Below are 57,671 nucleotides of genomic sequence, written 5' to 3' on the forward strand. Positions count from 1 at the left end.
AGCAGCACTTGCTTCGTCAAAATGGATCGGTCGTGGTCAAAAGAACGAAGCAGACGACGCAGCCACGTCAGCAATGCGTGAAGTACTCGGGACGGTCAATATGGACGCCACCGTCGTGATTGGTGAAGGCGAGCTCGATGAGGCACCGATGCTCTATATCGGTGAACGTCTCGGCACGACGTTTGGGCCGGAAGTCGACATCGCGGTCGACCCGCTCGAAGGGACGTCCATCGTCGCCAAAGGGCTCGGCGATGCCATGGTCGTCATCGCGGTCGCCGATAAGGGCGCCCTCCTCCACGCACCGGATATGTATATGGATAAACTCGTCGTCGGACCGAATTTGAAAGGGAAAGTCTCGCTCGACGAACCGCTCGAATCGATCATCGAGAAGGCAGCCTTCTATAACGGCAAGCGTATCGAAGAAGTCACGGTCATCATGCAAGACCGTGATCGCCATGAGCACTTGCGTCAAGCGGCGATGAACATGGGCGCTCGCGTCAAGCTGTTCGAAGACGGAGACGTCTCGGCGGGAATCGCGGCAGCCGTCAAATCAAATCCGATTGACATCTTTATCAGCACGGGCGGCGCCCCGGAAGGCGTCATCACGGCAGCGGCCGTCAAAGCGCTCGGTGGCGACATGCAGGCACGCCTTCACCCGATGAACGAAGAAGAGACGGCGCGCGTCATCTCGATGGGCATCGACGACCCGCTCCAATTGCTCACAATCGACGACCTCGTCAAGAGCGATGACTGCATCTTTGCGGCGACAGGCGTCACGTCAGGCGAACTGCTCGACGGCGTCAAATTCTTGACGGACGATATCGTCGAAACGACGTCGCTCGTCATGCGCTCGAAAACGAAGACGATTCGTAAAGTCATCGCCGAGCACACGTTGTCACTCAAGCCATACCTCCAAAAACAAGAAATCAACGCATAATAAAACCTCCGCTCTCGATGAGCGGAGGTTTTCGTTTAGAATCCTTGTTCGAAATCCGTCCCGGCATGGTTTGTCTGTAGTCGTTCCGCTTGACGAATCGAGTCGTAGAACGTCGCGTACGTCGTCGTGAAGTACGGGTAGACGTACAAGAAACCGATTCCGAGCGTGAACACCCCGACGAAGAACCAACCGATGAATGAGAGGACAAGTTTGAACGCGTCCATCTTATGCCCATCCATCATGCGGCGTGATTCCGTAATCGCCTCAAGGGACGATAGTTCCGGTTGGTCCCGTAAAATGTAATACGTCAGTGAGTACGAGAACCCTTTGATGATTCCCGGGATCACGAGGAGCAACGTCCATAAGAAAATGAACAATCCCATGAAGAACGGGGCGAGCACGTGCTTGACGTAGCCCGTTTTAAATGGCTCGAACAACTTTGAGACGCCTGGCCGCTCGCCGCGTGAAACGGAAAGGACGAGCCACGCCCAGCCAATCGTGAGCGGTGCAATCAACAAAGTGAGAAGAAGCGACAAGAACGTAAGTCCCGTGTCAGCCGCTGTCGGTATCGCCTCTGGGTCTACAGGGACAGGCGGCGCGAACGATTGTGGAATCCCGTTCAAGACGACGAATAAAATTAATAGCCCGGCCATCAGCCAACGCTTTCCGGTTAACATTTTTTGGGCATGTTGTTTTAACTGTGCAGTCATTTTTCATCATCCTTTTTGTGAGGTCTTTCCTAAGTGTACGTCATCGCCTCCAGAAAAGTTTCAAAAAACCACGAAAAAAGGGAAAAGGTTTTTTTCCCTCCCCCTCAATACATCACATTGCCCATGAAAAACTGTGACATCGATAAAATAAATAAGAGCACACCTGTGGCCACTGCCACCAACGAAATGATTTTAAATAGACGGCTTCTCAGAAACGCCTGACGATATTCAAAGCGGCGGATCAGCAATACGTGGACAACCTCATAGAGAAGGACTGCGGCCGTGAAGTAAAACGTCATGATACTCCCTAACCCGAAGAACAACATCGCAAGTAAGCCCAGACCGAGATTGTGAATTCGGTTGTGGACGTCATCGCGGTCACCGACGGTCGCCGTTTGTACGTGTTGCATACTTCCACCTCACTTCCAAAACCCGAACAGAAACAATTGCTATAAATATAAGTTATCACAATTTTCCCACCCCTAAACCTGTCACACCGTCTTTTCACCTAAAAGAAACATTTGGAAAATAAATGTAACAAAAAAAGCGCTGATGTCATCAGCGCGTCATGTGCCGGTCGAAGGCTCAGCTTCTTCCGACTTATTGAATTTGCGTTTCAGTTTGAGCGGTTGTTTCGTGCCGCCGAAGACCGGACCGTCTTCCGCCTCATCGATTTCCGTCTTTTTCTTGAGCACGAAGAACGGGCACCCAAAGTTACAGTATTCATACACGTAATCCATCACATGGTCGATCCGATTGTCATATGTCGCGAACTTGGATTTTGTCTCATAAAATCCTTTCAACCGAAGTTGTCCGTGACCCCAGTCCCCGACGATATAATCATACTTATCGAGCACGTCGCTATAGCGTGCAATGAATGCCTCCTCGTCAAAACCGTCCCGTTTTTCTTCGATGACGGTATAGCCGTGGCGATTCACTCTAATCATGTTTCACACCTCCACTCTCCTATCATATCATGTCGACCGGCCCTGCCCTATCCTTTTCGGATGGCATTATGGCGCGTCACAATCGTTTCCCGCAACACATCACGGAGCAGTTCTGGCATGAAGTAACGCTTCGTCTGGTCGGCCAAGTAAGGAAGGAGCGGACCGAACGTGAACATGTCGACCGTGGCGACGCGATACGTCTCATCGAGCTCGACTTCCTGACCGTGGACGTAATAGCGACCATGCCTCAACTCGAGACCGTGGACAATCGGGGCGCCAAGCACCGTTCCGCGAAATCCGAGGCCACGGACATGCATCGTCGTGAACGCTTCTTCTTGCACATCGTTTAAAAAACGGATCAGCGTGGCTCCGTCCAGCGAGAGCAGACAAGGGTTGATCGGATGCGGACAGATGCGGTGAAGCATATTGAGCGTGACGTGCCCCGGCAATAACCCTTCCAATAGGACGCCTGCCGGGATCACGCTCACTTCAGCGTCACACCAGTCCGCCAGCCCGCCTGCCAACAGTTCACCGAGGGCAGATGGGCCGAACCAGTCGCTCGGATAACCCGGCGTGTCAGCGATGGTCACGTCGAGCAGCCGCTCGGCTTGGCTGTATTCTTCTTGTAAGGTCGAAACCGTCGCTTCATCTGTCTCTCGTTCCGTCAAGTCATGCAAACTGGCCCGCTTCTCGATGACTCGGTTCCCATCGAGGGTGAGTTCCACTTCCCCGACGTATTGCCCGTATTTGCCGGCCTGAGCGATCAAGACACCGTTCGTGACGACCCCATCATCGAGCACGTGATGGGTATGGGCCCCGAGGATGACATCGATTTCCGGAAATGCTTCGGCGAGCCGCTCATCTGCATAAAAACCGAGGTGGCTGAGGGCGATGACGATATCACAGTCTCGGAGTGTTTCAAGCGCACGTTTCGTCGCCTCATGTGGCGCTTCGATGGTCCAACCGAGTTCCGGATAAAGTTCTTCATACGGTGCCGTCACGCCGAACAGCCCGATGCGGAGTCCGTCTCGTTCGACGACGAGCGTCTCCGTCGCCCAATCGGGTCTCGTGCCATCCGCCTGATAGACGTTCGCGAGCAACACCGGGAACTCCGCTTCTTCGTATAGATGGGCGAGCCAGTCATGCGGGAACGTGATGCCTTCGTTGTTCCCAATCGTGACCGCCGTCGGTTGGACGCGATTGAGCAGGCGGACGTTCACTTGTCCTCGCGTCACTTCCGTCGCCGGATGGGTCCGATCGGCATGGTCGCCGAGATCGAAGACGAGCGTCTCTTCTGTCCGGTGCTCGTTCAAAAACGAGACGAGACGCGGCCAGTTATGAAATTTCGAATGTAAGTCATTATAATGATACATCGTGATCGTTCTCAAGACGATTCCCCTTCCTAGAACAGGCTGATTTGGCTCGGGGCGAGCTCATATTCGGCACCGAGGATCTCGATCAACCGTTTGGCGTTCGGTACCGCGTCTCCGGCCGAGTTGTTGTTAAAGTAGACGTACACCGACTTCGCCGTTGCGTCGACTTGTTTGAGCGCCGCCGCGAGCTCTTGCAGTTCGTCTTCACTGTAGCGATACAGACAACGCACATGACGCCACTCTTGGCTCGTCATTCCTGGTTTTCTAAGCCAGCCAGCCGTGTTGCGCCCGTGTAAGCGAACGACGGCCACTTCCGGATTGGTCACGACCGGCACGAACGGGATGCTGCTCTCTTTCGTCTGCGGCTCATCACAGATCGTGTTGATGAACCGAAGTTCCGTCAAGAAAGCGAGCGTCCGCTCCCGGAACGCCTCGGAGAACCAAGTCGGGTTTCGGAACTCGATCGCGATGTCATAGTCCTTCAACTCGTCGCGAATCGTCCGCAAATAATCGAGATGCGGCTTTGAGACGTCAAACCACGGCGGCAGCTGGACGAGCACGGCCCGGAGTTTTCCGGCCTGCTTCAACGGTTCGACCGAGGTCCGGTACCGTTCGAACAGTTCGGCGAGCGGTAATTTCGGTTCGCGGTCATGTCCGCTCATTTCCCTGGAAACTTTGACGACGAACTGGAACGTTTCCGGTGTCTCCTGGTTCCACTTCTCATAGTTCTTCACAGGTTGAATCGCATAAAACGAGGAATCGATCTCGACAGTCGGAAAATGCCCCGCGTAGGTCGACAGTTTATGTTTACGTTCTTCCGGGTTCGTATAGAGCAAATCGTGGTCGCCCCATCCCGTCACACCGACATAAATCATCATGTTCCCTCCTTACATCATTGTTCGAACGTGGCCGTCGCTTTCCGCTTCGACCAGTTCAACGTTCCGGCGAACGTCACGAGCAACAGGACGAGTCCCATCACGAACGGATAGCGCATATCGATATCAAACGCAATCCCGGCGAGCGTCGGCCCGACGATATTGCCGATGCTCATATAGGCGTTGTTCATCCCCATCGCAAACCCTTGTTCCTTATCGGCCATTTTCGACACGAGCGTATTCAACACCGGTCGTAAAATCGACGTCGACAAGAAGATAATCAACGTGACGGCGAAGAAAATCGTGTAAGACCCGGCGAACAGCGAGAACAAGAAGCCGAGCGCGGCGAGCATGATGAAGAAAAGCACGACTTTGATCTCACCGAGCAATGAAACGAGACGGTCGACGGCGAACAGCTGCACGATGACACTGACGATGCCTGTCCCGGTGATCATGACCGCGATTTGTTGCGGTGTCGCGCTGAACGTCTCACTGACGAACAAGCCGAGGACAGATTCATACGCCATCAAACCGAACGCCATGACCAAATTGATGACGAGCACGAAGAAATACGGCTTCCGTGTCGACGACACGAGTTGGCGCGGCAACGACTCGCTCTCGCTCGTTTGAACGTATGGTTCTCGATCCGGTTCCTTCAATAGAATGATTGACGAGATGACGGCGACGAACGAGACAATCGCTGACAAGAGAAGCGGCGCCTTCAAACCGAACTCAGCGAAGAAGCCACCGATCCCCGGTCCAATAACGATCCCGAGCGACATTGCCGCGGAAATATAGCTGTTCCCTTTCGCCCGTTGCTTGAGCGTGGTGATGTCAGCCACGTAGGCGAAAATCGCCGGAATCAATAGCGCGGCTCCGACGCCGCCGATCGCCCGTGAAATCAAGAGGACGGTCAGGTTGTCAGATAAGTAAAAGACGCCCATCGAGACGGTAAAGCCGATCAGACCTAAAATAATCATCAGACGGCGTCCGTAAACATCCGCCCATTTCCCGGCGATCGGCGACATGAGCAACTGGGTCCCTGCGAAGACTGAGATCATGAGACCGGCAGCAGTGCCGCCTTCTCCGATCATCTTCAAATAATCAGGAATGATCGGAATGATGATCCCGAATCCTGCTACAGCGATGAACATGTTCAACATGAGAATCGCCAATTGTTTCTTTTGTTTAGTCGTCAATATATGTCACTTCCTTTTCATCCTTTCATTTTACTTGTTGATGAATGGAATGAGCAAACGATAAGACAGCAAAACACCCATCCTTGACCAGAGGATGGGTGTTCGTTCACTTGCTTATGAGATGCGTGATTGAGCGAGTAATTGATTGGAACGTTGTTTCGGTAAGAAAAGCGTAATCACATACACGATCAACGTTGGAACCGCCCAGGCGAGCCCGATCTCGGCCATCGGCAAGTTCGTGATCCATTCGGTTGCAGCAGACGGCGCCAAACCGTGTGTCGTCTCAAAGAGCGAGAGCACGAGGGCCGTATACACTGTCGCCTTCATGGCGACGTGAGGGTTGCGTTGAATCCGTTCCGTGATCGACACGAGAACGAGTGCGATCATGACCGGATACAAGAGCGTGAGAAGCGGTACCGCGATTTGAATCAACGTACCGATTCCGACGAGTGAGATGAGATAGCCGAACAACGTCGTCGCGATAACGACCTGATAATACTTGAGTGATTCGAACGTGTTGCTGATGAAGCGTGAGAACTCAGTGATGAGCCCGACCGCTGTCGTCAAACAAGCGAGGAAGACTGCTGCCCCAAGTGCGAGCATTCCGACTTGTCCGAATGAAGAACCGGCGAACGCTTGAAGCAAGCTTGCGCCATCTGTCGTCCCCGTTTGACCCGTCATATTCGCTCCGATCGATCCGAGCGAGATATAGACGAGCATCAAACATGTGACGGCAAGTAAGCCTGACGAGCGGAGAAGCGAAGACGCTTCTTTTTGGTCTGTCATACCGTTCGCTTTGAGCGTGACGAGCACGATGGCCCCGAAGACGAGTGCGCCGAAGACGTCCATCGTCAAGTAACCTTGTTTGAAACCTTCCCCGAGCGCACCGATCCATGTCTCATATCCTTCTGCTGGTGCGACCGGCTTCCCGAGTGGAGCCACAAGGTTCGTGATTCCGATTGCCGCAAGCAAGAGCAAGAGGATTGGTGTGATGATGCGTCCGATGATTTCAATCAATTTTTGAGCGCGTAACGTCAAGAAGAACGTTAATCCGAAGAAGACAGTTGAACTGATTGCGAGCGTGAGCGTAGATGGCGCACCGAGGAACGGTACGACTCCCATCTCATACGTGACGGCTGCCGTCCGAGGAATCCCGAAGAACGGCCCGATTGCCACGTACATTAATCCCGTCAAGACGAGAGCAAGACGCTTCGGAATATACCGAGCGATTTGGTCAGACCCACCGCCGACCCGCGCGACTGCGAAGAGCGCGAGTAATGGTAGCCCGACGCCGGTAATGACGAAACCGACTAGGGCTGGGACTAGGTTCTGTCCTGCCATCGCACCTAACATCGGTGGGAACAGCAAGTTCCCGGCCCCGAAGAATAATGCGAAAATCGTGAACGCTAACGGGAATAATGTCGATTTTTTCATACAACTACCTCCACATACATGTAATACCTTCCGTGTTACCCAATGAATCAAATGACTAAATTTTCTGACAATAAAGCGCTTGGTCTATTTCATTATACACACTTTCATTTTTTTGACCACCCTATCCTTAAAAATGATGTTTATTTTTTTGAAATGTGGATTTTTCATATGGAACCGTTCCCTCATTTTACAAATTATCGGCGAGCAAATGAGGAAGGATTGCTCTTTATGAGAGAAATGGTCAATAACGGATATCGAATTTCCGGAAGGATTCGATCGTCGCCTCTTCGGCTTCGATGCGTTCGACCCCGACAAAACGATTGCCGTCATATAAAGCACGTTTATAAGATTCGAGTCTCTCCGCGTCTCCTTCGATTTGAAGTTCGACCGTCCCGTCATTCAAGTTCCGAACCCAACCCGTGATGCCGTATTCAAGCGCTGTCGCTTGAGCGAAGTAGCGGAAACCGACCCCTTGGACACGACCCGATACGATGAGATGTTGTGCTTGTTTCATGCATGTATTCCTCCTTGTATGTGAAATAACAGGTTTAATGACGCTATAGTTAGGAAATAATATTTAAGTAAAATAATGGATAGGAGTGGTGATGTGGAACAACTTGTGAATATGGTGACGACGTTTTCGGATTGGCTATGGGGAGTGCCAATCATCTCATTACTTGTCTTGTCTGGACTTTATTTGACGATTCGTTTAGGGTTCTTCCAATTCCGATACCCGCTATACATATTGCAACAAACGTTAGGCAGTGTCTTTAAAAAACCAAAAGGCGAAGGCGACATCAGTCCTCGCCAAGCACTCACGTCGGCCTTGTCGTCGACGATCGGTGCCGCCAATATCATCGGGGTACCGGCTGCCATCATGTTCGGTGGTCCCGGTGCCATCTTCTGGATGTGGGTCATCGCCGTCGTCGGGATGGCCATCAAGTTCTCGGAGAGCGTCCTCGCTGTCCGTTACCGCGAGAAAAACGAGGCCGGGGAATTTGTCGGCGGTCCCGTCTACTATATGGCAAAAGGCTTGAAGTTAAAATGGCTCGCTTCTTGGTTCGCCTTCGCCCTCATGATTGAACTCATCCCGAGTATCATGGTCCAAGGGAACGCCGTCAGTTCGGCCGTCCGCGAGACGTTCGACGGCAATACGCTCGTGACCGGACTCATCGTCGCGGGCCTCGTCGCGCTCGTCGTCTTCGGCGGCGTGAAGCGGATCGCCAAAGTGACGGAGGTCATCGTCCCAGCGATGGCGCTTGTCTATGTCGGTGCCGGTTTCATCATCGTCTTGATGAACTTCTCGCAAATCCCGGAAGTACTCGGGCTCATCTTCTCGTACGCATTCCAACCGATGGCTGCCCTTGGCGGTTTCGCCGGTGCCGCGATTGCCGAGACGATTCGTTGGGGCTTCGCCCGCGGTCTGTATTCGAACGAGGCTGGACTCGGGACGGCACCGATCGCCCACGCGGCCGCCCAAACGGATCATCCGGTCCGGCAAGGTTTTTGGGCCGTGATCGGGATCGTCATCGATACGCTCATCATCTGTAGCACGACGGCGTTCGTTGTCTTGTCGTCCGGTGTATGGACACGGGCCGATGCGATGAACGATCCAGCCGCCCTGACTACAATCGCGTTCCAACAGTACTTCGGTTACACGGGTAGCCTGCTCGTCACAATCTCGCTCATCTTCTTCGTCTTGTCGACGATTATCGTCATCATCTTCTACGGGTCGCGCCAAGCCGAGTACTTGTTCGGGTTGAAGGCCGGATTCTTGATGAAAGTCGTCTATATCGCCTCAATCGTCATCGGTGCGATCGGCGGCGCCCAAATGATTTGGAACTTCCTCGACTTCATGCTCGCGATGATCCTCATCCCGAACATGATTGCCGTCTTGATGTTGAGCGGTGAAGTGAAGCGCTTGACGACCGAGTTCTTCACGTCCGAGAAATATTATAAGAAAGACGTCGCCGAGAAGAAGGCGTCGTAACGACAAACCCGGCTGCAATCGCAGCCGGGCCTTTTTTTATGAACTCGATTCAATCTTGTCGATTGCTTGACGAATCCGTCCGACCGAGGCGTCGAACTGTTGTTGTTCCTCGTCCGTCAGTTCGATTTCGACGATTTGGCGGATACCGGTCCGATCGATCAAGGCCGGTACGCCGATATGGAGGCCAGAGGCACCGTATTCTCCGTCGAGATGAGCACCGATCGTCACGACGGAGTTCTCATTCCGGACGATAGCGCGGACGATTCGGAGGAGCCCGAGCCCAATCGCGTAGTACGCCGCGCTCTTATATTCGATAATTTGATTCGCCGCATCGCGGACCCCTTGATAGATGGCGTCCAAATCTTCTTGGCGGTACGATTCATTCTCCTCAAGTAACTGTTTTATCGACTTCCCGTAAATGCGGGCATTGTCCCAGGCGACGAATCCCCCGGCGCCATGCTCGCCCATGTAATAGACGTGGCAGTTCCGTGATGACAAGTTGAAGTACTCACCGACTTTATAACGAAGACGGGCCGTGTCAAGCACCGTACCTGAACCGATGACGCGGTGCTTTGGCAAACCTGACGCCTCAAAGGCGACGTGCGCCATGACGTTGACCGGGTTCGTGGCGACGACGATGATGCCATCGAACCCGCTCGCCATGATTTGTTTCGTGACGTCACGGACGACGACCGCGTTTTGTTCGGCCAGGTCCATCTGGGTCTGACCGAGCTTTTGAGCGGCACCGGCCGTGATGACGACGATATCGGCGTCACGGCAGTCCGAGTAGTCCCCTGCCCAAATGCGGACCGGGCTCGGCGCGAACGAGATGCCGTGGTTGAGGTCCATTGCCTCCCCTTCGGCCTTGGCGTGGTTCGAGTCGATCAAGACGAGCTCTTCACAGAGCGCCGCCATCGACAGTTGATAGGCGAAACTGATACCGACCCAGCCGGCGCCGACGACGGCGATGCGGGTGATGTCTTTTGGATCAATCGTTTCCATTCAATCATTCCTCCCTAAAAGCAGTCTCTCTCTTAGCATACCCGACTCGCATTCGTTTCACGACAAAAAAAGCGAACTCCCTTGCGGTGAGTTCGCTAATTAAAGATTATCCGATCGATCCTTCCATCTCGAACTTGATGAGACGGTTCATTTCGACGGCATATTCCATTGGCAATTCTTTCGTGAACGGCTCGATGAAGCCCATGACGATCATTTCCGTCGCTTCTTCTTCCGAGATTCCGCGGCTCATGAGGTAGAAGAGTTGCTCTTCTGACACTTTAGAGACTTTCGCTTCGTGCTCGAGTGAGACTTGGTCGTTCAAGATCTCGTTGTACGGGATCGTGTCCGACGTCGACTCGTTGTCCATGATGAGCGTGTCACATTCGATATTCGAACGTGCGCCTTTCGCTTTACGGCCGAAGTGGACGATACCGCGATACGAGACTTTTCCGCCTTGTTTCGAAATCGACTTCGAGACGATTGAAGATGACGTGTTCGGTGCGAGGTGAATCATTTTCGCGCCGGCATCTTGGTGCTGCCCTTTACCGCCGAGGGCGATTGAGAGCGTCATACCGCGTGAGCCTTCACCTTTCAAGATGACGGCCGGGTATTTCATCGTGAGTTTCGAACCGATGTTACCATCGATCCACTCCATCGATCCACCCGCTTCACAGACGGCACGCTTCGTGACCAAGTTGTAGACGTTGTTCGCCCAGTTCTGGATCGTCGTATAGCGGCAGTATGCGTCTTTGTTGACGAAAATCTCAACGACCGCTGAGTGAAGTGAGTTCGTCGTGTAGACCGGTGCTGTACATCCTTCGACGTAATGGACAGAAGCGCCCTCGTCGACGATGATGAGCGTCCGCTCGAACTGACCCATGTTCTCTGAGTTGATGCGGAAGTAAGCTTGGAGCGGTTGCTCGAGCTTCACGCCTTTTGGTACGTAGATGAATGAGCCACCTGACCATACAGCCGAGTTGAGTGCCGCGAACTTGTTGTCCGTCGGCGGAATCAATTTCCCGAAATACTCACGGAAGATGGCTTCATCTTCTTTGAGCGCCGTGTCTGTATCTTTGAAGATGACACCTTTTGATTCGAAGTCTTCTTGCATGCTGTGATAGACGACTTCTGACTCGTACTGAGCCGAAACGCCTGCCAAGTATTTTTGCTCCGCTTCTGGGATTCCGAGCTTATCAAACGTACGTTTGATTTCTTCTGGAACCTCATCCCACGAGTGCTCTGTCTTTTCAGACGGTTTGACATAGTACGTGATCTCATCGAAATCAAGAGCCGTGAGATCGCCGCCCCATGTCGGCATCGGCATTTTGCGGAACTGTTCGAGTGATTTCAAACGGAACTCGAGCATCCATGCCGGTTCTTCTTTCATGTGCGAGATCGTCTCTACGATTTCGTTCGTCAAGCCGCGGCCTGAGCGGAAAATCGAGATGTCTCGGTCATGGAAGCCATATTTATAATCGCCAATGTCAGGCATGTTTTTCGCCATATCGGTCTCCTCCTTCTGCTTACGCTTCCTCGTCGACTCCCTTTTCAAGCGCTTTCCACGCGAGCGTGGCGCACTTGATGCGAGCCGGGAACTTTGAGACGCCAGACAACGCTTCGATGTCGCCTAGGTCGAACGTGTCTGTATCATAGTCTTTTCCTTGGACCATCTCCGAGAAGATGTTGGCCAATTGGAGTGCCTCGTCAACAGACTTGCCCTTCACGATTTGGGTCATCATCGATGCCGAGGCGAGACTGATGGAACAGCCTTCCCCTTCGAACTTGGCATCTTTCACGATTCCGTCCTCGACTTGGAGTTGGAGTCGGAGTGAATCCCCGCATGTCGGGTTGTTCAAGTCGACCGTCACGCCATCTTCGATGACGCCACGGTTTCTTGGGTTTTTATAATGATCCATGATGACCTGTCGGTACAACATGTCGAGATTGTTAAAACTCATAATTGAAATACTCCTTCGTTTGACGTAGCCCTTCGATTAAGCGGTCGACTTCTTCTTTCGTATTGTACAAGTAGAAGCTCGCGCGGGCTGTCGATGATTGCTTCAGGAGACGCATGAGTGGCTGGGCACAATGGTGGCCGGCCCGGACCGCGATGCCTTGCATATCCAAGACGGTCGCTAAGTCGTGGGCGTGCACGTCACCTAAGTTGAACGTGACGAGTCCGACCCGTTCCTCTGGCCCGAAGATTTGGATACCTTCGATCGTCCGCATCTGTTCGATGGCGTACGTCGCAAGCGCCCGTTCGTGGGCTTCGACGTTCTCGAGACCGAGGTCTTCTAAGAAGTCGATGGCCGCTGCCAAACCGACAGCGCCGGCGATGATCGGCGTCCCTGCTTCGAACCGGTACGGGATGTCTTTCCATGTCGACTCATACAAGTCGACGTAATCGATCATCTCGCCACCGAATTCGACCGGCTCCATGTTTTTAAGCAACTGTTTCTTCCCGTATAAGACCCCGATCCCGGTCGGACCGAGCATCTTATGGCCTGAGAAGGCGAGGAAGTCGCAGTCGAGTGCTTGCACGTCAAGTTTACGGTGCGGTGCGCTTTGCGCCGCATCGACGACCATGACCGCGCCTTTCTCGTGGGCGAGCTTCGCCACGTCGGCGATCGGGTTGATCGTGCCGAGCACGTTCGAGACGTGACTCATGGCAACGATTTTCGTCCGGTCCGACAAGACGGCACGGACCGCGTCGAGCGTGACCCGACCGTCCGGCGTCAATTCGACGTAACGGAGTTTGGCCCCTTTACGCTTGGCGAGCTGTTGCCACGGAATCAAGTTGGCGTGATGCTCCATCGGCGTGAGGACGATCTCATCCCCCGCGCCGACGTTGGCATCCCCGTAGCTTGACGCGACGAGGTTAATCGCCGTCGTCGTCCCGCGTGTGAAGATGATCTCTTCCGGGACGGCGGCGTTGATGAATGAACGGACGCGCTCCCGCGCCCCTTCATACGCATCCGTCGCGTGCGTCCCGAGCGTATGGACGCCCCGGTGCACGTTCGAGTGGATGCGGCGATAGTAATCCTCGATCGCCTCGATGACAGCAAGCGGTTTTTGGGAGCTCGCCGCGCTGTCGAGATAGACGAGCGGATGACCGTTGATTTCCTGATCTAAAATCGGGAACTGTTTACGAATCGAGGCATCGATCATCTTAACGCACTTTCCCTTCGATGACTTCACGGAGACGGTCTTTGACCGACTCGATCGCGAGTTGCTCGACGACCGGGTTCAAGAATCCGTGAATGATCAACCGTTCGGCTTCTTTACGTGACAAACCACGGCTCATCAAGTAGTAGAGTTGCACGTCGTCGACGCGTCCGACCGAAGCGGCGTGACCTGCCATGACGTCGTCCTCATCGATAAGGAGAATCGGGTTCGCATCCCCACGTGCCTTTTCAGACAACATGAGTACACGTTCCGTTTGAACGCCGTTCGATTTCGAAGCGCCATGGTGAATCATCGATGTTCCACTGAAGATGGCCGTGGCTGAATCTTTTTGGACACCGTGAATCAAGATGAACCCTTCTGAAGACTTCCCGAAATGGTCCGTCCGGATGTTGAAGTTTTGCTTCTGTGCGCCACGACCGATCGTGACGGCTTTCGTGTCTGAGAACGTGTTGTCCCCGACAAGGTGCGTTTTCGTCTCGACGACCGAGTTGCCATCGTTCATGTGACCGAGCGCCCATTCGAGGCGTGCGTTCTCATAGACGACACCGCGGCGGTTCATGAATGAGAGGGCCGAATCAGCAAGCTGATCGACACCACCAAAGACGACTTTCGCGTTCGCGGCAGCGAACACTTCTGTCACGGCATTGACCGTGTGCGGCTCGTTCGTGTTCGAGAGGAAACTCTCGATGTACGTCAATTCACTGCCTTCGTCTGCGACGATGATCGTGTGATGATAGAGCGCGCCGTTCGCTTGTTCCATCGTGAAGATGGCTTGGAGCGGGTCCTTCAATTGAACGTTCTTCGGTACGTATAGGAACGCACCGCCGTTCATGAGAGCAGCGTTCAACGCAGACAAACGTTCTTCGTCCACGCGGACACCTTCTGTCATGAAGTACTTCTCGACGAGCTCCGGATGTTGTTCCATTGCTTCGTTGATGCCCATGAAGAGGACACCTTCTGGCGTTGCAAGTTCGTTGTAGACGACATGACCGTTGCGTTCAACGAGCACGTTTGTGCGATGGTCTCCAAGAAGTGCTTCGATTTCGGGCGTCAAGCCGTCGTGCTTCGTGAGTTCGACGTCTCCAGAGACGAAGTCCCATTTATCAATCTTGATTTTTTCAACTTTTGGCAAGGCGAGAGTCGGCGCAAGTTCTGCTGCTTCTTTGCGACGGTTGACCATAAATGCTGGTCCACCGAGCGCCTCTGCACGTGCCGCTACTGCTTGTGCATCCAATTCAAATTGTACGGTCATCGTACAGCCTCCTTACGCTTCTGTGTCTACTGTCATTCCAAGATCTTGCTTCACCCAGTCGTAACCTTCAGCTTCGAGTCGTTGTGCAAGCTCTTTGCCACCTGACATGACGATTTTCCCGTCCATCATGATGTGAACAAAGTCTGGCTCGATATAGTTGAGGAGACGTTGGTAGTGCGTGATAATCAAGCAACCGAACTCTTCTGAGCGCATTTCGTTGACGCCTTTGGCGACGACTTTGAGCGCATCGATGTCGAGACCTGAGTCAATTTCATCGAGGATGGCGATATTCGGTTTAATCATCATCATTTGAAGAATCTCGTTACGTTTTTTCTCTCCGCCTGAGAAGCCTTCGTTCAAATAGCGGTGTGCCATTTCTGAAGGGATCTCGAGGACGTCCATTTTCGCATCGAGTTCACGGATGAACTTCATGAGTGAGATTTCTTGTCCTTCTTCGCGGCGTGAGTTGATTGCTGAACGCAAGAAATCGGCATTCGTGACACCACTGATTTCAGCAGGATACTGCATCGCGAGGAACATTCCGGCTTGCGCGCGCTCGTCAACTTCCATGTCGAGTACGTCTTCGCCGTTCAAATCGACGCTTCCGCCTGTTACTTCATACAATGGATGTCCCATAAGTGCCGATGCGAGTGTAGATTTACCCGTCCCGTTAGGACCCATGATGGCGTGAATTTCGCCACCTTTAATTTCAAGATTAAGACCTTTGACGATCTCTTTTCCTTCGATTGAGACGCGGAGGTCATCAATTTTCATGTGTGGTACGTTAGACATTCGGATACCCCTTCCGTTTTCTCGCCATTTTTGGCGTAGATTAGATATATTCTAATCTTAATCTAGGCAATTTTTTATTTCAAGCGACTCACCTTATTATTCATTCTCAATAAAACTTAAATGTTGAGAATGAGAATATCGGGAAATCAAGACTTTATCCAACTTTTTCCTCGATTAAGGCCAAACTTGCTTTCCGTTCTTTCAAGGCGCCGGCGAAGAAGAAGGCGCCGCAAGCCGTCAACACGGCCAAGCTTCCAAACACTGGCAACGCGGCGTTATCAAACCCATCGAGCAACACCCCACCGATGACAGGGCCGATCGTCTGACCGAGCGCTGTCAACCCCATCGCCCCGAAATACGTCCCGCGCAGGTGAGCCGGTGCCAATTCGTCGGTCAATACGTCCGTCATCGTGAACATAAGCACCTCACCGATTGTGAAGATGACCATCGCGATGAACAACACCCACGTCTCAGTCGCAAAACCGATGAGCAGGAGCCCCGTCGACAGCGTCCCGACGCCGAAAAAAAGTGACTTGATCGGCGACACGCGAATCCCGAAGCGCATGATCGGATATTGGACGACGAGGACGGTGATCGCATTGACCGTCAACAGATAGGCGAACAAACGTGAGCCATCACTGAAGCCGTCATGGAACGCGATGAACTGCGGCAACGTCGCATTGAACTGACTATAGCCGATGATGGCGAAAATCATCCCGATGATGACGTAGCGGAACGTCTTATCTTGTTGTAACACACGGAACGTCTCCGTCAAGCGCGGCCGGACTTTGACGCCGTCCCCTTCCTCGAACGGATATTTCCGGAACAGCGTCGAGATGACGAGACCGTATAACACATAGACGCCCGTGACGACGAAGAAGGCGCTCTTTGCCCCGGTGAGCGACAACACGACCGCGAGCAATGGCCCGATTGCCGCCGCGATATTGATTAAAAAGTAGCGGACGTTATAGACGATGACGCGCTGGTCCGGCTGCGTCGTGTCGCTGATGAGCGCGCGCGACGCCGGTTCGAGGAACGACCGCGACACGCCCATAAGTACCGAGAACATATAAAACCAAAATAATTCTGTCACGAGCGCGAAACCAGTGAACGTCATCGCGTTCAACGCGATACCGATCAGCATCAGCTGTTTGCGCCCGTAGCGGTCGGATAGCGTCCCCCCGAAAAAGCTCATGAATAACCCCGATAACGCCGAGATGGCAAACACCGTCCCGATCACGCTCGCCGAGAAACCGAGCGTCGCGAGATAAATCGCAAAAAACGGCATCACAAAAAATGTCGACAGCCGGGCAAAAAATGTGCCAAACAAGACGCCCAGCGTCAGCGGATGAATGTGTCGTATGTTCATCCGAATCCCCCCTTTTCCTACATATATGTAGTGTACTTCTATTGATGCGTCAAAACTACTCCAAACAAAAAAGGCCCGGGATAGCCCGGGCCTTGACGAAATTATTATTTGACCGGTACGACTGCACCTTTGTATTCGTCCAAGATCCACTGTTGTGTCTCTTCTGACGTGAGTACTTCAAGGAGTGCCTTGACGCGCTCGTCATCTTCGTCGCCTTCACGTGTGACGATCAAGTTGACGTAAGGTGAATCTTCGCCTTCGAGAGCGATCGCGTCTTCGAGCGGGTTGAGGCCGGCATCGATCGCGTAGTTCGTGTTGATGAGGACCGCGTCCCCTTCACCGTTGTTGAACGCTTGCGGGAGAAGTGCCGCTTCGACGTCTGTCTTGAATTTCAAGTTTTTCGGGTTGTCGACGATGTCTGACACCGTCGCGTCTACTGTTTTGCCTTCCGCGAGCGTGAGCAAGCCTTCTGATTGGAGCATCGTGAGGATTCGTCCGTGGTCAGCGACCGACGAGCTCATGATGATTTCCGCGCCGTCTGGAAGCTCATCGAGTGATGCGTAGTCTTTCGAGTACACACCAATCGGCTCGATGTGAACGCCGCCGGCTGAAGCGAATTTGTAGTCTTTATTTTCAGCCATTTGCGACTCGAGGTACGGCTCGTGTTGGAAGTAGTTCGCGTCCAACTCCCCGTCTGCGAGCGTTTTGTTCGGGAGGACGTAGTCTTGGAACTTCTTGATTTCGAGCGTATAGCCCTTCTCTTCGTACTCATCTTGGACGTGCTCTAAAATCTCAGCGTGCGGGACGTTTGAGGCGCCGACGACGAGCGTCTTGTCATCGCCTGAACCTGATTCTGAATCCCCGCCGCCGCAAGCCGCGAGAATTGTTAGTGCTGAAGCTGCTGTCAATCCGAGTACTGTTTTCCATGATTTCATTATAAAACCCCTCCAAATTTTCTATTTAGATCAAGCGGAACGCTTGTCAATTACTGATACGAGTCGATCGCCGATGAACTGGATGACGAAGACGATAACCAAGATTAAGACGGTCGCGACGAACGTGACGTCACTTTGTGAACGCTGGAACCCTTCGAGGAACGCCAAGTTCCCGAGTCCCCCGCCCCCAACGACCCCTGCCATCGCCGTGTAACCGACGATCGCGACGATCGTGACCGTGATGCCTGACACGATGGCCGGCAACGCTTCAGGGAATAATACTTTATAGACGATCTGCCATTTTGTCGCACCCATCGATTCAGCCGCCTCGATGACACCGCGGTCGACTTCGCGAAGCGCGAGCTCGACCATCCGCGCATAGAACGGGGCTGCACCGATGATGAGTGCCGGCAGTGCTGCCGTTGACCCGAGCATCGTTCCGACGACGAGTAACGTGAACGGGATGAGCAAGATGATCAAAATGATGAACGGGATCGACCGGAAGATGTTGACGACCGCACTGATGACCGTATAAATCGGACGATTCTTCATCATGAGCGGCTCGTTCGTGACATATAACAGCATCCCGAGCGCGAGACCGATGACGAACGTCGCGGCTCCGGCGACGAGTGTCATATAAAGTGTCTGCCACGTCTGTTCGAGCATGACTTGCCAATCTACATTAGGAAACATCGCTTTCTACCTCCACTTCCACTGCATGCGATCGGATTGAGGCGATGGCCCGCTCGACTTCAGCCGGCTCTCCGATCAATTGGATGAATAATGTCCCGAGGGCACCGACTTGTGACTGCGTCACCTTCCCGCCGATGATGTTGAAGCCGATGTCATGCTGCTTCAACACTTCCGACAGAATAGGTTGTTCGGCCGTCTCGTTCAAGAATTTGAGCTTGACGATTTGACCGCTCGGATACCGGGCTTTCAAATGTTCGAACGTGAGCGACATGTCCTCGACCGCGCCGATCTGTTTGACGAATTCTTTCGTGATCGGCTGTTCCGGATGTTGGAACACGTCGGCGACTTGTCCGGTCTCGACGACCTTCCCGGCCTCCATGACGGCGACCCGGTGACAAATCTTTTGGATGACGTGCATCTCATGGGTGATGAGGACGATCGTCAAACCGAGTTTTTTGTTGATACTGACAAGCAGTTCGAGAATCGAGTCCGTTGTCTTCGGGTCGAGTGCGCTCGTCGCTTCATCGCAGAGGAGCACTTCTGGATTCGTAGCGAGCGCACGGGCGATCCCGACTCGCTGCTTTTGGCCGCCCGATAGTTGTGACGGATAGCTGTCTTCCCGTCCGGCGAGGCCGACGAGTTCGACGAGCTCTTGGACGCGGCGTTTGCGCTCACTCGCCGGTACCCCGATGAGTTCGAGCGGGAAGCTAATATTCTCAGCGACCGTGCGCGACCATAATAGGTTGAAGTGTTGGAACACCATCGAGACATTTTTACGCACCCCGCGCAGTTCCTTAGGCGTGAGTTTCGTCAGCTCGCTGCCGGCGACCACGATTTCACCGCTTGACGGTGCCTCGAGTCGGTTGAGCAAGCGGATGAGCGTCGACTTCCCCGCCCCTGAATATCCGATTATTCCAAAAATTTCGCCACTTTCGATTGTAAGCGACACATCATCGACCGCCTGGACCCGACCGTTTTTCGTGTCGAACCATTTGGCCACATTGCGTAATTGAATCAATCCATTTCCCTCCTGACAACAAAAAAAGTACGCACGTTTGAGCAAACGTGCGTACTTTATCGTACGGACAACGATTGCTCTCATCTTCCAAGGTAAATACCTTGCTGGAATTAGCACCATTTCGGATTGCTCCGCGGTTGCTGGGCGTCATAGGGCCAGTCCCTCAGCCTCTCTTGATAAGAGTGGTTGCGTATTCGATTAGCCTTATCATAGCGACATATTATTTTCATGTCAAACTATTTTATGCGAAAAAATAAAAAAAGGTGCCATCCGAGGATGACACAGAACGTAGTACCTTGAGTCACTGAAGGACAACCCATAGATGAACCTCTTTTGCCCGATCAGAGCATTCATCCTTATATGGGGGATTTTGACCCAACCATCACTCGGTCTTCGAACGGACCATGCAATTACGCGACCGGTGCCCCGACGCTTGATTTTTTTGGGGGACAATCGAAGGGAAGGTCCACCTAAAATCGCGTAAGCTCATGCAGCGGTTGTTCGAAAACGTCTTGATGACGGGAAAATCTCGTCCTATGTTGTGTTCAAGTAAGATGTTGTAATGAATATATCATTCGTGAACTTTCTGTGTCAACTGATTATTTAAAATTTTCAGATTATTCTAATCGTCCTATCTCATTTAACGAAAGATAGGACGTGCTGGACGTTTTGAAACGCGTACAACCGATCGCGAACTTGGCCATTCTCCAGCTTCAATAGCGCCGGGACGCTCATGACCTGATACGCCTCGAGCTCGTTCGGGATAAAGTTGGCATCGCGCTTTTCAATCTGGAGTTCGGGGTCGACTGCCTCGACGACCGAGAGCATCCGCTCGGCCACGGCGCATGTACCGCACATCGGGGCGTATATATATAAGAATCCGTCTGTCATCATTTTATTCACCTCTCTTCATAAGTATATGAATCCGGCTCGGTCGGTTCAAAAGTTGTGCTCAAATGAAAAATTCTGAACATTTCAACATTTTGTATTGACGCTTGCTAGAAAGAGGCATAGTATGGTCATTAACTTTATTGCTTTTGTACATAACAGCATACCAGTAGAAAAGGACAGGTGAATCCCCAATGACGGAAGAGAAGCTTAGTGGAAAACAGTTTTTGATGAACGTCTTGAACGGCCTCAGTCTTGCCATCCTCATCGCCCTCATCCCGAGCGCTTTGCTCGGTGAATTAACGAAAGCCATCTTACCTTATGTTCCGTCCTTGCAGTTCATCTTAGATGCGACGACGATCGCGATGCGTCTCTTACCGGTTATCATCGGTGTCGCTGTCGCCATGCAGTTCGGACGCTCGGCACTCGAGGCCGGCACAATCGGCATCGCGACCCAGGTCGGGAGCGGCGCCATCCGCATCGAGGAAGGCGCGTTCCTCATGGCCGGAATCGGTGACGTCATCACGGCCGGTGTGACGGCTGCTCTCGCGACGTTCCTCGTCATGCAGTTGTCGCCACGCTTGAAGACATACACCGTGCTCGTCTTACCGATGACGGTCATCGTCGTCGCCGGAGGGATCGGGGCGTTCCTGCTCACTTACATCTCACAAATCACAACATACGTCGGGACGATCATTATGACGATGACGGAACTGCAGCCGATTGTGATGGGCATGTTGATTGCGATGGCGTTCTCGCTCATCATCGTCTCGCCAATCTCGACGGTCGGCATCGCTACAGCGATCAGCCTGTCTGGTGTCGCGGCAGGGGCCGCCAACCTAGGGGTCGTCGCCGCCGGCTTCGGTCTCGCCATCGCCGGCTGGCAGATGAACGCGACGGGAACGTCGATCGCCCACTTCCTCGGGTCACCGAAGATTCAAATGGCGAACTTCGTCCGTCGTCCGATCATGATGTTGCCCGTACTCGCCAATGCGGCCATCCTCGGAGCGCTCGCAGGAATCCTTCGGATCGAAGGCACGCCGATCAGTGCCGGTTTCGGCGTCTCGGGCCTCATCGGGCCAATCAACGCCTTGCATTTGATGCCGGGAGGGTTCGCGCTCTGGAACGTCATGCTCGTCATCGTCTTGTTCGGACTCATCCCGATAACGCTCGGAATCATCTTTTACCGCCTGTTCAACCGGACGTCGCTCATCCAGCCTGATCATTACCGCCTCGATTTCGAATGAACAAAAAAGCCCGGCTTCTCGTGAAGAGAAACCGGGTTTTGTTTAGCCTTGAATCATCGCTTCGTATTCTTCGGCTGACATGAGTTTGTCGACGTCTGACGCGTCGTTCAACTCGACTTCGATCATCCAAGCGCCTTCGAACGGTGCCTCGTTGACGAGTTCTGGTGAATCGGCGAGTGATTCGTTCACCGCTGTGATTTTCCCTGAGATCGGTGCATAAAGCTCCGAAACCGTCTTGACCGATTCAACCGAACCGAACGGCTCGTCGAGTAAGATTGTGCCACCGACTTCAGGAAGTTCGACAAAGACGATATCCCCTAGTTCGCTTTGTGCGAAATCTGTGATCCCGATGCGGGCAACGCTTCCGTTCACTTCAACCCATTCGTGCTCTTTTGAATAACGTAGATTGGCAGGTACTTTGCTCATCCTAACTTCCCCCTCAAATGAATTAGACTCACACGAGTATTATAGCACTTCGCCCCAAACGTCTGTAAACGACTTTTCTGAAAATCCGACAGTTGATTTTTGACCATCTGTCACGATTGGGCGCTTCAAAAGCATACCATTGCTCGCAAGAAGCTCGAGTTGTTCGTCTTCTGATAGGTTTGGTAGCTTGTCTTTGATGCCTTCGTTCCGATACACTTGCCCGCTCGTATTGAAGAACTTTTTGAGCGGCTGGCCCGACTGTTTCCACAGCTCGGCCAACTCGTCTTTCGACGGCGTCGCCTCGACGATATGGACGTATGTATAGTCGACACCGTTCTCTTTCAACCACTTCTCTGCTTTTTTACACGTACTGCATGGCGGATAGCCATATAGTGTCACCATGTTCATCACCTCTTCTATAAATGTAGCACATTCCGAATCGACCATTCACGCTTCAAGCAAACGCTCAATCTCTCGCTTCAACGACGCGTTCACCGGATGACGCGCCTCGATATAACCGAGAATCGCAGCTGCCGCCTCGACGGAACGCCCATAGCCTAATACCCCTTGCTCAAGGAGCCTAGTCACGTCAGGATGCTTCGTCTCGACGCGTCGCGTCGGATTGAACGGATCACTCATCTCTCCATGTGCCTTCAGCACGTTATTGATTGCCGCGACTTGAATGAGTTCAAAGCCCGCAAGTCGCTCGCCACGTCGCTCCCGGAGCAAGCCGACGTATAGGTTCGTCAGCGCCTCTTCATAGCAATACGCGGCGTCAGGGACGTCTGTGACGACGTTCGGCGTCGCGAACGCGTGGAGCGCTTCGTCACGCTGCCAGACGACACGGCCCGGCGTATAGGCGATGCCAGGCATCTCCACGACTTCAAACACGGCAAACTCGGCGTAAATGCCGTCCTCATACATGATTTTATGGCCGTCTTTCGTGTTTTGGAACTGGTACGCCAGCGGCTCGACGGCGAGCCAATCCAAATTGTCGATAAAGCGGGCCTTATGCCCATCCTCGACGATCAAGAAGAAATCGAGGTCGGAATAGTCGTCGAGCCGATCCGTCTCGAGCCCGATCGAACCGAGCGCGAGGAGCATGAGCGTCCCATCATGCTCTGCGACTGAGCGGCCAATCTCATCCATCCGTTCTAACAATGCCTTACGTCTCATCTACTTCGCCTCCTTCTGTCCATTGTACGGTGTCGGCAAGGCAAAAAGAAAGGGCCGACCGCGTCCGGTCCACCCTTTCTCTCGCTTGCTTACACGATAAACTTGTTCGCTTTGATGAGACTCGCTGCGACTTCGCGTTTCGTGCCGATGACGTTGATTGGCTGATAACGGCTGAACTTCTTCATCGCCGACAAGAGCATGCGCTGCTCGTCGCCCGATGCGGCCGCATACAACACTTCTTTCGCCATGAGTTCGACTTGCTTGAACACTTGCTCGGCGAAGATTTCGGTATAGCGGACTTTCTGTCCGTTCTTCTCAACGCCTGTGCGGGCGATGGCTTTATCCGTCCGCGCGATGGCCGCTTCAAGCGCGTAGATGGCGCTGATGATGTCGGCGATCTTCGCGAGGATCTCTTGCTCGTTCTGAAGGTCTTGCTGATATTTCTGGACGGCCGTTCCGGCGATCATCAAGTTGATTTTCTTCATGTTCGACAGAAGCATCTTCTCGCGTGCGAGCGGTGAGCCGTCGAGCTCTTGCGGCATGTAGCTCATGAGCTCTTTTTGGAGTTTCTGTGCCTCGGCGAGGAGTGGCAAGTCGCCTTTCATCGCTTTCTTGAGGAGCGTGCCCGGCACGATCAAGCGGTTAATCTCGTTTGTTCCTTCAAAGATGCGGTTGATGCGTGAGTCACGATACAAGTTCTCGACTTCATATTCGGTCATGAAGCCGTAGCCGCCGTGGATTTGGACCGCTTCGTCGACGACGTAGTCGAACGTCTCCGAGGCGAACACCTTGTTCAATGAACATTCAATCGCATATTCAGCGATCGCTTGGGCGACTTTTGAACCGTCACGCATGTTGTCGTCGCCGAGGGCGTCGAGGCTGTCTTGGAACAGACCGCCCGTCCGGTAAACCGAGCTCTCCATCGCATAGATGTTCGCGGCCATCGTCGCGAGTTTTTCTTGGATGAGCGGGAACTGGCTGATCGGCGTCTTGAACTGTTTACGTTCGTTCGCGTACTGGACCGAGAGATCGAACGCACGTTTCGACGAGCCGACCGCACCGACCGCAAGTTTGTAACGACCGACGTTCAAGATGTTGAAGGCGATGACGTGCCCTTTGCCGATTTCTCCGAGGAGGTTGTCGACTGGGACTTCGACGTCTTCTAAGATGAGCGTCCGTGTCGATGAGCCTTTAATGCCCATCTTCTGTTCTTCGGCCCCTGTCGAGACCCCTTTGAAGTCACGCTCGACGATGAAGGCGCTGAACTTGTCGCCATCGATTTTCGCGTAGACGACGAACACGTTCGCGAAACCGGCGTTCGTGATCCATTGCTTCTCGCCGTTCAACACGTAGTGCGTGCCGGCCTCGTTCAAGACGGCCGTCGCTTTCGCACCGAGCGCGTCCGAGCCTGAGCCTGGCTCTGTGAGGGCGTACGCCGCGATCCATTCGCCGGTCGCGAGCTTCGGCAAGTACTTATGCTTTTGCTCTTCCGTTCCGAAGAAGACGATTGGGAGTGTCCCGATCCCAACGTGGGCGCCGTAGCTGAGGGCGAATGAACGTGCCTTGGCGAACCGCTCCGTGATGATCGATGACGAGATCTTATCAAGCTGATAACCGCCGTACTCTTCTGGCACGTCCGCGCCGAGGAGGCCGAGCTCGCCCGCTTCTTTCAACAGTTCGACCGAGAGATCGAACTCATGTTTCTCGATGCGTCCAAGGACTGGCATGACACGGTCGTCGACGAAGCTCGCCGTCGTGTCGCCAATCATCTTGTGCTCGTCCGAGAAGTCTTCCGGTGTGAACAAACGATCCGCGTCGAGTGCGTCGATGACGAAGCTACCGCCTTTAATCAATTCATGTTCTGTACGTTCCATTGTCAATTCCCCCTTATAGTAATTCGAAGACGCCAGCAGCACCCATACCGCCACCGATGCACATCGTCACAACCCCATACTTTTCATTGCGTCGTTTCATCTCATGCAAGATCGAGACCGCGAGTTTTGCGCCCGTGCAACCGAGCGGATGCCCGAGGGCGATCGCGCCGCCGTTGACGTTCACTTTCGACGGGTCGATGCCGAGTTCACGGATGACGCCGAGCGATTGGCTCGCGAACGCCTCGTTCAGTTCGAACAATCCGACTTCTTCCAACTTCACGCCGGCCATCTCGAGTGCTTTCGGGATGGCGACGACCGGGCCGATTCCCATCACTTCCGGACGGACACCGCCGACCGCGAACGAAAGGAATTTTGCCATCGGTTTCAAGCCTTGACGTTCGGCTTCTTCGCGCTCCATGACGAGCACGGCTGCCGCGCCATCGGACACTTGTGACGCGTTCCCCGCCGTCACCGAGCCTTTGATTTTGAAAGCCGGGCGCAGTTTACCGAGCGCCTCGAGCGTCGAGTCGGCACGGACGCCTTCGTCATGTTTGACGACGAGTTCACGTTCCGCGACTTTCCCGTCTTCGCCGAGCACGTGCTCGACGACCGTGACCGGGACGATCTCTTCTTCGAACTTGCCGCCCGCAATCGCTGCCGCCGCTTTTTGGTGGCTATCGATGGCGAACAGGTCTTGGTCTTCGCGCGAGATGTTATATTCAGCCGCGACACGTTCTGCCGTGTGACCCATGCTCATGTAGTATTCCGGAGCCGTCTCCATGATCGTCGGATTCGGACGGATGACGTGGCCGCCCATTGGGACAAGGCTCATCGATTCCATACCGCCGGCGATGACCGCCGTCGCTTGACCGATCATGATTTTCGCTGCCGCGTCGGCGATCGCTTGAAGGCCGGACGAGCAATATCGGTTGATCGTGATGGCTGGTACTTCGTGCGACAAGCCACCTCGTACGGCCGCGTAACGGGCGATGTTCATCCCTTGTTCCGCTTCCGGCATGGCGCACCCCATGATGACGTCGTCAATTGGTCCCGTGTAGCCAGACCGCTCGAGCGTCGCTTTAATCGCGTGACCCGCGAGTTCGTCCGAGCGAACGTTTCGGAACGAACCGCGTTTTGCTTTTCCGACCGGCGTCCGTGCGCCGGCCACGATGACTGCTTCTCTCATCTGTTAAGTCCCCCTTTTGTCAGTTCCGAAGTGGCTTGCCTTTGACGAGCATATGTTGCATCCGTTGCTGCGATTTCGGTTCCCCGATGAGGCTTAGGAACGCCTCGCGCTCGATGTCGAGGAAGTACTGCTCGTCGACCATCGTGCCGTATGCCAAATCGCCGCCGCTGATGACGTGGGCAAGTTTTTTCGCGATCTTCAAATCGTGTTCAGAGATATAGCCACCGTAGAACATCTCGTATGCCGCAAGTTCGAGTGTCGCTTTCCCCGTTTGACCGACGACCGGCAACTTCTCACGAACCGGTGCCGTGTAGCCGTCAGCGAGACCGAGCACCGTCTGTTTCGCGTCGAACGTCAAGTGGTCGCGGTTCATCGAGATGCCGTCGACCGGACGGTGATAGCCGAGCGCTTTTGCGTCATAGGCCGACTTCGATACTTTCGCCATGGCGATATTCTCAAACGTCTGTTGCGCCGCTTTCTCGATGTTTTGCATCGACTTCGGTGTCTGCTCGAGGAGGCGACGATACGTGTTGACGTTTCCGCCCCCACCTGGGATGAGGCCGACGCCGACTTCGACGAGACCCATATACGTCTCGAGCGCCGCCTGCATGCGTGCGGCCGGCAAGCTGATTTCTGTCCCGCCGCCGAGCGTCATGCCGTAAGGTGCGACGACGACCGGGCGACCCGCGTAGCGAATCTTCTGGACGACTTGTTGGAACTTGTTGATGATCCAATCGAGCTCGTACCAGTTCTCGTCTTCCGCTTCCATGAGCATCATCGCGAGGTTGGCACCGACACAGAAGTTCTTACCATCGTTGGCGAGGACGAGTCCTTTGAAGTCGGTCTCGACGAGGTCGATCGACTGTTCAATCATCTGCATGATGTCGACACCGATCGCGTTGTTCGGTGACGTGAACTCGAGGGCGACGACGTCGTCTCCGATATCGATGAGGCGGGCCCCACCGTTCTCGAGCACGATCCCGTTCGACTTGGCGAGCGGGGCGAGTTTCACTTCTTTCGGGTTGACGGTCTTCTCAACGTACGTCTGTGACGCTAGGTCGTAATACTGGTCTCCCTTATAGAACGTTGTGTGTCCGGCAGCGAGCATCTCATCGATCCACGCCGGGACGTCATAGCCTTCCGCTTTCATGCGGGCGACCGATTTCTCGACACCGAGTGCATCCCACGTCTCGAACGGTCCGAACTTCCAGCCGAAGCCCCACTTCATCGCGTCATCGATGGCGACGATCGAATCACTGATTTCGCCTGTGAGACGAGCCGAGTAGACGAGCGTCTTCGCCGTGACCGGCCAGAGCAGTTGTCCGATGCGTCCCTTGTTCAAGATGGCGCCTTTCAGCTTCGCTTTCGAACCTGGGAGCGATTTGATTTGGTCGAGCTCCGGTCCTGTAATCGCTTTCAATTGTTCGTATTCGAACGTCTCGAGATTCAGTTCCTGGATGACTTTTCCGTCTTTCTTGTAGAAGCCTTGTCCGGCCTTTTGACCGATCCATCCCTTCTCGACGAGCGTCTTCATTTCAGCAGGGACGTCGAACGTATCCTTCTCTTCACCGGCGTCGAGCGTCTCATAGACGTTTCCGGCGACGTGGACGAACGTGTCGATGCCGACGACGTCGAGCGTGCGGAATGTCGCCGATTTTGGCCGGCCGATGAGCGGTCCGGTGATCGAGTCCATCTCGCCGATCGAAGCGTTCTGCTTGAGCATCTCTTCGAACGTGACGAGGAGTCCGTACGTGCCGATGCGGTTCCCGATGAAGTTCGGTGTGTCTTTCGCTTCGACGACGCCTTTCCCGAGACGGTCCTCCGCGAAGCGGGCCATGAAATCGATGACCGGACGTGCCGTCTGCTCCGTCGGGATGAGTTCGAGCAGTTTCAAATAACGTGGCGGGTTGAAGAAGTGTGTCCCGAGGAAACGTGTCTTCAAGCCTTCTGGCAACACGCTCGCCATCGCCTCGATCGAGATACCCGACGTGTTCGAGCTGAGAATCGCGTCTTCACGGATATAAGGTGCAATTTTTTCGAACAGCTGTTGTTTCACGTCGAGCCGTTCGACGACGACCTCGATGACCCAGTCCGCTTCCTTCAAGCGCTCGAGATTATCTTCTAAGTTCCCCACGTCGATGAAGTTCAAGTGCTCCGCTGTCGCGAGCGGTGCCGGGTTCTGTTTCAATAGCTTCTGACGGTTCTCAGAAGCGATGCGGTTCCGTACTTGTGGTGATTCGAGCGTGAGCCCTTTCGCTTCTTCTTTCGCCGTCAATTCACGTGGTACGATGTCGAGCATGAGCGAACGAATCCCCGCGTTCGCCAAGTGAGCCGCAATCCCCGCCCCCATTACTCCTGAACCGATGACGACCGCAAAACGAATGTTGCTCGTCAAACGGAGGTCGGCTGATTGTTCGATGTGACTCGTCATATTGTTCCCCCCTCAATGAGAATGAATAGTGATTCATTTCAAGCGTAAAAAAAATCGCAATCACCATCGTGTTTACTCTTCTATCATAAATGAATGACAATTCATTCGCAAGCGTTCATTTTTCAAATTCGTTCCAATTTCACCGAGGACGATTCATTTTTCGGTGACTGTGGTATAGACACAAAGAGTCAATTTTAGAAAGGGGAATGTATTCATGAGTGATAATCGCTTAAACACAATGGGGAACCGACATGATTTTGAGTCGTTCAAAAAGGACGGCCAAGAGCAGGCCCATCAACCGGGGATCGACTCGAAGATGGAGCCGTTCCCAATCTATGAGCGTGAAGGCTATAAAGGAAGCGATAAACTAAAAGATAAAGTCGCCATCATCACAGGCGGCGACTCGGGGATCGGGAAATCGGTCGCCATCTTCTTCGCCCATGAAGGTGCGAACACGGTCATCGTCTATAAAGATCAAAACGAGCTCGAGGACGCCGAGGCGACGAAAGAACGGATCGAAGAACTCGGTCAGGCTTGCCTCTTGTTGCAAGGAGACATCGGTGATTCGGACTTTTGCCAAGATATCGTCAAACAGACGCTCGAGACGTTCGGCCACTTGGATATTCTCGTCAACAACGCTGCCGAACAACATCCGCAGGAGTCGCTCCTCGACATCTCGGATGAGCAACTCGAGCAGACGTTCCGCACGAACATCTTCAGCATGTTCTATTTGACGAAGGCCGCCCTTCCGTACTTGAATGAAGGCGCGAGCATTATCAATACGACGTCCATCACAGCGTATCAAGGAAACGACCAGTTGATCGATTACTCGTCGACGAAAGGTGCAATCACATCGTTCACGCGTGCGCTCGCGAGCAACCTTGCCGAGAAGAAGATTCGCGTCAACGGTGTCGCACCAGGTCCGATTTGGACACCGCTCATTCCTTCGACGTTCCCGGCAGACAAAGTCGCCTCGTTCGGTGACTCGGCCGAGATGAAACGTCCGGGTCAACCGGCGGAACTCGCACCGGCTTACGTCTATCTCGCCAGTGACGACTCGACGTACGTCAGCGGGCAAGTCATCCACGTCAACGGTGGGACGGTCGTAAACGGATAATCTTGTCGCAGGCCCAGTTTACAGCTGGGTCTTTCTTTTACATATAATGCGTCCTTTCGGCGCCCATGCTTTCAGCAGGCAGTCCCGAAGCCTCCTCGCGCCGTTCCCGGCACTGCGGGGTCTTCGTCGGACTGCTTTCCTGCATGAGTCAGGGCGCCGGTGGACGCATTACCCTGACGATGAAGACGAGTACGACGAAGACATTTTAGAGTTCGACCCTCACTTTAACCATGATGCCAAGATGGAAATCAAATTGAACAAACAAGGCGTCAATTTCGTCGGCAACATCGAAGGCTATCTCGCCCTTGCGCGAATGTTTACATTTTTAGCGCAAGCACATATGTACGTTCGCATGGAAGAGAACCCTTCGCCAGACGTGAATACTTCCTATGGATATGGTCCGTATCATATGAAATACTTTATCCGAGATGCGTTCATTCAAAATAAACAGTACCTGTTTACATCAGACGCCTTGCAAGATGTGAACCCAGAATACGAGCAAGAGCTTTTCTTTTGGCCGTCTGATCAAATCGGTCCGGATTTTTGGGTTGAAAAAGATGAAGAAGAGTAAAAATCTGAATCGTGGCATAGTTTCTTTAAACAAATGCGCCTAAAACACGCGAATCGATGTCATCAAATAATATCGAACACATCAAAAAAGCACGAACGCCCTCGATGGACGTTCGTGCTATTCTCATTTCTTGACCATCCCTTTTAAAACGAACGCGACGTTCGCCGGACGTTCTGCGAGGCGGCGCATGAAGTAGCCGTACCAGTCACGGCCGTATGGCACGTAGACGCGGACTTTGTAGCCTTGACGGACGAGCTCGAGTTGACGCTCGACCCGGATGCCGTACAGCATTTGGAACTCGAACTGGTCGAGTGGGATGTTGTTCAGTTTCACATGTTCGATGACCGCATCGATCATATGGTCGTCATGTGTTGCGATAGAGGCGTAGTTCCCGTTCGCCAGATGGAGTTTGACGAGCTTCAAGTAGTTGTGGTCGACGTCTTCTTTCTCCGGGAAAGCGACCGTCGCCGGTTCCTTATAAGCCCCTTTGACGATACGAAGGTTCGGCTTGAGCGGCGCGAGATGATTGATGTCATCTTCCGAGCGGTACAAGTATGACTGGATGACCGTCCCCAGGCCCTCAAAGTCCGCTTTCAATTTCTTGAACAAGTCGAGCGTCTTCTCGCAACGTGCCTCGTCTTCCATATCGATGGCGACGAACACACCGACTTCTTTCGCCGTCGTCAAGATTTGACGCATGTTGTCTTCGATCAACTCGTCCGAGATATCGAATCCGAGCGACGTCAGCTTGAGCGACATGTACGCGTCAAGCTTCTCTTCCGCCATGATTTCGATGGCACGAATGATTTCATCCCGGTTTTCGTTCGCTTCTGCGACCGTCGTGATGAATTCCCCTAAGTGGTCGACCGTGACCGATAATCCTTTCGCGTTTAACTCACGAATCGTCGGCACCGACGTCTTGAAATCTTCCCCCGCCACAAAGCGCGAAGCCCCGAACCGAAGCCCGTATTTTTTAGCCAAACTGTTGAGTGTTTTGTTTTGAGACATGTAGATAAATCCATCGCGCAACACTTTTTCCATCTGATTTTCCCCCTTACGTTTACACCCATCTATCTCTATGACGATGTCTGAAATTATTATGACATACAAACGTCCATTCGTCTGTAATTTTGTAATCGTTTTCACCGATTCATTTCCTTAGATTTAGAAAAAAACAGACGCCCCGGAGGACGTCTATTTTACAGGCTTGTATTTGGTGCCACATAGAGCAAAATACTGAGGAAAACGAGCACACTTCCAGCGAGGACGAACATATGCCAGATCGCGTGGTTGAACGGCAGTTTCTGCCACATGTAAAAGACGATCCCGACCGAATAGGCGATCCCCCCGGCGAGGAGCAACATGAACCCGTTATGACCGAGCGACTCGTACAGCGGACGGATGGCGATGAGACAAATCCAGCCGAGGCCGAGATACGTCACGTTCGATACCCACATGTACTTCCCGGTCGAGAACAGTTTCCAGACGACACCAAGCACGGCGACGCCCCAGACGATGCCGAACAACGTCCAACCGAGCGTCCCTTTGAGCGACACGAGCGCGAACGGCGTATAACTTCCCGCAATGAGTAAGTAAATCCCCGCATGGTCGAACACTTGGAGCACGCGTTTCGCCCGGGGATGCGGAATCGCATGCATGAGTGTCGAGAACAGGTACAGTAAAATCATCGATACCCCGAACACGCTCACGGCGATGACGTTACCTGTGCTTCCCGTCTCCGTTGCCGTCATGATAAGCAGTACGAGCGCGACGATGCTGAAGATGACCCCGAGGCCATGGGTGATGGCGCTCGCAATCTCTTCCCCGAGCGTGTCGGCATGGAGCATGTCTTTTAGCTTCTCTTGATCCATTCAGGTCCCACCTTTCAAATCTATTCCTCTAGTATGGTCATTTCCCGATTTTGTTGTAAACAAAAACATGGGCCGAAGCGACCCATGTCTGTGGATTATGCGACTTCCTTCACTGGAACGTCACATTCCATATTTTGTGCCCGCATCGCTTTGGCGCGTATGTGGAACAAGACGAGCAGCGTGATCGTCCCGATCGTGGCGATGACGTACGGGATGACCCCATCCATCTTGAAGCCGATCGGTGCCGTCAAAATGTAGAACCAGACGGCGTACAACATGAACGTCCCCGGGATGAGCGCGATGTAATGGTTGCGCCCTTTGATGTAAAGGTACATCGCCCCGACGAACAAGGCGATGACCGCCGTCGTCTGGTTGGCCCAGTTGAAGTATTGCCAGAGCATCTGGAAGTCCATGTTCGTGAGCACGTATGAGATCGCGAAGAGCGGGAGCGCGATCCACAGGCGTGACGAGAACTTCTTCTGCGCGACTTTCATATAGTCGGCGATGATCATCCGAGCGCTACGGAACGCCGTGTCGCCCGATGTGATCGGCAAGACGATGACACCGAGGATGGCGAGCGTGCCGCCGATGCTGCCGAGCATGAGCGTCGCCACTTCTTGGACGACAAGTGCCGGCGTACCGGTTTGAATCAATCCGAGCAATTCGCCTGGCTCGAAGATGGCCATGGCGGCCCCGGCCCAAATCATGGCGATGACCGCTTCGACAATCATCATGCCGTAGAAGATTTCACGGCCGTTGCTCTCTTTCATCGTCGTCCGCGAGATGATCGGCGACTGCGTGGCGTGGAAACCTGAGAGCGCCCCACACGAGATCGTGAAGAAGAGGAGCGGCCAAATCGGCAAGCCGTCCGGATGCATGTTCGTGAGTGTCATCTCAGGAATCTGGTAGCCTTGCGCGAACAGGCTGACGGCGATCCCGATGGCGCTGATCATGAGGAGCGCCCCGAAGAACGGGTAGATGCGCCCGATGATCTTATCGACCGGGAGCAATGTCGCCAAGATGTAGTAGGCGAACACGGCGAAGATGACGATCGTGAGCGTCGTCGCGTTGCCGTCGAACAAGTTGTTGATCATGTTACTCGGCGACGTGACGAACACCGTCCCGACCAAGAGCAAGAGAAGTAGGGCGAACCCGTTGACGACGTGGCGGAGCGAGCGGCCGAGGAACTTCTCGGCGAGCTGCGGCAAGTGCGCCCCGTTGTTCCGAAGTGAGATCATGCCCGTCAAATAGTCGTGTACCGCTCCAGCGAAAATCGATCCGAAGACGATCCACAGGAACGCGACCGGTCCGTAGAGCGCCCCCATGATTGGACCAAAAATCGGGCCGACTCCAGCGATGTTCAACAGTTGAATCATCGAGTTCCGTTTTTTCCCCATCGGCACGTAGTCGATGCCGTCCTGTGACGCGTAGGCAGGTGTCGTCCGCTCTTCCTTGATGCCGAACGTCTTCTCGACGTAGCTGCCGTACACTTTGTACCCGACGAATAGAATCGCCAAGGCGATAAAGAATGTAATCATGTGTGCTGTCCCCTTTTGAACGTATGTAGCCGGTCCCCACCGGCCCCGAAAAAATGAATCCCGTTGTTTTACACATATAATGTAAACGCTTACGTGATTGATTATACAGCAGTTCCCCTGTTTTCGTAAGAGGTTTCGTTCACTTTTTTGACACTTTTTCGAGCGCGCAAAAACGGCGCCCTGTTGGGACGCCGTCTCGGTTGAATCGCTTATTTCAATGCGAACTTCGCTTGTTTCGCACCTGCACCTGTGTAGTCGCTCGCGATGACCGCGTAGCTTCCTTTAGCAAGACCTTTTTTGAATGTGAACGTATACGTTCCGGCCCAGCTCGCTTTCACTTTGGCGACTTGTTTGCCTTTCGCGTCTTTCAAGACGACGACGGCACCCGGTGTCGTTTTCCCGATGAGCGCTTTCGTTCCGACCTTCACGCCTTTCGTGTTCTTCGGTGTCGCGATGGCCGCTTTCTTGAACGTGAACGCCTTCGCTTTGACGACTTTTCCGGTCACATCTTTAGCGATGACTTCATAGTTCCCGTAGATGAAGCCGGCGCGTTTCGTGAATTCGAACGATCCGTTTTTGTCCGACGTCGCGTAGGCGATTGTCTTGCCGTCACGCTTGAGCGTCAACTTCGTCTCTGGTGTCGTTTTCCCTGAGATGACGTTCGTGTTCGCGTACGTCAATTTCGAGGCGAGCGCCGGTGTGCCGACGAAGCCGGCACCGACGACTTTCGTTTCCGTCACGGTCGCGCCATCGAGTTCAGAGATGATGGTGAGCGATTGACGGAGCTTGAGCGGTTTCGTCACGAGCGTGTACTTGCCGTCTTTATCAGCTTTCGCTGTCGCGAGCTCTTTCGCGCCGTCTTTCAATGTGACGTTCGCATTCGGTGTCGTCGTACCCGTCACGGCTTTCGCGCCTGGTTTGATTGTATTCACTGTAAGCGTGAGCACAACTTCCTCTTCCTCAACTGCTTGATCGAGTTCGATCGTGTACGTGCGGAACAGACGATCCGCTGCGTCCGGACGTGTCGTCTCGGTCGCTTCGATACCTTCATACAAGTCGACATATTGCTTGCCGGCGTCGGCCGTCTCGAATTTCGCTCTCCGTTTCGCGTCGGCGACGATCTTCCAGTTGTCATCCGCTTTGTATTCCAGTTTGCCTGAGACGATATAGTCCGAAATCACGTTCCGTGTCTCATACGCTGAGCGATAGACGATGTTCTTGCCGCCACCGAGTCCCGGGAACGATGTCGAGCCGGCGCGATAGTTGTTCGTCGCGACGAGGAACTCTTGGTCGAGTGTAATAGGTTTGCCGTTATACTTCACGTTCTTGACGCGGTTCGCCTTGTCGTTGATCACCGTACCGCCTGCATCGAACTTGGCAGGACCGGTCACGTCGATTTCATACGTGAGGCCGTCGAGGATATCGAAGTTGTAGCTGCGGAACTCCAAGTTAAGCAACTCATCGTTCGTATCCGAGACTTGTTTGTACGCCCCGGCTGACATCTCGAGCCAGTCCATCACGTCCGCGCCCGTCACTTTGACGACTTCGAGCGTGTTCGGATAGACGTACAAATCGGCCACGTTCTTCAATGCAATCGAGCCTTTCGGGATGTTCGTGTAATAGCTCGCGTCCGTCAAGTTACGGTTACCCGCTTTGAATGGAGCCCCGGCCGAGAGGATTGGAAGCTCTTTATACGCCGCGAGTTCCGGGTTCGTCGCGAGTTCTCTCTCGACGTACCATTTCTGCGCGTTCGTCACGAACTGGACCGACGCGTCGTCACGGACGAGCGCGAAGTAGCTTTGGATATCGTCTTGAATCTCACCGACCGGGCGGTTGATGTATTCGATCGTCGCCTTATGGTCCGCGTCGATGAGCGAGGCGATTGTCGGGTCGACCGGTGTGTCGGCCGTGACCGTATCGAGTTTCGCGTTCGCATCGAGTACTTGCCAGTTGCCATCGACGAGCTCGAGGTCGAGGTCGATGACCCCGAGGTCTTTCCCTTGGTTGTTCGCCATGACGACCGGCTTGCCGTTGATTGTCCCTTTGTTCATATCCACATTCGGGAATGAAGCGAACATGCCTTTCGCGTCCGGGAAGCGGCCGTGTTGGTGACCGGTCATGACCATGTCGAGCCCTTCGATTTTCGTGAGCGCGTAGCCGACGTTCTCTTCCCCGTCTTCTTGTTGATCGGCGAGCTTCGCACTTTCCCCGATGCCTGAGTGCGCGAGCGCGACAACGACGTCCGCGCCTTGCTCTTTCAATTTGGCGACGGCTGCTTTTGCTGCCGGGACCATATCATCTGCCGTCACCTTGCCTTGGAGGTTCCCTGAATCCCACGACATGATTTTCGGCGGCACGACCCCGAACACACCGACTTTAATCGTATGTGTCTCGCCGTCCGCGTCGACGACTTGGCGTTCGATGATTTGGACTTCTTGTCCGTCCTCGTTATATTTCGAGACGATCGGCTCACCCGACAAGTCCTTCACGTTCGAGTTGACGAAGCGGAGCTTGCCTTTTGAGCCTTGCATCGCGTCATACAAGAACTGGAGCCCAAAGTTGAACTCGTGATTCCCGAGTGTGACCGCATCGAACTCGAGTGCCGACATCGCTTGATACATCGGATGTTCGAACGCGCCTGGTGCTTTCTGATGCTGTTCGCGGACGTAATCCCCGAATGGCGTCCCTTGAAGCGTATCTCCGTTATCGAACAGGAACGTGTTCGGCTTGCCGGCGTCCGTGCGATGTTGCTGAATCAACGTCGCGACTTTCGTCAACCCGATCGTGTGATCGATTTTGTCTTGGAAGTAATCGTAGTTCGTGATGTTCGTATGTAGGTCGGTCGTCTCCAAGAAGCGCAGTTTGACGACGTCCTCGTCTTCTGCTGCCGCGTGTTGGAGCGGGATGAGTGTTGGGACGATGAGCGACGTAACAATGGCCATCTTCGTAAATTTAGACATGATTTTTCTCCCCATTCATGTGGTGTGCATTGCGGACTAAATATACCATAGCGGCCCCTCCATTTTAATGAAGCCTATGTCCTATTTCCTTAAAAAATTGGTAAAGAAAGGTCTGGTCCTAGACGACTTTCCGAGAACATGGAAAAGGTCCGCATCCGTATGATTAGACCGAACAGACGACTTCGCGTTAAGCGATTTTTCAATCGAACTTGTTCAGAGGCTAGACATCGCACAAGCAGTCCATTAGACCTAAAAAACCATCCCCGACGCGTGTCAGGGATGGTCATTTCGTCATGAACGGATGCGAATCGAGATCGGTCCGTCGCTGTCTCCTTCCGGCCGCTTGAAGCGGACGTGGAGCGGATAATCATGTTTCGGTAAAATCGGTTCGTTGAGCGTTGCGTCGGCTCGGCCGACGACCTCGTCCCGCTGCATCAACTCGAGCGGGAGGCGCGGGATTTGGAGAGCCTGCTCGAGGTACCCGTTCCGGACGAGGAGCGAGGCGCCGATTTCCGTGTCGGTCACGTCGAGATGGACGAGCAATAGATCAAACTGGCCTTCGGCGACCGGACGGCTGAGGACGTTCATCCGCTTCAGGCGGTGCCACGCCACGTCAGGGAACGCGTCCCGTTCGGCGTCGGAGATGTCTTGGAGCGGTGCCGTCGGGTTCATTTGGAAGGCGAGTTGGAGCGACTCGGTGTCGAGAGCGTCGACATCGGTGAACAGTTCCTCCTCGAAGAAGTCGAGATAGACGGGCTTACTCGTCATCGCCTCGAACGACGGCAAATCCATCCGGCTGAGCATCTTCTGGCCGAGCGGTTCGCGGCGCTCGTTCAACAAGAGCACCGGGATCTCGTCGAGCGAGAACTCGGTCGCGACCGTGTTGCGGAACAAGGCGACCACGGACAGGCCGCCCGGGTTCTTCGTCGCACTGAGCAATTCGATCGACAACTGGTTGTCCGCGAGCGGCGGCAGCGTCGTCGCATGATAGCGGAACACGTACTCATCTTCTTTCGAGATGTCCATCCCTTCATCGAACACGAGGCGGAGCGCCCGCTCGTCGTCTTGGCGGATGATCGTCTCGACTTTCTTTCGTTTCAACAGTCCGAACATGTCACTGCCCCTCCTCTTCCCGTTGCGCAAAGTATAAATCTAGCTGGCACAGCTGAATCGTCACGTCGCGGGCGATATCGAGATACGTCTCTTGGAAAATCTCGAGCCCTTCCTTGCCGAACTGACGGCTCGGGTCTTCCTGGCCGTAGCTGCGGAGCCCGATGCCTTCTTTCAAGGCGTTCATCGTCGTCAAATGGTTCGTCCAGCGGATATCAAGGTGGCTGAGCAGTTGTTGCCGCGCGAAGGCGATGACTTCCGGGTAGCCCTCGATGCGCTGTTCTGCCGTCGCGACGATGCCGTCGATCCATGGGGCGACCGCTCGTTTCAACTCTTCTTTGTCCCCGACCGTGTCATCCCACGTCGGCGCCTGTTGCGTCAAATAGAGATAGTCCTCGATGAGCGCGTCCGTCGCCCACTCTTCCGGGACGAGGTCGGCCGCGATATGACGGTCGAGCGTCTCGTTGAGCGCGAGGCGCATCATCGCGAGCACGTTGTTCAAGATGGCCGTCGCATTGGCGTCGACCGCCTCATCGCGAATCGTATAGATGATGCGGCGCTGCTCGTTCAAGACGTCGTCGAGCTTGAACATGTAGTCACGGACCGACACGCCGACGCCTTCAATCGTCGTCTGGGCGTATTCAATGATGTCGCCCGCTTCTTTATGGCGGACTTCTCCGTGTTCGTCCGGCGTCAGTTTGTGCTCGACACGTTTCAACCGCTCGGCGGCGTACCGCTTGACGAGATCATCCTCGAGCGAGACGAAGAAACGTGACATGCCCGGGTCGCCTTGACGTCCCGACCGTCCGCGGAGCTGATTGTCGACGCGGAGCGATTCGTGCCGTTCCGTCCCGATGACATACAAGCCGCCGCGTTCGCGCGCCGTCTCGTCTAAGACGATGTCGGTCCCGCGTCCGGCCATGTTCGTCGCGATCGTCACGTGACCGAGCCGTCCCGCCTCGGCGATAATCTCGGCTTCTTGGGCGACCGTCTTCGCGTTCAACAGTTCATGCGCGATGCCTTGTTTTTTTAGCTGTTCACTGACGGCCTCCGACTGGGCGATCGAGGTCGTCCCGATCAAAATCGGTTGTCCCGTCGCGTGGATGGCCGCGACTTCTTGACTGACCGCCGCATATTTATGGGCGATCGTATCAAAGACGCGGTCCGGTAGGTCTTGGCGCTGCTTCGGCCGGTTCGTCGGCACTTGGACGACGTCCATCTGATACGTCTTCATGAACTCTTCACGTGACGTCTGGGCCGTCCCGGTCATGCCGCCGAGGAGCGGGTACATCCGGAAGTAGTGTTGAATCGTGATTTCCGCCGTCGTCTTGTTCTCTTCGGTGATGTCGAGCTGTTCTTTCGCCTCGAGCGCCTGATGGAGGCCTTCCGACAGGCTGCGTCCTTCCATGACCCGCCCCGTGAACAAATCGATCAACTCGATTTTGCCTTCTTGGACGATATAGTCGACGTCCCGCTCGAACAATACGTTCGCCCGGAGCGCCTGCATCATGTAGTGATACAGGACGTGGTGCTCGGCGGAAAACAAGTTGTCGACCGAGAACAACGCCTCGATTTTCTCGATACCTTTGTCCGAGAACATGACGGCGCGCGCCTCGAGGTCGACCGTATAGTCGTCTTCCGTCAATTGGCCGAACACGGTTTGGGCGAGACGTTTCAAGCGGACGTGCGACTCGTCCTTCTGGGCAATGATGAGCGGCGTCTTCGCCTCGTCGATCAAGACGCTGTCGACTTCATCGAGCAGCGCGAAATGGAACGGACGCTGGACCCGTTCTTCCGGCGAGCCGACCAAGTGGTCCCGAAGATAGTCGAACCCGAACTCGGTCCCGACCCCGTATGTAATGTCGGCCGCATACGCCGCCTGTTTGTCAGCAAGCTCCATCTCCGGGACGTTCAGTCCGACTGTGAGCCCGAGAAACGTATGGACCTTGCCGATCTGTTCGGCGTCACGCATCGCCAAATAGTCGTTTACCGTGATGACATGGACGCCTTTCCCTTCGAGCGCCTTGACGAACGCCGGGAGAGCCGCGACGAGCGTCTTCCCTTCCCCGGTCGGCATCTCGGCGATATTTCCTTCGAGCAGCGCGAGACCGCCGATGAGCTGGACGTCATAATGACGGAGCCCGATCGTCCGGACGGATGCCTCGCGGACGAGGGCGAACCCTTCCTCCGTGATGGCGCGGACGTCCGCACCGTCCGTGAGCCGCTGTTTCAGTTCGAGCGTATACTGGCGAAGCGCCTCATCGTCTAAGGCGCGCATCGTCTCCTCGTACGCGTTGATGCGTTCGACTTGTTTCTTATAGGTTTTCAATCGTCGTGCCTGATCATTGGTCAATTGCTTCACAAAATCAATCACAGGATAGCCTCCATCGTCCGAAACCATATTTGTCTAGCTACCCTCTCATTATAACGGATTTTGTTTCCGCCTCGCTTTATTATTTCGGTAAATTCCAAAAAGATGGAATTTCATTCACCATCTATCCTTTTTTTAACTCTTTTCAAAATTTCTTTTCATTTTTCTATTTGAGACGGCGTGAGACCATGATACGATGAAAAAAACAGAACGTTTGTTCGCAAAAAAGGAGAGGTGGCTATGCGACGTCGGATTTTTTGTATCGACAGCGTCTCGTTCTACGCCAGTTGCGAGTGCGCCGCCCGCAAGTTGAACCCGTACAAGACAAAGCTCGTCGTCTTATCAAACCTCCAAGATCACGGCGCCCTCGTCCTCGCCGCGACGCCGCCGATGAAGCAGCTCGGCATCAAGACCGGGTCCCGGCGCTTTCACATCGACCGGTTGCCGTGGCATGAGCGACGGCACGTCATCTACGCCGAGGCCCGGATGAGCCACTATTTGAACGTGTCCGTCCAAATCGTCCACATCTTGCATCAGTTCGCACCCCCCGAGGCGATCCGTGTCTACTCGGTCGACGAGACGCTCGTCGACTTGACCGGGACGGAGCGGCTGTTCGGGAACGATGCGCACGTCGCCCGCCTCATCCGCTCGACCGTGTTCCGCTACACCGGCATCCCGGTCACAATCGGCATCGGACCGAACAACGTCCTCGCCAAGCTCGTCCTCGACCTGCATGGGAAGAAGACAGGTGTCGCCAGCTGTTTCCTCCACGACGTCGAGAAGTTGATCCACCCGGCCCCGATCGGCAAGATGTGGGGCGTCGGGGCGAAGATGGAAGTCCATCTCCGGCGGCTCGGCATCGAGACGATCGGTGACCTCGCCCGCTATCCGCTCGAGACGCTCCATGAGAAGTTCGGCGTCATCGGCGCCGAGCTGTGGCATCACGCCTGGGGCATCGACGAATCGCCGACGATCCTCCCGCCGAGCTCCCTGTTCGGGGCGAAACGGCAACGGCCCCGGACGATTGGCCACGGCATCACGCTCATGAAAGACTATACGACGTACGCGGCCATCCGGCTCGTCTTACAGGCCATCGCCGTCGAGGTCGGCATGCGGACGCGACAGGCGGGACTCGTCGGCGGCAGCGTCCATCTCGGCGTCCGCTACACCCGGACGAGCGAGCGGCGCGGCTTCAGCAAACAAAAAAAACTCGCCCGCTTCACAGCGGACGAGCGCGAGTTCTTGCCGGTGTTGTTGACGCTCTTCCTCGACGCCTGGGACGAGACGGAGGCCGTCCGTTACGTCTCGGTCGCCCTCGGCAAGCTCGAGCCAAGGAGCGACCACGTTCAGCTCTCCTTCTTCGAGGACGAGTGGGCCCGGGCGCGCCGGTTCGACTTCCTCGACCTCGTCGATCGCTTGAACGTCCGCTTCGGGCGCGGCACGATCCGCCCAGCATCGAGTTTACTGAAAGACAGTCCGCTCCGGACGCGGCAACGCCTCATCGGCGGACATAAACAAGGAGGTGAATCGTCATGAGCCAGACCCGCTACAAAGACCGCGGTGAATTGAAATGGATCCCGTTCCTCATGCCCGAGCACGTGGCGCTGCTAAAGAAATATTACGCCCACGTCCAAAAAATCGAGCTGCCTGACTTGGATGAGCAGCTCCTCTACTTATGGCAGACCGAGCTCGAACGCGCCATCCGTGAAGGCGACGCCGTCGAGCTGACGCTGTTCGACAACGGCATGACCCATACGGTGCGCGGCTACGTCCACGCCATCTATTATGCCGAGCGTGAAGTCGAGCTGTTCGACACGGACGTGCGTCGCATCCCGTTCGGTCAGATTCTGTCCGTCCGTTAAGACGCGTCAATCGCTTCCTGCGTCGTTTCGAACGTGTCGACGTGGTCGAGCACGCCATAATGCGTGAGCGTCTGGCGCACGGGTGCCGACAAGTGCGCGAAGACGACACGACGGTCGGCCGCTTTCAACTCTCGGACGACGCGGCGAATCTCTTCGACGGCCGTCACGTCGATGACCGGACAGCGGTGGAAGTTGAAGATGAACACGTCAGGCTCGTCATGGATATGATGCAACACATGCTCGAACATCTCGATCGCCCCGAAGAAGAGCGGTCCTTCGACGCTGAAGACGACCTGGCCGTCGCGCGTCACGTACCGTTCCGTCTGTTCGCGGACGTCGATCGTATCGGCCATCCGTTTCGCGAACAAGGCGAGCGCACAGATGACCCCGACCTCGACGGCGACGACGAGATCGACGAACACGGTCAGACCGAGCGTGATCAGCAGGACGAGCGACTCAGCCGACCGATGCTTGAGCATCTCGAAGACGTGGTGCCGCTCCGACATATTCCAAGCGACGCGCATCAAGATCGGGGCGAGGGCGGCCAGTGGGACGTAGCTCGCGAGCGGTGCCAACACGAGCACGGCCAGGAGCACCGTCAACCCGTGGATGACGCCGGAGCGGCGGCTGACGGCGCCTGCTTGAATGTTCGTCGCCGTCCGGGCGATGGCGCCGGTCGCCGGAATCCCGCCGAAGAACGGGACGACGACGTTGGCGAGCCCTTGCCCGAACAGTTCCTTGTCCGGGTTCATCTTCGTGCCGGCCATGCCGTCTGCGACCGCACCTGACAACAGTGACTCGAGTGCCCCGAGGAAAGCGATGGCGAACGCCGATGGCATGAGCGTCGCAATCAAATCGAGGTCAATCGCGAGCCAGTTGAACTCAGGCAGTCCGCTCGGGATGCCGCCATAGGCGCTGCCGATCGTCGCGACTTCCCCTGGGACGACGAGACTGACGAACGTCGGCACGAGCATCGCCATCAATAACAGCGGCAATTTCACGGGCAGTTTCGGTACGAGCCAGAGCGTCAAGAAACCGATGGCGGCAATGAAGACAGGCCATAAGCTCGCTTCATGTAACGACGTCACGAGCGTTAATAAGTTCTCGTGGAAGTGCGGTGCCTTCTCGAACGTGATGCCGAACAGTTCATCGAGCTGGTCGACGAAGATGACGACGGCGATCCCGGCCGTGAACCCGATGGTGACGGCCCGCGGCATGAAGCGAATCAGTCGTCCGACGCGGAGAACGCTCATGAGGAACAACAGGATCCCGGCGAGGAACGTCGTCACAAGCAACCCTTCGTAGCCGTGCGCGAGCATGACCCCCGAGACGATCGGGATGAAGGCGCCGGTCGGTCCGGCGATTTGGAACGTCGAGCCTCCGAACAGGCTGACGAGGATGCCGGCGATGATGGCCGTATAGAGCCCATACACCGGTCCGACGCCCGAGGCGATCGCGAACGCCATCGCGAGCGGCACGGCGACGACCCCGACGGTGATTCCGGCCGAGATGTCTTTCTGCCAGCCTTGGCGTGATGTCATGAAGTTGTCCATTCTTGCATTCCTTCTTTCCATTATGTCGAAAACGAGTTCAGTGTACGCCTGTCCCTGCCCTTTGTAAACGACTCTGGCGAAACGTTAACATAATCGACAAAACAAAGACGCATCGCGATGGATGCGTCTTCGTTAATTCGTCGGTGCTTCGACGACTTGGTCGCCCTCGTCCGCATCTTCCCCAAGCAGACGGACGTGACGGCCGAACAGCCACATGACGACGAGGTGGGCTTTCGCCTGCGTCTTCGTATAGAACCACCATGGCAGCGCCGGCACGAACTCGTGGATGGCGACGAGCCCTTCTTCTGACTCCGGGAGCCGTCTGAACTCGAGCCGGCCTGTCTTGTCATCCTCACTCAACTTCGCGAACATGCCGCCGTCGATGGAATAGGACGCCATGTCGTCCGTCGCCTCGTCTTCGAGCGACAGATGGAGTGCGACGAGTGACGGACGGAGGAGCGCGATTTCCCAGTCATCGTCCTCTTTCGTCGTCTGGATGAGCGGATACGCGAGCCGGCCGAGCCACTCGAAATACGTGTCGGCCATCCATAGCGCCGACTTGTTCTCGGGCAGGCCGAACCGTTGAATCGAGCGGACCGTGTACTGTTGCGGCGCTTTTTTCTTCTTGCCGCCGCCTGACTTCTGTTTCTCTTCTTCCTCAAGTGCGTGCTCCACCGCTTCCTTGAACGGGATTTCTCCTTGTTTGACGCCGGTCGTGTCTTTCGCGACCATGGCGTGGCCCATGCTCTCGACGAGTGGATAGACGGTGTCTTTCGGCTCACCTGTTACGGCCATGACCCACAATCGGGACAACTTGATTGTCGGGAACGGGAAGTCGATCATGACGCGGCGTTTGCCCATGACGTCAGCCGTGTCTTCAATCATCTTCCGATACGTCATCACTTCCGGTCCACCGATATCGATATGATGGTCGTACAGCGCCTCGGCGCCGACGACCGAGATGAGCGCCTGGACGGCTTCACGCAAATCGATCGGGTGCGTCTCCGTCTTCGTCCAGTTCGGGAGAATCATGACCGGCAACCGTTTGACGAGCTTCGCGAGAATCGGGAACGACGAGCCTTCTGGACCGATGATGAGTCCGGCCCGAATCGTCGTCACCGGTACACCTTGACCGCCGAGAATCCGTTCGACCTCGAGCCGGCTCTTCAAGTGACGTGACAACGTCTTCGACTCTTTCGGAATGATGCCGCTCAAGTAGACGATTTGTTCGATGTCGTTCGCTTTTGTCGCCCGGGCGAAGTTGTCGGCGATGAGCGCGTCCATGTCTTCGAACGTCGCTTGCGTCAATCCGCCGTCCGGAATCATCGAGTGGACGAGGAACATGGCGTAGTCCGCCCCCTCGCAAGCCTCACGTGTCTGTTCATACGAGAACAAATCGCACGATCGCCACGTGATATGGTCCTCGTCTTCCTTGTTTTTCGTCGAGCGGGATAAGGCGATGATGTCATATTCTTCTTTTAAATGGTCCATCACGTTCGAGCCGATATAGCCGCTCGCGCCCGCGATGACGATCGTTTTCCGCATAGTGGTCACTCTCCCCTTCATTTACACATAAAGGTACTGTACCCGTCTTGGGCTTAGATTAAATCAGTCTCACGCCCTACAGTATGTACTGGAAAATATATGTAAACTAGACTCAACTACAGGCAGAGGAGGAATGGCTATGGGGTTTTGGTATTTCTTGATGCTATTGATTGGTGGAGGGCTCGTGATTCGCGGCTTACTCAAAAAGAACACGAGCGGACTGATACGATTCGGTACTCTCGTCATCGGAGGGCTGTTAATCGCGCTCGGCTTGTTTATGTTCCAAGACGGCAGTGATGCGATTGTGGCGGATTTGTTTAACTTGTGGTGACCATTGATTGAACAAAAACACTTCCTGCGCGCAGAAAGTGTTTTTTCATTAGAACGATAGAATTAACGGGGTACCGTCATTGAGGATCTCCCCATTTTTAGCGACATAGTCGACATGAACTTCCGCATGGCGTAACATGTCGTTCTCTTTTAGCGCCGCCATCCAAGTGCGGACGAGTGCCTCGTCTCCTGACGCTGGCTCCCGATGAATCGTCACCAAAATTGTCGGTACGACGTCGGCCGTTTTATAGGCGAGCGGGTTCGCAGCCGCGGTGTCGAGTTCTCGTACGGCTACTTCATCGTAAAAAACATCGTACGTGACATCACGGCCAAACGCCGTCATGACCGAATCCTCGATGACATCCGTCACGTCATCTTCCCATTTCGATGCCAGGAACGTGTCGACGACTTCCCCTGTCGTCTCGTCCGCGTAGACAAAAAAATCAGTTCTCGTCACTTCAACATTTCCGAATACTTTGGCTACATATAGCCTAGATACTACAATTGTTTTCATCTCTTCGTCATGATTATGTTACATCGATTGAGTAAAAAGCAAACGCAAGTCCGACGATGACCATTATAATCCCGATTAGCACCAGGTATGCGTGGGTTAATAGAAGACGCACCAAATTCTTATACTTAACTTTCTCAAATTTATAAAATACGGCTGTCGCGTAGAGTTGTCAAAGTATAAAATGATTGTTTTTTATTTGATAAATATTTCTAAATTAAATTCCTTATTTAATCAGCAATTCTTAAAGTGAAAATCTAAGTTAATCCATTTGGTGATATACCACTTAGTTCAGTTAAACCTTCTAATATTCGATGACTTTTACTTGCATTAGTTCGATAAATGTTTATAAAAAATTTATATTTTCTACTGGAGTCATAATTATAAGGGTTTCCACTAAATTGAGAATTAGTTTTGTAGAAAAAACTACCTAACTCCCATGCACACCAAGCTTTAATACTAGGGTTTCCTTGGATATTTAACTCCATATTTGGGCTTTGTAAAAATAAAAGCTGTTCAGAGTCACTTAAATTATCAAATAAATTTCTTTTCAAATAATCAGTTTTTGGAATTTCATCATTTATAAGCCAATCCACATACAGATATAATTGATTAGAATAAAAATAATAAAATAGCGCTAAGGTATACAGATGATCTTCAAATGCATATGATAAAAATATCTTTTTATAATTTTTATCATTAAATGACTTAACATGGTTCCTTATATTATTAAATTTTCTTTTTAAAGCCTTATCAGACCAATCCATTAATATTTTTAGCAATTTATTAAAAAGGTTTTGTGATTTCATTTTATTTTCATAATTATTATTATTAAACACAGTAAGGTCAGTAATTAGTTTTTTAATTAAATCGTTACTTAACTCAAAATTATTATTTTTAGTTAAATCTTCAATATTTGTGATATTAATTTCCAATTGATTTATTAAGTCAATATTAAAATTTGGAGTTGAGCTGTAAAATTTCTCTTCAATCTCATTCAAAACAATTAAATTTATTTCATATATTTCTTTTATATAATTTGACTCAGAGAAAGAACCTATATCCACTTCATCAATATTATTGATCATAAATAAAAATATGTTTTCTCTTGTTAATTCATTCATAATTTATCCTCCAAAAATAATTAGCCAGATATGATTTATAATAATATCGTTTATCTTTCTTTATAATTAAAGTGTCTAATACAAGAACGCACTTATAGGTTTTCCTAGTAGAGAATCGAATAAATTTTATAAACATTTTTGTAAAACTTCTCTTATTCACTCAGTAATAATTATATTCCATCTTTCAAATGTAGCTCACTATCTATGTATTAAAAATTTAGACAGGCTGAAACAAACTAATTATCTGGCAACCTCGATAATGAAATTACTTTTCCAAATACTACATTACAGATACTATTTGTAAATATACTATATACTAAATGCAGGACATTCCTGTAAATTTAAATAATACATAACTAAGAAGTCATCATAGGGGGATAATAGACTTTATAAAGGGGTAAAAAATAATGGCAATGAAGTTTAATGAAACTGAGTTAAAAAAATTGGCTCAAAAAAATAAGAATTTTTATGAAAGTAGCGAAAAAATATTAAAACATGCCTCTTCATCATTCGATTATGGTAAGAAATATGATGTTTTCATTTCTCATAGCTTTCATGATGCAGAAGTCATTCATGGACTAAAAATATTTATTGAAAATATTTATTCATTGGACGTTTATATTGATTGGATAGATGATCCTGAGTTAGATAGAAGTCAGGTAAATAAGTCTACTGCTGATAGATTAAGAAGCAGAATGAACAATTGTAAAACAATGTTAGTTGCATATTCTGAATCATCACCAGAATCCAAATGGGTTCCTTGGGAAATAGGATATTTCGATTCTAAAGTCGGAAGGATTGCAATTTTACCAATAACTAAAACTTACACAAACAGTGAAGAATTTATAGGGCAAGAATATTTAAGTTTATACTCATATGGAGTACATGGTACAAATGAAAATGGCGAAATAACAATTTGGATTCAAGACAACCCTAATAAGTATATAGATTTGGCTAGATGGGTAACTGGAAATGAACCAATTGAAAGGAGTGAGTAAATATGGCAGAACATAAAATAAAGCATTTGGAATTCATTCAACAAACTATTAGTAGAATGGCCTCAAACTCGTTCTATCTTAAAGGATGGGCAGTAACCCTTGTAGCTGCAATATTGGCATTTGCAAATGTCAAGGATATGGACTCTCGATATATATACATCGCATTAATTCCAACTATATTTTTTTGGTTTTTAGATGGATTTTATCTTCACCAAGAAAAGCTGTTTCGCAAATTGTATGATGTGGTCAGAATAAAATCGGATGAAACAATAGACTATTCCATGGATACTTCTGATTTCAAGAAGGATATTGATTCATGGTTAATAGTTTGTTTTTCAAAAACTCTCCTTATGTTTTATTTCTCAATAATAATTGCAATTTTTTTGGCGATTTGTTTATCTAAAAATTAAATACACTAAAAGACGCATAAGTTGCAAAGTATGACATATGCTCTGCTAATTTTTTTGAGACAATATTTAAAACACCTTTGAGTGATACACTTTTAAAAAGTGCTGGCATCGGAGGTGTTTTTGCGTGGTCAAAAATGCATGTTAAAGCGAAGTGAAATGGGTAGTTGTGATAGAAAATAAACTACGTAGTGAGTTGAAGATTAGATAGATTTATGGAAAAACACGAAATCAAAAGCGAATCTTAGATTCACACATGGCTAAGATGTTCTGGGTTGAATGAAATCTATCGATTTGATTAGCCAATTGGGAAACAGTATGCCTACGGACACGGTCCTGATTCCGCGAGTGAGGATAGCAAAAAAGAACATCAGCCCCCCCTGAAGACGGAGAACGAAACCTCAAAAAATACGTGGATATCGAAAGAGAGTTGAGAAATTAGCAGTTCTGAAGATTGTATATCTTCTTAGAGATGAGTACAATGAAGTGTTTGAACGGGTGAATTATTATCTAAATTACTATAACAAAAAACGTATTCAAGAAAAAATGGCTACCTGACACCGATAAAATACGGGGTAATAGTGGCCAAATTAAGGTGCTTTTTATACGTGTCTCATATCATTATGTCAGTTTAACTCGTACTTCCATTTTTATAAAGTTTGTAATTCGAGTTCATGCAAATCAATTAATTTAGAAATTATTGCTTTTAATTCTACAAGTTTATCAGGATTAATTTTATTTTCAGTTAGAGCCATTATCATATCTAAAGGTTTACGATCTTTTCTAGGCATCGGCAAATTCAAAAATGTCTCTAAGTCAGGGTCAATTAAATAGGCATCTGAAATTGTGAATTCGTTTACACACTCGTTAATATGATTGTTTAAAATCCGATGTTGATTTATACGTTTACCTTTTGCTTGCGAGTCAGAATCAATAAATATTGAATGTTTAATTCCAAATAAACATAGTAATTTCATGTACCTATGAATATTATATTTGCCCATCGCATCTAAAACATAAATTTTTTCTTTTTTTAAATCTGCCCAATCATTATCTAATAAATAATCTAATAATATTTTTTCAGTAGCTCCCTCAGTGATAATAATTTTATCGGCAAAAAACATAGATGCCCTTTCCGAATCTAACCATAATTGATATCTAAATTTCTCTTCTTGCACTGATAATTCCTCTTCAACACCCTCAATTAAATCATCTTCAAATAATGTTTTAAAATATTTATTGTAAGCAAAGAAATTTTCTAACTCTTTTAATGTCGGCTGATGTAAAGTTGAACATCCGTTAGACTTATTGACTTTAATAATTTGATTTAACTGATCATTTGCTTTTCCGATAAATAGAGATGAATGACTTGTAATTAGGATTTGATATTCTTGATTTTTAGATAGTTTTTTTAAATTATATGCCAATTGATCTTGCTGGGTAGGATGTAAAAACGCTTCAGGTTCTTCAAATAATAAAATTACTAGTTTAGGATTGAATTCTTTTTTTACAGATTTTTTTTCTTTTTTAAAACTTGCTGAAAGTTTAATTAAATTAAATACTATAGACCTTTGAAATCCGTGACCATACTGATCTATCCCTACTTCTTCATTGTTTATGTTTCTATCATTAAAGTGATAAGTAATTAAACTTTTAGTAATCTCATCTGTACTAATAGGGTTTATTCTTAATTTAAATGAGATATCCCATTCTTCGATTCCTTTATTCAAAGGATTTGCAATGTTATTAAAAATTCCTTTTTCTTCATTTGCAAATTCATTGAAATTATCGAATGCTTTTTTCAAGCTATTATAGCTCGGATGCTCTTGAACAGCTTCTTTAAATAAAAAATTAATAGTATCTCTAAGTGGAGATGGGCCTGTCATTTTTAAATTATCCGATATATTGCTAACAGCTGGTATGTATACAACCTCACCTAATTTAGCATTACCTACATTTTTAGCTCCAAAGAATAGTTTTTCATCTAATTGACCATCAATTACAGCAAATAAATTACTCTGACTTGTGCTAAACCTTTGTTTATCTGCAGAATATAACAATTTTCTAATCGTTAAATTTTTATCTAAAGATTTATAATCGTCAGGGAGATTATCGTATTCTTCTTTCTCTAATCCATAAGTGATTTCTATCCAAGACTCTTTATCAAAAGAACCAATTTTAGGAAAATCATTTTTGGAATTAAATTTTATTTTTTCATAAAACGTCAAAATTGCATTTATGACAGTTGATTTCCCCGAGTTATTGGCACCAACCAATAAATTAAATCCAGAGAGTTCGAACTTTTCATCAATAATAGATCTATAGTTATGAATATGAATTTTAGATATGTACACAATAATTCCTTCATAAGACTAAAATTTAATTTTTATAACTAATTGTAAATTATTCTTTTTTTATCCATTTAAATCAAAAATATTTTATCATTTTAGGTTATATTTGTATATATAAAATTTCCTTCTAAATCTAAAAAAAAGAATTAAGAAGTAATTAAATTCAATTACTTCTTAATGGAGACTGCGGAAGTCGAACCCGCAATTCAAGGTATCGTAACGTATGCTACTTCTAGGTATGTAGTTTATCTATTGAATCTCAATATGACACTGCTGATAAATAGGCGTTGTCATATTCGGGTGTATGGCTCGTAACTCGCAGCCTTTTAAAAAAGAACAAGAACAAACTCATCCCGTTCGGCACACTCCTCATCGTAAGGCTTTTAATCGCACTCAGATTATTCATGCTCCAGAATTGGAGTGATGCACTCATTGCGGCTTTGTTTAACTTGGGGTGAAATTCAAATCGAATCTCATTAACAAACTGCAAAACAAGAAAAGGGCCACCTAGGCATAAACTACGCACGGGTGACCCTCTTTGTTTATTTTAACTTCTAATGGCAAAGCACTTGAAGTCAGCTAAGCTGTCTGATCATTCACCAGCTTGTTTCTTCTCATTTTTCTTCTGCAAATATGCTTCTCGAATCTGATTGATCTTATCTTTTTTGTTCGAGACAGCTGGTTTTTTACCGTCTTGATACTTGGCAGCAGCTACTTTACTTTTCGTATCCAATTGATATTTTCCCATTCGATTCACCTGCTTTCATTTCATTGTGATTGAGTTGCTCCGCTAACATCAAAAGACCTTCTAATCTCAATGAAATTAGAAGGTCTTCATTAAAAATCATTGATGACAGTCATTGTAGACTGCTGAAAAATGGAGACGGCGGGAGTCGAACCCGCGTCCGAAGGCATCGTAACGCATGCTTCTACGTGTGTAGTTTATCTATTGAATCTCAATGTGACACTGCCGATAAACAGGCGTTGTCGCATCCAGTCTGATTCATCTCTTCTTCGCGCCCTCAGACGGCGAGGTTGAAGCGTAGCTTGCTTAGTTTGAGACCCTGATAATCATCCACACAAGCGATGGATGTCAGGATCCGCAGGGCACTTAGGCTGCTGCGAGTTGTGTGTTAGTTTTGCCAGTTATAGGCGTTTGCGTTTTAACGAGGCCGACCCCTCGACACGCCACATACGACCGACCTACCCCCGTCGAATCCATAACGTCCCCGAGGTGGTAATTGGTACTACAACAACTATACCACAATCAGGTCTCGCTGTCAGTATTTTTGCCGGTCCCGGAGTGCGCGGTCGACGTCACGCTTCGCATCTTTCTTCTTCAAGTCGTCGCGCTTGTCATACTTCTTCTTCCCGCGCCCGATGCCGAGGAGACATTTGGCGAAGCCGTTCTTCAGATACACCTTGAGCGGGATGATCGTATATCCGTCACGCCCTTGTGCGCCGATAAGCTGATTGATTTGCTTCTTATGCAACAATAGCTTCCGGACACGGAGCGGCTCGTGGTTGAACCGGTTCCCTTGCTCGAACGGGCTGATATGACAGTTATGAAGCGTCGCCTCGCCACCGTCAAAACGGACATACGCGTCGGCAATGTTGATTTTTGACTGGCGCACCGATTTAATCTCGGTCCCCGTCAACACCATGCCGGCTTCAATCGTATCTTCGATCGCATAATCGAAGGACGCTTTTCGGTTTTGCGCGAGCGCGTTCGAATCTTTCTTCTTGGCCATAGACATTCAGTCCTTTACTTCAATATGGAGGAGGGGTCGCCCCCTCCCGTCAGCGACGCTTCTTCGCTCCGCGTTTGGCGTCGCCTTTACGTTTTTGACCGTCTTTCTTCTTCAAGTCGAGCGCCGACCGTCCTTGCGACGACTTCGGCTTCTCTCCTGGTTTCGACGGTTTCCCGGCTTGACCCGGTTTCCCTGGTTTGCCCGGCTTACCGCGCTTCGGACGTTTGTCATCGCGACCGCGTCCTCCGCGTTTGTCGTCTTTCTTCGGACGACCTTCCGTCGCTTTAATCGTCGTCGGTTGGCGACGGCGCGACTGTTCCCGCTTCGGCATGCCGACGACGGTGAAGTCAATCGTCCGCTCGTCCAAGTTGACGGCGTCGACCTTGACGCGCACCGCGTCACCGATGCGGAACTGACGTTTCGTCCGCTCGCCGAGCAACATGAGCTGCGACTCGTCGAAGTGGTAGTAGTCATCCATCGACTGGAGACGAACGAGTCCTTCGATTGTGTTCGGAAGCTCGATAAACATCCCGAAGTTCGTGACACCGCTGACGACGCCATCGAACTCTTCACCGAGACGTGATTCCATGTACTCGGCTTTCTTCAAGGCTTGCGTCTCACGTTCGGCATCGACCGAACGACGCTCGCGTTTCGACGCCTGTTCGGCGATCGAACCGAGACGGTCCTCGTACTTGGCGATCGTCTTCTCTGACACGTCGCCGTTGAAAGCATACGTGCGCATGAGACGGTGGACGATCAAGTCCGGGTATCGACGAATCGGTGACGTGAAGTGCGTATAGAAGTCGGTCGCCAGGCCGAAGTGACCGAGCGAGACATCGTCGTACTTCGCCTGTTGCATCGAACGGAGCATGATCGTGCTGATGACCGGCTCTTCCGGTTCACCCGAGATCGCCTTCAAAATCTTCTGAAGCGTCTTCGGTTCGACCTTCTGGCCTTTGAACCGCTCGATATGCACGCCGAAGTTCGCGACGAAGTCGAAGAAGAAGTCGAGCTTGTCCGATTTCGGGTTATCGTGCACACGATAGATGAACGGCACGTCCATCTTGTGGAAGTGTTCGGCGACCGTCTCGTTGGCCGCGAGCATGAACTCTTCGATCAACTTCTCGGCGACCGAGCGTGGACGCAAGACGATGTCGGCCGGTTTGCCTTCTTCGTCGACGACGACTTTCGCCTCGGCGAAATCGAAGTTGATGGCACCGCGTGAGTTACGGCGCTTGCGCAGCACTTCTGCGAGCTCAGCCATCAAGTCGAACAACGGGATATACGGCTCGTAGCGTTCGAGCGTCGCTTCGTCATCGCGTTCGATGATCTCGCGGACGTTCGTATACGTCATCCGCTCCGTCGTCTTGATGACACTCGGGAACAGCTCATGGTGGACGACCTTCCCGTTTTGCGGGGAGATCTCCATGACGCAGCTGAGCGTCAACCGGTTGACGTGCGGGTTGAGTGAACAGATCCCGTTCGAGAGACGGTGCGGCAACATCGGGATGACGCGGTCGACGAGATACACACTCGTCCCCCGTTCGAACGCCTCGACGTCGAGCGGTGAGCCTTCCGTCACGTAGTGCGACACGTCGGCGATATGGACGCCGAGCTCATAGTTGCCGTTGTCGAGTTTCTTGACGTGGACGGCATCGTCCAAGTCTTTCGCGTCTTCGCCGTCGATCGTGAAGATCGTCTCGTTACGAAGATCGACGCGGCCCATGAAGTCCTTCTCGTCGGCCTCGTCCGGCACGGCGTTCGCCTGGTCGATGACATCTTCCGGGAACTCCGTCGGGATGCCGTGCTTATAGACGATCGACAAGATGTCGACGCCCGGGTCGTTCTTGTGTCCGATGATGCGGACGACGTCACACGCTCCGGCGAAACGACCGTCCGGATATTTCGTGATGCGGACGACGACTTTATGGCCATCGACGGCACCGAGCGATTTGTCCGGGTTGACGACCGGCCAGAAGTTGATGCGCTTGTCATCCGGCTCGATGAAGGCGAACTGGTCGAGGCGTCCACTCGGGAGCGTATACGTCCCGACGAACTCCGACAAGCCACGCTTCAAGACTTTGAGGAGCACGCCCTCGGTCTTGCCGCGGTTGTCCTCGCGTTTTTTGACGAGGATCGTGTCCCCGTGGTAGACGTCTTTCAATTGGTCGGGTGGAAGGAACACGTCCTCCGTCTCCCCTTCGACCGACAAGAAGCCGAAGCCGCGTTGGTGAATCGAGATGATTCCCGCTGCTTGGCCGAGCACGGCGAGCGTCCCGTAACGGTTCGTCCGGGTGCGGCCGATTAAGCCCTCTTCTTCGAGGGTGTTCAAGGTGCGGATGAGCTCTTTAAAGGCATCCGTCGACTCGAGCGCAAGACGCTCGGTCAATTGGTCCACTGTCAGTGCTTTATCACTGGCTTGGATGATTTCTAGTAGTTGGTCACGTAAATTCAACGTGACACCTCCTTTTTAGACTGACCAGTCTAACGTTTCGAGAAAATCGAGCACGTCCTGGTGCAGTTTCTCTTTTTCTTTATCGAGCGTGATCACGTGTCCCGACTCCTCATACATGAGCAGTTCTTTTTGGAACGCGTTGATCGCCTCGTAAATTTCGTGTGCAGATTCAGGATCGACCATTTGATCTTTCGCCCCTTGGACGACGAGCGCCGGGACGAAAATATCTTCGAGCTTTGTCGTCGTGTCACGGACGAAGGCACGGAGGTCCTTGAGCGTCGGCATCGGTTTGAAGTCCGCCATCTCCTGTTCGATCTGTTCAGGTGATTTGTCTTCTCGAGATTTATATTCTCGAGCGTAGGCTTTGACTCCTTTGTATAACCGGTCCTCGGCATCGATTCCGGTCGGGGCGCACATCGGGATGACGCCTTTGACGTTCTCCTGTGAAGCGAGGCGAAGCGACATGACGCCGCCGAGCGAGAGGCCACAGACGGCAATCTCCTCATAGCCTTTCTCTTTCAACGACTGGTAGGCGTTCAAGACGTCCTCCCACCAGTCCGCCGGTCCGTATTGAAGCAATTCTTCAGGCGGGACGGCATGGCCCCGGTACTGGGGACCCATACACGTATAGCCTTCTTTTTGCAGGAAACGACCGAGCATGCGGACATCCGCGCTCGATCCGGTAAAGCCATGTAACATCAACACGGCACGTGGTCCGCCTTCGAAGAAGAACGGTTTCGGTGCTGTAATCTTCATTGCTAACGTCATCTCCTCATACAATCCATTATTCCCAAAAAATAATTGAAAAAAACAAAAGCTGACCGCCTCACGTAAAAATCGAGAACGATCAGCCTTTCATCATAATGATGCGACTAGTAATCCTAAAATGAAAAACAATGTGCCTAGTACAGCTGCAGTTCGGTTCAAAACAGCGTCGAAGCCGCGCGCTTTCTGGCGGCCGAACAACTGCTCCGCGCCACCTGCAATCGCCCCAAGACCTTGCGACCGACCTGACATGAGCAGTACGACGACAATCAATAAAACAGCCACGACGAGTAGGCTGATTGTAGCGATCGTTTGCATAGTAGTCAGTTCCTCCTTCTTTTTACACGCTTCTTATTATATAGAAGTTGGCGTCAAAACACCAGCTTTCAAATTATCGGGACGGGTAGCTGAACCCTTCCCCGATGACTTCTTTCACTTGGTGGATGACGACGAAGGCACGTGGGTCTGTCACTTCGACGATTTTCTTGAGCGGGCCGACTTGGCGCTTGTCGACAATCATATATAGCATGTTCTTATCCTGCTTCGTATAGTAGCCGTGACCGTGGATAATCGTCGCCGAGCGGCCGAGCGTCTCCGTCAACACGACGGCGAGCTCTTCTTGTTTGTCACTGATAATCGTGACGGCCTTACGGATGTTGAGCCCTTCGGCGACGAGGTCGATGACCCACGAGCCGATGATGATGGCAATCAACGTATAGAGCACGACTTGTTCCCCGAGGATGAAGCCTGACGCCCCGACGACGATGGCATCGATGATGAACATCGACACGGCGACGCTCATGTGCAAATACCGCTCCATGAGGCGGGCGATGATGACCCCGCCCCCGGTCGTCCCGCCGACGCGGAGCACCATGCCGATGCCGACACCGATCATGATCCCGGCATACACCGCCGCGAGCAGTTTGTCCTCGGCCGGGCTGCCCCAGTCATGGGTCAAGCTGAGGAAGAACGACGTCGCGATGACAGCGACGACCGAATAGACCATCGTCCGGCGGTCGAGCAGCTTATAACCGACGATGAATAAAATCCCGTTCCCGATAATCGACGTGACCCCGAGGTCCCAGCCGAACAAGTAGTACAGAATGATGGTGACCCCGAGCAGGCCGCCTTCCGAAAAATCGTTCGGGACGGTGAAGTAGTTCACCCCGAACGCGAGAATGAATGAGCCGGCGACAATCCAGGCGATATCCTTCAAGGAAATCGATTGGAGCTTCTTCCAGACTTGTTGACGCAATAGATGTTGTTGTTGACGTTTCATTGGTTGTCCCCCTTCCATATAAAAAAGACCGCGGCACAAAGCCGCAGTCTAAGTCTTACTGTTGAACTGGCTTTGGCGCACCGTCTTTCATAATCGGCAACTTGCGGTCCACGACGTTCGTGTAGACGTTCAAGAGTGCCTCTTTTTCCAAATCCCAGTTATATTGCTCACGCGCCGTCTTCGTGTTCTCTTTGACACGGGCGTAGAGTGCTTGATCGTCGAGCAGGCGGTTGACGCCTTCGGCGATCGATTGTGGGTCGTG

The 57,671-nt window shown here is 52.0% G+C and carries 53 protein-coding genes, 1 other RNA gene and 1 riboswitch (2 of these 55 running past the window's edge); of the genes, 10 read left to right on the plus strand and 44 right to left on the minus strand.

Annotated features, from left to right (window positions below; genetic code table 11):
* Positions 1 to 937: the 3' portion of a class II fructose-bisphosphatase gene (gene glpX / locus KNP64_RS11080; protein WP_214793397.1), read on the plus strand. The gene continues 44 nt to the left of window position 1, outside the view; 937 of the gene's 981 nt are visible here — the last part of the coding sequence; the start codon falls outside the window, past its left edge; it ends in the stop codon at positions 935 to 937.
* A gap of 35 nt (positions 938 to 972) precedes the next feature.
* Here the strand turns inward: glpX and KNP64_RS11085 are convergent, their stop codons facing one another.
* The 8 genes from KNP64_RS11085 to KNP64_RS11120 all read right to left on the minus strand — a co-directional run bounded on the left by KNP64_RS11085 (position 973) and on the right by KNP64_RS11120 (position 7,989).
* The gene (locus KNP64_RS11085; RefSeq protein ID WP_214793399.1) at positions 973 to 1,647 is read right to left on the minus strand and encodes a DUF975 family protein; all 675 of its coding nucleotides are present in this window, start codon (positions 1,645 to 1,647) and stop codon (positions 973 to 975) included.
* A 104-nt stretch (positions 1,648 to 1,751) separates the two neighbouring features.
* The gene (locus tag KNP64_RS11090; RefSeq protein WP_138859119.1) at positions 1,752 to 2,057 is read right to left on the minus strand and encodes a hypothetical protein; all 306 of its coding nucleotides are present in this window, start codon (positions 2,055 to 2,057) and stop codon (positions 1,752 to 1,754) included.
* 156 nt (positions 2,058 to 2,213) lie between these two features.
* Complete coding sequence (locus KNP64_RS11095; protein ID WP_138859118.1) at positions 2,214 to 2,594, minus strand: YutD family protein; 381 nt, start codon at positions 2,592 to 2,594, stop codon at positions 2,214 to 2,216.
* 47 nt (positions 2,595 to 2,641) lie between these two features.
* Complete coding sequence (locus KNP64_RS11100; protein WP_240731312.1) at positions 2,642 to 3,982, minus strand: bifunctional metallophosphatase/5'-nucleotidase; 1,341 nt, start codon at positions 3,980 to 3,982, stop codon at positions 2,642 to 2,644.
* A gap of 14 nt (positions 3,983 to 3,996) precedes the next feature.
* Entirely contained in the window at positions 3,997 to 4,842 is an 846-nt protein-coding gene (locus tag KNP64_RS11105) for a DUF72 domain-containing protein (RefSeq protein WP_138859117.1), read from the minus strand.
* 17 nt (positions 4,843 to 4,859) lie between these two features.
* Complete coding sequence (locus KNP64_RS11110; RefSeq protein ID WP_214793401.1) at positions 4,860 to 6,041, minus strand: MFS transporter; 1,182 nt, start codon at positions 6,039 to 6,041, stop codon at positions 4,860 to 4,862.
* Between the two features lie 114 nt (positions 6,042 to 6,155).
* Complete coding sequence (gene brnQ, locus KNP64_RS11115; protein WP_214793403.1) at positions 6,156 to 7,475, minus strand: branched-chain amino acid transport system II carrier protein; 1,320 nt, start codon at positions 7,473 to 7,475, stop codon at positions 6,156 to 6,158.
* A 241-nt stretch (positions 7,476 to 7,716) separates the two neighbouring features.
* The gene (locus KNP64_RS11120; RefSeq protein WP_034778432.1) at positions 7,717 to 7,989 is read right to left on the minus strand and encodes an acylphosphatase; all 273 of its coding nucleotides are present in this window, start codon (positions 7,987 to 7,989) and stop codon (positions 7,717 to 7,719) included.
* Positions 7,990 to 8,064: 75 nt separating this feature from the next.
* On the opposite strand from KNP64_RS11120, the gene KNP64_RS11125 reads away from it, so the two are divergent.
* Positions 8,065 to 9,465: an alanine/glycine:cation symporter family protein gene (locus KNP64_RS11125; RefSeq protein ID WP_251126417.1), complete on the plus strand. Its 1,401-nt coding sequence runs from the start codon at positions 8,065 to 8,067 to the stop codon at positions 9,463 to 9,465.
* A 36-nt stretch (positions 9,466 to 9,501) separates the two neighbouring features.
* Here the strand turns inward: KNP64_RS11125 and KNP64_RS11130 are convergent, their stop codons facing one another.
* The 11 genes from KNP64_RS11130 to KNP64_RS11180 all read right to left on the minus strand — a co-directional run bounded on the left by KNP64_RS11130 (position 9,502) and on the right by KNP64_RS11180 (position 20,603).
* Entirely contained in the window at positions 9,502 to 10,467 is a 966-nt protein-coding gene (locus tag KNP64_RS11130; RefSeq protein WP_214793405.1) for an L-lactate dehydrogenase, read from the minus strand.
* Positions 10,468 to 10,573: 106 nt separating this feature from the next.
* The gene (gene sufB, locus KNP64_RS11135; protein WP_214763291.1) at positions 10,574 to 11,971 is read right to left on the minus strand and encodes a Fe-S cluster assembly protein SufB; all 1,398 of its coding nucleotides are present in this window, start codon (positions 11,969 to 11,971) and stop codon (positions 10,574 to 10,576) included.
* A gap of 19 nt (positions 11,972 to 11,990) precedes the next feature.
* Entirely contained in the window at positions 11,991 to 12,425 is a 435-nt protein-coding gene (sufU, locus tag KNP64_RS11140) for a Fe-S cluster assembly sulfur transfer protein SufU (protein WP_029595098.1), read from the minus strand.
* Positions 12,415 to 13,635: a cysteine desulfurase gene (locus tag KNP64_RS11145; RefSeq protein ID WP_214793407.1), complete on the minus strand. Its 1,221-nt coding sequence runs from the start codon at positions 13,633 to 13,635 to the stop codon at positions 12,415 to 12,417. The genes sufU and KNP64_RS11145 overlap by 11 nt, the downstream gene beginning before the upstream one ends.
* 1 nt (position 13,636) lies before the next feature.
* Complete coding sequence (gene sufD, locus KNP64_RS11150) at positions 13,637 to 14,905, minus strand: Fe-S cluster assembly protein SufD (RefSeq protein ID WP_138859107.1); 1,269 nt, start codon at positions 14,903 to 14,905, stop codon at positions 13,637 to 13,639.
* A 12-nt stretch (positions 14,906 to 14,917) separates the two neighbouring features.
* Entirely contained in the window at positions 14,918 to 15,679 is a 762-nt protein-coding gene (gene sufC / locus KNP64_RS11155) for a Fe-S cluster assembly ATPase SufC (RefSeq protein WP_114166887.1), read from the minus strand.
* Positions 15,680 to 15,851: 172 nt separating this feature from the next.
* The gene (locus KNP64_RS11160; RefSeq protein ID WP_214763294.1) at positions 15,852 to 17,066 is read right to left on the minus strand and encodes an MDR family MFS transporter; all 1,215 of its coding nucleotides are present in this window, start codon (positions 17,064 to 17,066) and stop codon (positions 15,852 to 15,854) included.
* A 104-nt stretch (positions 17,067 to 17,170) separates the two neighbouring features.
* Positions 17,171 to 18,001: a MetQ/NlpA family ABC transporter substrate-binding protein gene (locus KNP64_RS11165; protein WP_214793409.1), complete on the minus strand. Its 831-nt coding sequence runs from the start codon at positions 17,999 to 18,001 to the stop codon at positions 17,171 to 17,173.
* A 30-nt stretch (positions 18,002 to 18,031) separates the two neighbouring features.
* Entirely contained in the window at positions 18,032 to 18,694 is a 663-nt protein-coding gene (locus KNP64_RS11170) for a methionine ABC transporter permease (protein WP_214751794.1), read from the minus strand.
* A complete protein-coding gene (locus KNP64_RS11175) occupies positions 18,684 to 19,712 on the minus strand; it encodes a methionine ABC transporter ATP-binding protein (RefSeq protein WP_214793411.1) in 1,029 nt (342 codons plus the stop codon). Before KNP64_RS11175 ends, KNP64_RS11170 begins: the two co-directional genes overlap by 11 nt.
* A 77-nt stretch (positions 19,713 to 19,789) precedes the next feature.
* Positions 19,790 to 19,895: riboswitch (SAM riboswitch) on the minus strand.
* A gap of 453 nt (positions 19,896 to 20,348) precedes the next feature.
* Positions 20,349 to 20,603: a thioredoxin family protein gene (locus tag KNP64_RS11180; RefSeq protein WP_232819605.1), complete on the minus strand. Its 255-nt coding sequence runs from the start codon at positions 20,601 to 20,603 to the stop codon at positions 20,349 to 20,351.
* A 191-nt stretch (positions 20,604 to 20,794) separates the two neighbouring features.
* On the opposite strand from KNP64_RS11180, the gene KNP64_RS11185 reads away from it, so the two are divergent.
* A complete protein-coding gene (locus KNP64_RS11185; RefSeq protein ID WP_214793413.1) occupies positions 20,795 to 21,847 on the plus strand; it encodes a PTS sugar transporter subunit IIC in 1,053 nt (350 codons plus the stop codon).
* Between the two features lie 42 nt (positions 21,848 to 21,889).
* Here KNP64_RS11185 and gcvH read toward each other — a convergent pair whose 3' ends face one another.
* The 6 genes from gcvH to KNP64_RS11215 form a co-directional block, all read right to left on the minus strand.
* On the minus strand, positions 21,890 to 22,273 hold the full coding sequence (gene gcvH / locus KNP64_RS11190; RefSeq protein WP_021065488.1) for a glycine cleavage system protein GcvH: 384 nt from the start codon (positions 22,271 to 22,273) through the stop codon (positions 21,890 to 21,892).
* Between the two features lie 39 nt (positions 22,274 to 22,312).
* Positions 22,313 to 22,675, minus strand: a complete 363-nt coding sequence (locus KNP64_RS11195; RefSeq protein WP_214793415.1) for an arsenate reductase family protein — start codon at positions 22,673 to 22,675, stop codon at positions 22,313 to 22,315.
* A gap of 45 nt (positions 22,676 to 22,720) precedes the next feature.
* A complete protein-coding gene (locus KNP64_RS11200; RefSeq protein WP_214793417.1) occupies positions 22,721 to 23,449 on the minus strand; it encodes a hypothetical protein in 729 nt (242 codons plus the stop codon).
* Positions 23,450 to 23,538: 89 nt separating this feature from the next.
* Positions 23,539 to 25,323, minus strand: a complete 1,785-nt coding sequence (locus tag KNP64_RS11205; protein ID WP_214793419.1) for an acyl-CoA dehydrogenase family protein — start codon at positions 25,321 to 25,323, stop codon at positions 23,539 to 23,541.
* Between the two features lie 13 nt (positions 25,324 to 25,336).
* Entirely contained in the window at positions 25,337 to 26,509 is a 1,173-nt protein-coding gene (locus KNP64_RS11210) for an acetyl-CoA C-acetyltransferase (protein WP_131485041.1), read from the minus strand.
* 19 nt (positions 26,510 to 26,528) lie between these two features.
* Positions 26,529 to 28,940 (minus strand): 3-hydroxyacyl-CoA dehydrogenase/enoyl-CoA hydratase family protein, encoded by a 2,412-nt coding sequence (locus KNP64_RS11215; protein WP_214793421.1) that lies wholly within the window; start codon positions 28,938 to 28,940, stop codon positions 26,529 to 26,531.
* A 214-nt stretch (positions 28,941 to 29,154) separates the two neighbouring features.
* Between KNP64_RS11215 and KNP64_RS11220 the strand changes: the two genes are divergently transcribed.
* Positions 29,155 to 30,057 (plus strand): SDR family oxidoreductase, encoded by a 903-nt coding sequence (locus KNP64_RS11220; protein WP_371815337.1) that lies wholly within the window; start codon positions 29,155 to 29,157, stop codon positions 30,055 to 30,057.
* A 241-nt stretch (positions 30,058 to 30,298) separates the two neighbouring features.
* On the plus strand, positions 30,299 to 30,628 hold the full coding sequence (locus KNP64_RS11225) for a hypothetical protein (protein ID WP_251126418.1): 330 nt from the start codon (positions 30,299 to 30,301) through the stop codon (positions 30,626 to 30,628).
* Positions 30,629 to 30,751: 123 nt separating this feature from the next.
* On the opposite strand, the gene KNP64_RS11230 is transcribed toward KNP64_RS11225, so the two are convergent.
* The 6 genes from KNP64_RS11230 to secA2 all read right to left on the minus strand — a co-directional run bounded on the left by KNP64_RS11230 (position 30,752) and on the right by secA2 (position 40,481).
* Positions 30,752 to 31,669 carry a proline dehydrogenase family protein gene (locus tag KNP64_RS11230; RefSeq protein ID WP_138859096.1) on the minus strand — a complete coding sequence of 306 codons (918 nt, stop codon included), beginning with the start codon at positions 31,667 to 31,669 and terminating at the stop codon, positions 30,752 to 30,754.
* Between the two features lie 158 nt (positions 31,670 to 31,827).
* Positions 31,828 to 32,499: a PAQR family membrane homeostasis protein TrhA gene (trhA, locus tag KNP64_RS11235; protein WP_214793423.1), complete on the minus strand. Its 672-nt coding sequence runs from the start codon at positions 32,497 to 32,499 to the stop codon at positions 31,828 to 31,830.
* 95 nt (positions 32,500 to 32,594) lie between these two features.
* Positions 32,595 to 34,037 carry a carbon starvation CstA family protein gene (locus KNP64_RS11240; protein WP_214793425.1) on the minus strand — a complete coding sequence of 481 codons (1,443 nt, stop codon included), beginning with the start codon at positions 34,035 to 34,037 and terminating at the stop codon, positions 32,595 to 32,597.
* A 209-nt stretch (positions 34,038 to 34,246) separates the two neighbouring features.
* Positions 34,247 to 36,997 (minus strand): bifunctional 2',3'-cyclic-nucleotide 2'-phosphodiesterase/3'-nucleotidase, encoded by a 2,751-nt coding sequence (locus KNP64_RS11245; RefSeq protein ID WP_214793427.1) that lies wholly within the window; start codon positions 36,995 to 36,997, stop codon positions 34,247 to 34,249.
* Positions 36,998 to 37,288: 291 nt separating this feature from the next.
* A complete protein-coding gene (locus KNP64_RS11250) occupies positions 37,289 to 38,110 on the minus strand; it encodes an SLAP domain-containing protein (protein ID WP_214793429.1) in 822 nt (273 codons plus the stop codon).
* 1 nt (position 38,111) lies between these two features.
* Complete coding sequence (gene secA2, locus KNP64_RS11255) at positions 38,112 to 40,481, minus strand: accessory Sec system translocase SecA2 (RefSeq protein WP_214793432.1); 2,370 nt, start codon at positions 40,479 to 40,481, stop codon at positions 38,112 to 38,114.
* A gap of 237 nt (positions 40,482 to 40,718) precedes the next feature.
* Here secA2 and KNP64_RS11260 point away from each other — a divergent pair, with 237 nt between their 5' ends.
* On the plus strand, positions 40,719 to 42,014 hold the full coding sequence (locus tag KNP64_RS11260; RefSeq protein ID WP_034778495.1) for a Y-family DNA polymerase: 1,296 nt from the start codon (positions 40,719 to 40,721) through the stop codon (positions 42,012 to 42,014).
* Positions 42,011 to 42,340, plus strand: coding sequence for a YolD-like family protein (locus KNP64_RS11265; protein WP_131437869.1), 330 nt, complete (start codon positions 42,011 to 42,013; stop codon positions 42,338 to 42,340). The genes KNP64_RS11260 and KNP64_RS11265 overlap by 4 nt, the downstream gene beginning before the upstream one ends.
* Here the strand turns inward: KNP64_RS11265 and KNP64_RS11270 are convergent.
* Both KNP64_RS11270 and KNP64_RS11275 read right to left on the minus strand, forming a co-directional pair.
* On the minus strand, positions 42,337 to 43,893 hold the full coding sequence (locus KNP64_RS11270) for a SulP family inorganic anion transporter (RefSeq protein WP_214793435.1): 1,557 nt from the start codon (positions 43,891 to 43,893) through the stop codon (positions 42,337 to 42,339). The two genes, KNP64_RS11265 and KNP64_RS11270, sit on opposite strands and share 4 nt — an antisense overlap.
* A 132-nt stretch (positions 43,894 to 44,025) precedes the next feature.
* Complete coding sequence (locus KNP64_RS11275; protein ID WP_138859091.1) at positions 44,026 to 45,438, minus strand: NAD-dependent epimerase/dehydratase family protein; 1,413 nt, start codon at positions 45,436 to 45,438, stop codon at positions 44,026 to 44,028.
* Positions 45,439 to 45,577: 139 nt separating this feature from the next.
* On the opposite strand from KNP64_RS11275, the gene KNP64_RS11280 reads away from it, so the two are divergent.
* The gene (locus KNP64_RS11280; protein ID WP_021065468.1) at positions 45,578 to 45,769 is read left to right on the plus strand and encodes a hypothetical protein; all 192 of its coding nucleotides are present in this window, start codon (positions 45,578 to 45,580) and stop codon (positions 45,767 to 45,769) included.
* 48 nt (positions 45,770 to 45,817) lie between these two features.
* Here KNP64_RS11280 and KNP64_RS11285 read toward each other — a convergent pair whose 3' ends face one another.
* On the minus strand, positions 45,818 to 46,225 hold the full coding sequence (locus tag KNP64_RS11285) for a hypothetical protein (RefSeq protein WP_021065467.1): 408 nt from the start codon (positions 46,223 to 46,225) through the stop codon (positions 45,818 to 45,820).
* 311 nt (positions 46,226 to 46,536) lie between these two features.
* Positions 46,537 to 47,403: a hypothetical protein gene (locus tag KNP64_RS11290; RefSeq protein ID WP_021065466.1), complete on the minus strand. Its 867-nt coding sequence runs from the start codon at positions 47,401 to 47,403 to the stop codon at positions 46,537 to 46,539.
* A 407-nt stretch (positions 47,404 to 47,810) separates the two neighbouring features.
* Between KNP64_RS11290 and KNP64_RS11295 the strand changes: the two genes are divergently transcribed.
* The gene (locus KNP64_RS11295; protein WP_021065465.1) at positions 47,811 to 48,401 is read left to right on the plus strand and encodes a TIR domain-containing protein; all 591 of its coding nucleotides are present in this window, start codon (positions 47,811 to 47,813) and stop codon (positions 48,399 to 48,401) included.
* A gap of 2 nt (positions 48,402 to 48,403) precedes the next feature.
* Positions 48,404 to 48,811, plus strand: a complete 408-nt coding sequence (locus tag KNP64_RS11300) for a hypothetical protein (RefSeq protein ID WP_021065464.1) — start codon at positions 48,404 to 48,406, stop codon at positions 48,809 to 48,811.
* Between the two features lie 647 nt (positions 48,812 to 49,458).
* On the opposite strand, the gene KNP64_RS11305 is transcribed toward KNP64_RS11300, so the two are convergent.
* The 9 genes from KNP64_RS11305 to KNP64_RS11345 form a co-directional block, all read right to left on the minus strand.
* A complete protein-coding gene (locus KNP64_RS11305) occupies positions 49,459 to 51,162 on the minus strand; it encodes an ATP-dependent nuclease (protein ID WP_214793438.1) in 1,704 nt (567 codons plus the stop codon).
* A gap of 589 nt (positions 51,163 to 51,751) precedes the next feature.
* On the minus strand, positions 51,752 to 51,907 hold the full coding sequence (locus KNP64_RS11310; protein WP_021065460.1) for a hypothetical protein: 156 nt from the start codon (positions 51,905 to 51,907) through the stop codon (positions 51,752 to 51,754).
* A 127-nt stretch (positions 51,908 to 52,034) separates the two neighbouring features.
* Positions 52,035 to 52,390, minus strand: a transfer-messenger RNA (tmRNA) gene (ssrA, locus tag KNP64_RS11315).
* Positions 52,391 to 52,439: 49 nt separating this feature from the next.
* A complete protein-coding gene (gene smpB, locus KNP64_RS11320; protein WP_029595066.1) occupies positions 52,440 to 52,910 on the minus strand; it encodes an SsrA-binding protein SmpB in 471 nt (156 codons plus the stop codon).
* Between the two features lie 49 nt (positions 52,911 to 52,959).
* Positions 52,960 to 55,365, minus strand: a complete 2,406-nt coding sequence (gene rnr, locus KNP64_RS11325; RefSeq protein ID WP_214793441.1) for a ribonuclease R — start codon at positions 55,363 to 55,365, stop codon at positions 52,960 to 52,962.
* A 15-nt stretch (positions 55,366 to 55,380) separates the two neighbouring features.
* Complete coding sequence (locus KNP64_RS11330) at positions 55,381 to 56,121, minus strand: alpha/beta hydrolase (protein ID WP_138859079.1); 741 nt, start codon at positions 56,119 to 56,121, stop codon at positions 55,381 to 55,383.
* A gap of 102 nt (positions 56,122 to 56,223) precedes the next feature.
* Positions 56,224 to 56,448, minus strand: coding sequence for a preprotein translocase subunit SecG (secG, locus tag KNP64_RS11335; RefSeq protein WP_012726902.1), 225 nt, complete (start codon positions 56,446 to 56,448; stop codon positions 56,224 to 56,226).
* Between the two features lie 73 nt (positions 56,449 to 56,521).
* Positions 56,522 to 57,409 carry a YitT family protein gene (locus tag KNP64_RS11340; protein ID WP_128124240.1) on the minus strand — a complete coding sequence of 296 codons (888 nt, stop codon included), beginning with the start codon at positions 57,407 to 57,409 and terminating at the stop codon, positions 56,522 to 56,524.
* A gap of 55 nt (positions 57,410 to 57,464) precedes the next feature.
* Positions 57,465 to 57,671 carry the 3' portion of a glycosyltransferase gene (locus tag KNP64_RS11345; protein ID WP_214752937.1) on the minus strand. 1,134 nt of this gene lie beyond the right edge of the window, so 207 of the gene's 1,341 nt are visible here — the last part of the coding sequence; the start codon falls outside the window, past its right edge; it ends in the stop codon at positions 57,465 to 57,467.

The organism is Exiguobacterium sp. s64 (assembly GCF_018618035.1).
GTDB classification, from domain to species: Bacteria; Bacillota; Bacilli; order Exiguobacteriales; family Exiguobacteriaceae; genus Exiguobacterium; species Exiguobacterium mexicanum_A.

Excerpts from the sequence above, each read along its gene's own strand:
- KNP64_RS11085 (WP_214793399.1), bottom strand. The coding sequence starts at position 1,647 with ATGACTGCACAGTTAAAACAACATGCCCAAAAAATGTTAACCGGAAAG.
- KNP64_RS11090 (WP_138859119.1), bottom strand. The coding sequence starts at position 2,057 with ATGCAACACGTACAAACGGCGACCGTCGGTGACCGCGATGACGTCCAC.
- KNP64_RS11095 (WP_138859118.1), bottom strand. The coding sequence starts at position 2,594 with ATGATTAGAGTGAATCGCCACGGCTATACCGTCATCGAAGAAAAACGG.
- KNP64_RS11105 (WP_138859117.1), bottom strand. The coding sequence starts at position 4,842 with ATGATTTATGTCGGTGTGACGGGATGGGGCGACCACGATTTGCTCTAT.
- brnQ (WP_214793403.1), bottom strand. The coding sequence starts at position 7,475 with ATGAAAAAATCGACATTATTCCCGTTAGCGTTCACGATTTTCGCATTA.
- KNP64_RS11120 (WP_034778432.1), bottom strand. The coding sequence starts at position 7,989 with ATGAAACAAGCACAACATCTCATCGTATCGGGTCGTGTCCAAGGGGTC.
- KNP64_RS11125 (WP_251126417.1), top strand. The coding sequence starts at position 8,065 with ATGGATAGGAGTGGTGATGTGGAACAACTTGTGAATATGGTGACGACG.
- KNP64_RS11130 (WP_214793405.1), bottom strand. The coding sequence starts at position 10,467 with ATGGAAACGATTGATCCAAAAGACATCACCCGCATCGCCGTCGTCGGC.
- sufB (WP_214763291.1), bottom strand. The coding sequence starts at position 11,971 with ATGGCGAAAAACATGCCTGACATTGGCGATTATAAATATGGCTTCCAT.
- sufU (WP_029595098.1), bottom strand. The coding sequence starts at position 12,425 with ATGAGTTTTAACAATCTCGACATGTTGTACCGACAGGTCATCATGGAT.
- KNP64_RS11145 (WP_214793407.1), bottom strand. The coding sequence starts at position 13,635 with ATGATCGATGCCTCGATTCGTAAACAGTTCCCGATTTTAGATCAGGAA.
- sufD (WP_138859107.1), bottom strand. The coding sequence starts at position 14,905 with ATGACCGTACAATTTGAATTGGATGCACAAGCAGTAGCGGCACGTGCA.
- sufC (WP_114166887.1), bottom strand. The coding sequence starts at position 15,679 with ATGAAAATTGATGACCTCCGCGTCTCAATCGAAGGAAAAGAGATCGTC.
- KNP64_RS11160 (WP_214763294.1), bottom strand. The coding sequence starts at position 17,066 with ATGAACATACGACACATTCATCCGCTGACGCTGGGCGTCTTGTTTGGC.
- KNP64_RS11165 (WP_214793409.1), bottom strand. The coding sequence starts at position 18,001 with ATGAAATCATGGAAAACAGTACTCGGATTGACAGCAGCTTCAGCACTA.
- KNP64_RS11170 (WP_214751794.1), bottom strand. The coding sequence starts at position 18,694 with ATGTTTCCTAATGTAGATTGGCAAGTCATGCTCGAACAGACGTGGCAG.
- KNP64_RS11180 (WP_232819605.1), bottom strand. The coding sequence starts at position 20,603 with ATGACAGACGGATTCTTATATATATACGCCCCGATGTGCGGTACATGC.
- KNP64_RS11185 (WP_214793413.1), top strand. The coding sequence starts at position 20,795 with ATGACGGAAGAGAAGCTTAGTGGAAAACAGTTTTTGATGAACGTCTTG.
- gcvH (WP_021065488.1), bottom strand. The coding sequence starts at position 22,273 with ATGAGCAAAGTACCTGCCAATCTACGTTATTCAAAAGAGCACGAATGG.
- KNP64_RS11195 (WP_214793415.1), bottom strand. The coding sequence starts at position 22,675 with ATGGTGACACTATATGGCTATCCGCCATGCAGTACGTGTAAAAAAGCA.
- KNP64_RS11200 (WP_214793417.1), bottom strand. The coding sequence starts at position 23,449 with ATGAGACGTAAGGCATTGTTAGAACGGATGGATGAGATTGGCCGCTCA.
- KNP64_RS11205 (WP_214793419.1), bottom strand. The coding sequence starts at position 25,323 with ATGGAACGTACAGAACATGAATTGATTAAAGGCGGTAGCTTCGTCATC.
- KNP64_RS11210 (WP_131485041.1), bottom strand. The coding sequence starts at position 26,509 with ATGAGAGAAGCAGTCATCGTGGCCGGCGCACGGACGCCGGTCGGAAAA.
- KNP64_RS11215 (WP_214793421.1), bottom strand. The coding sequence starts at position 28,940 with ATGACGAGTCACATCGAACAATCAGCCGACCTCCGTTTGACGAGCAAC.
- KNP64_RS11220 (WP_371815337.1), top strand. The coding sequence starts at position 29,155 with ATGAGTGATAATCGCTTAAACACAATGGGGAACCGACATGATTTTGAG.
- KNP64_RS11225 (WP_251126418.1), top strand. The coding sequence starts at position 30,299 with ATGGAAATCAAATTGAACAAACAAGGCGTCAATTTCGTCGGCAACATC.
- KNP64_RS11230 (WP_138859096.1), bottom strand. The coding sequence starts at position 31,669 with ATGGAAAAAGTGTTGCGCGATGGATTTATCTACATGTCTCAAAACAAA.
- trhA (WP_214793423.1), bottom strand. The coding sequence starts at position 32,499 with ATGGATCAAGAGAAGCTAAAAGACATGCTCCATGCCGACACGCTCGGG.
- KNP64_RS11240 (WP_214793425.1), bottom strand. The coding sequence starts at position 34,037 with ATGATTACATTCTTTATCGCCTTGGCGATTCTATTCGTCGGGTACAAA.
- KNP64_RS11245 (WP_214793427.1), bottom strand. The coding sequence starts at position 36,997 with ATGTCTAAATTTACGAAGATGGCCATTGTTACGTCGCTCATCGTCCCA.
- KNP64_RS11250 (WP_214793429.1), bottom strand. The coding sequence starts at position 38,110 with ATGTTCGGACTGTTGAAACGAAAGAAAGTCGAGACGATCATCCGCCAA.
- KNP64_RS11260 (WP_034778495.1), top strand. The coding sequence starts at position 40,719 with ATGCGACGTCGGATTTTTTGTATCGACAGCGTCTCGTTCTACGCCAGT.
- KNP64_RS11265 (WP_131437869.1), top strand. The coding sequence starts at position 42,011 with ATGAGCCAGACCCGCTACAAAGACCGCGGTGAATTGAAATGGATCCCG.
- KNP64_RS11270 (WP_214793435.1), bottom strand. The coding sequence starts at position 43,893 with ATGGACAACTTCATGACATCACGCCAAGGCTGGCAGAAAGACATCTCG.
- KNP64_RS11275 (WP_138859091.1), bottom strand. The coding sequence starts at position 45,438 with ATGCGGAAAACGATCGTCATCGCGGGCGCGAGCGGCTATATCGGCTCG.
- KNP64_RS11280 (WP_021065468.1), top strand. The coding sequence starts at position 45,578 with ATGGGGTTTTGGTATTTCTTGATGCTATTGATTGGTGGAGGGCTCGTG.
- KNP64_RS11290 (WP_021065466.1), bottom strand. The coding sequence starts at position 47,403 with ATGAATGAATTAACAAGAGAAAACATATTTTTATTTATGATCAATAAT.
- KNP64_RS11295 (WP_021065465.1), top strand. The coding sequence starts at position 47,811 with ATGGCAATGAAGTTTAATGAAACTGAGTTAAAAAAATTGGCTCAAAAA.
- KNP64_RS11300 (WP_021065464.1), top strand. The coding sequence starts at position 48,404 with ATGGCAGAACATAAAATAAAGCATTTGGAATTCATTCAACAAACTATT.
- KNP64_RS11310 (WP_021065460.1), bottom strand. The coding sequence starts at position 51,907 with ATGGGAAAATATCAATTGGATACGAAAAGTAAAGTAGCTGCTGCCAAG.
- smpB (WP_029595066.1), bottom strand. The coding sequence starts at position 52,910 with ATGGCCAAGAAGAAAGATTCGAACGCGCTCGCGCAAAACCGAAAAGCG.
- KNP64_RS11330 (WP_138859079.1), bottom strand. The coding sequence starts at position 56,121 with ATGAAGATTACAGCACCGAAACCGTTCTTCTTCGAAGGCGGACCACGT.
- secG (WP_012726902.1), bottom strand. The coding sequence starts at position 56,448 with ATGCAAACGATCGCTACAATCAGCCTACTCGTCGTGGCTGTTTTATTG.
- KNP64_RS11340 (WP_128124240.1), bottom strand. The coding sequence starts at position 57,409 with ATGAAACGTCAACAACAACATCTATTGCGTCAACAAGTCTGGAAGAAG.